We start from the raw sequence: 43,848 nt of genomic DNA, 5'->3' as shown, positions 1-43,848 counted from the left end.
TGGCAGGATACCCGACTCAATAGGCTTCAGCCCCACAGTGGACCCTACTGACTGGTAAGCCGGATGCGGGAGATCCGCCAGTCCGGTTTGGAGGGAGGGGTGCGGTCAATCCCGCATTCCTACCCCTATCAATTGTAGTGTTGTCCGTCCACGGACAAGTGCCCGAGCGCAGCGGGCCTCGTAACCTCGTTTCCTACAATCGGGACTGTAGGGGACAACGTAAGGAGTCCTCGGATCGGATCATCTTTGGCCTTGAGTTCCTGCATTGTTCTGATATCGATTAACACTGAATCGCTGAGGTGTTATCCGCCGGGTGCTTGGTCGCCGAACACTCGGCAGATTCGCCCTTGGTTTCATCTCTAATGTTGTACCTCATGAAAAACCTCCCATACACTCTCTTCTCACTGGTCCTGCTTTGCTCTGCCGGCCCCGCCATCGGTGCGGATCTCGTCTGGACCAACTCGGCTGGCGGTAGCTGGAACAGCCCTGCCAATTGGAACCCCAATCAGGTGCCTGGTCTCTCTGATCACGCTTTCATTACTCAACCCGGGAACTATGCGGTGGGATTGACGGCCAACCAGACGGTTGGAGCGTTTACCCTGGGTGCGACTAGCGGGAGCAGCACGCAAACGTTGTCGCTGAACGGACGCGTGTTTGCCATCAGCGGTTTGGGCCGAGTTCACACGCACGGAGTCCTCAACCTCAATGGGGGCAATCTGGGAGGTGGAGGTACGAACCGAATTGATGGTGTGCTGAACTGGACCGCGGGGGATCTGAGCGGCGCGACAACGCTTATAGTAGGCTCAGAAGGAGTTCTTAACATCGAGACGGGCGGGCAGCACGACCTGCCCGGGATCACCTTGATCAATGAGGGCGTGGTGGTCTGGAATGCCGGGCAGATCCGTGGCGGTCAAGGCACGCTGATCCAGAACCAGGGGCGGTGGATCGCCAAGGCGGACAACCAGATCAACGGCGCGTTTGGCGGGGCTATATCCTTCAACAACTTGGGCCTGTTTGAGGTCCCGAGTGGTACTGCGAGCCTCTTGGTTTCCGGCAGCAGCTCGGGCGAATTCAATGTCGCCGCGGGCGCCGTCTGCAGCTTCCACCGCCCGCACGCATTCCTCGACGGCGCTGCCTTTACCGGGGCGGGCATCAATCGCCTGGCCGATGGTGCCTTTGTCTTGGAGGGTGACATCAGGTGCCAGAGCGTGGAGCTGAACGGGGGGTCGTTGAGCGGCACCCATCGTTTGGTTGGGGCGTTTAACTGGGTGAGCGGAAGCCTGGCGGCCAACAGCACCACCACCATCCCGGACGGATCGACCTTCAACATCATCTCAGGGAACCTCCACGATCTGGCGGGGCACACCTTGATCAATGAAGGCGTGGTGGCGTGGAATGCCGGACAGATCCGCGGCGGTCAGGGCAGCGTGATCCAGAACAAGGGTCGGTGGGTCGCAATGGCGAACAGCCAGATCAACAATGCCTACGGCGGCCCTGGTGTCTTCAATAACCTCGGCCTGGTTGAGATTCCGAACGATAGCACGGTCTTCTTCGTCAACGGCGAGAGCTCAGGCGAGGTCAGGGTTGCGGGAGGCGCTCTCTGCAGCTTCAACCTAGCCAACACGTTCCGCGATGGGGCTTCGTTTACCGGCGCGGGTATCGCTCGGCTTTCTAGTGGGGTGTTCACGCTGGAGGGAACCATCCAATGCCAAAGCCTCGAGCTGAATGGAGGGTCGCTCAGTGGCACCCATCGGCTCGCCGGGTCTTTCAATTGGGTGAATGGGCTTCTGAACGGCGGCAGCACCACCACCATCCCGGACGGATCGACCCTGAATATTGTCACCGGAAACCTCCATGACTTGCCGGGGCACACGTTGATCAACGAAGGGGTGGTGGTCTGGAGCGGCGGACAAATCCGCGGGGGGCAAGGCAGCGTGATCGAGAACAAGGGGCGTTGGATTGCCAAGGCGGACAGCCAGATCAATGTGGGCTACGGAGGGGCGGGCACTTTCAATAATTCCGGGACCTACGACGTGCAGGAGAAGAACTCGACCCTCCTCACCCCCGGGACCAGCACGGGTATCTTCCGGGTGGCTACGGGGCTGGTTTCCCTGTTTGGAGCTGGCTACAATTTCGATAACGGTACCGCCTTTCGCGGAGAAGGAATCAACCGACTGTCGAATGGCGTGAAGACGCTGAACGGCATCATTGTTAGCGACAATCTGGAGATCGAAGGAGGGTCTATCCGGGGGATCCACACCCTGGTCGGCACGGTCAACTGGGTTAGCGGCGTTCTGGATGTGGCCGCGGAGCAGCCCGGCGTCACCACCATCGCCCCGGGCGCTACATTTAACATCGTATCAGGAAACCTTCACGATTTGCCGGGACACACTTTGATCAACGAAGGAACGGTCGTTTGGACCGGAGGGCAGGTGCGTAACGGGCTGGGCAGCGTGATCGAGAACAAGGGGCTATGGATCGCCCGTACGAGCAGTCAGATCAACGCGGCTTATGGGGGCGTCTCCGCCTTTAATAACTCGGGAGTATTCGATGTCCAGAACGCCTCGGTGACCTTTGTGATGCCGGGGGCCAGCACGGGCACTTTCAATGTCGGGGCGGAGGCCTTGTGCGTTTTTTCCACGTCGCATAATTACAACAATGGGACCTCGTTTACCGGCGCGGGCATCAACCGGCTCCAGGCAGGACAGGCCAATCTGAACGGAACCATTTTTTGCCAAAACCTGGAGTTGGTTGGCGGCACCCTGATTGGCGATCACACGATCAGCGGAACGGGCTCTTTCCAGGGCCTGCTCACCTGGATCAGTGGCGACATGATCAGCACTGGCACCACGACCATCGGCAACAATGCAACGCTCCATATCACTACCGGAAATGCTCATGACTTGCCTTCTCATGTGCTCATCAACAACGGAACCGTCCGTTGGAGTGGGGGGCTGATCCGCGGCGGAAACGGGGCCTCGATTCAGAATAATGGCTTATGGCTTGTCGAGGTGGACTCCCGCATCGACAATGCCTACGGAGGAGCCCTCACCACTTTCCACAATGCCGGAACCTTCCGCAAGACAGGCAGCGCGGGCACTTCCACAATCCAGATCGAGTTCGGTAACAGCGGAACAGTGGATCTCCAGACGGGTGACCTGAGTCTTGCCCCGGTAAATGGGACCCCCTACATCCAGACAGGCGGCCTGACGCAGTTGGGTGGCGGTCGGCTGTCTAACGCCAACGGTGTTCAGATTCGAGCAGGCGGGTTAGGCGGGATCGGCGTCGTGCAGGGGAATGTGGTCAGCTCGGGTTTCGTGGCTCCCAGCGGAAGCGGGTCGTTTACCATTGAAGGGAACTTCACCCAAGAGGGGGAGGGCACCACGCAGTTTGAGTTGGGAGGCACCTCCCCTGGCGTGAACTACAGCCGGTTCCACATCTCCGGTCGCGCCTCCCTCAGCGGGAGCGCCAGCCTCCGAACCATCAACGGCTTCGTGCCCGCCGCGACCGATACCTTCGACGTGATGAGTTTCGGATCTCGCCGGGGCGCCTTTCAATGCTACAATGGCTTCATCCTCCTAGGGCACGATCGCCAGTTGACCGCGGAGTACGGGCCCACCCTCGTTACCTTGAAAACCGAGGCTAAGCCAGATCCCGCCGGCCCGAGTCTCACCATCAGTCGCCTGACCCAGGGCACGGTGATGCTTTGCTGGCCCGAGGAGTTCCCCGGATATCGATTGCAGTCGACCGAAGATGTCGTCAGCCTGCCGATCCTATGGACGGATGTTCCGTTGACCTCCTCCAATAAGGTGATCATCAATCCCACGCTCGCCATGGAGTTTTTCCGGCTGGTGAAGGTTGGGCAGTGACGAGCGACGAGTGGGCCTGCAGCGCTGTAGGCGACAATGTGAGGAGTCGTCCCGCCGCGCTCCCCTCAAAACTCGCCGAAGGGGAACTGAGTTGAACCGCAAAGGACGCGACGTCGGAAGGGAAAGGACTCCCGATGCCCCACACTAAGGCACCCTACTTCGCCGCTGCGGCTACGCCGGGCACGCGTCACGCGCGGGACATGCATGGGCTCGACGGAGTCTCTCCCTACCTTTCGATCGCGAGAACGTCCACAGCCCGTTTGGCATTGGATCTCTCAAAATTCGCGCATTTCTCGATTCCCTTTCCCGAGCTTCGCCCGGCACAGTGGCGGGGTTATGCGAGTCCGCTTCCTCTTGGGACCTGCGGGCAGCGGAAAGACGTTTCGCTGTCTGCAGGAAATGGGTCAGGCTCTTGCCGAGCCTGAGGGGCCGCCTTTGCTCATGCTGGCCCCCAAGCAGGCCACCTTTCAGCTGGAGCGTCAGATTCTCGCGCTGCCCGGGATCGGGGGCTATACCCGGCTTCAAATTCTCTCCTTTGAACGGTTGGCGGAGCTGATGCTCGAGAATCTACAAGGAGCCCCACCCCGGTTGCTCGAGGAGGAGGGACGGCTCATGGTCCTGCGGGCGCTGCTGATGGAAAAGCAGTCTGAACTCAAAATTTTCCATGCCACGGCGCGCCTTCCCGGATTCGCCCGCCAACTGAGCGTTCTCCTGCGTGAATGCCAGCGCAGTCAGGTCACGTCGAAGCGGCTCCAGGACCTGGCAGCGAAGGTTCAAGGCACGGGAGCGCTGGCTCTCAAGCTGTCGGACTTGGCTTTGCTACTGGCAGCCTATCGGGAGTGGCTCGACGGACAGGGGCTTCAGGATGCGACCTCCTTGCTGGATTTGGCGGCAGAGGAGTTGGGCGCTCTGAGTCGTCCGGGTTTGAGCGCGGAAGACGCGGCTCAGAGTTCCCACTCCGGTCTGCCCGTGGGCGACACGCTTCAGTTAGGCGGAATCTGGTTGGATGGATTTGCCGAAATGACCGGTCAAGAGCTGGAGCTGTTGGCGTCGATCGTGCCGTTGTCACAACAAACCACTCTGGCCTTCTGTCTCGACCACCAGCCTCAGGAGGATCCTTCCTGGCTTTCGACGTGGTCGGTGGTGGGGCAAACCTATCGCCGCTGCTGGCAGCGGCTCAGTGGAATCCCGGGCATCGAGTTGATGACCGAGCTGCTCGAACGACGTCCCACGGTTGGCAGGTTTCGGCAGTGCACCGTGCTCCGGCACCTGGAAGAGAATTGGCCGGTGACCTCGCCGCGCTGTTTTGTGGCTTCCGGAGGCGTTCCAGCGGTTGAGGCGTCCGAGGGGGTTTCATCGGTTCCTGAAGTGAGGGATGATCTTCATCGCTCACTGCGCTTGGTGCATTGTGGGCATCCGGAGGGGGAAGCCTTGATGGCCGCTCGGGAGGTGCTGCGCTTCGTTCGCGAGAGCGGCGCTCGGTTTCGTGATTGTGCGGTGCTCGTTCGATCGCAAGAGGCCTACCACGCGGTGCTGCGTCGCGTGTTCTCGCGTTATGGCATTCCATTCTTCATGGACCGCCGCGAGCCGATGGGACATCACCCGATGGCTGAACTGACCCGCAGCGCTTTGCGCGTCGCCGCGCTACAGTGGCGTCACGACGATCTTTTCAGCGCGCTCAAAACCGGCTTGGCTGGGTTGGATGATGCCGGCACTGATTGGTTGGAGAATGCCGCGCTGGCACATGGGTGGACCGGCAACGACTGGTTGCAGCCATTGAAGGACCGTGGTGACTCCCAGGATATGGAGCGTGCCGAAGCCACTCGGCTAACCCTGGCGCCCGTCTTTGAGGGGTTGGCGGAGGGTCTTTCGGCGGGTGCCTCGCCCGGGCCTTCCGGATCCGAGATCGCCGTGGCGGTTCGGGAGTTCTGGGATCGATTGAAGGTGCGGGAGCAACTGGAGCAATGGTCGGAAGCGGTGGACGCACAATGGCTCCAACCGCGCTCGATTCACCTGACGGTTTGGGAGGAGATGCAAGGCTGGCTGAGGAACCTGGAGCTGGCCTTCCCGGATCGACAGATGCCCTTGCGCGAGTGGTTGCCCATTCTGGAGTCCGGGATGGCGAGCCTGACTGTGGGCGTGATCCCGCCGGCGCTCGACCAGGTCATGATTGGAGCAATCGATCGCTCTCGAAATCCTGAGCTGCGACTCGCCATTGTTCTGGGGGTCAATGAAGGAGTGTTTCCCGCACCGCCGATGCCTCCGGCGATTCTCACGGAGGCCGAGCGTGCTCGGTTGACATTGGAGGAGGTGCCCTTGGGCATGAACTCCCGTCGGCACTTGGGACATGAGCGCTATTTTGGATACATCGCTTTCTCGCGTTCGACTGAACGCTTGGTCGTCGCTTGGTCCACTGCGGATCGCGATGGCAAGACCCTGAACGCCTCTCCATTCATCGGCCATTTGCTGCGCATGTTTCCTGAGTTGCGCACCGAGGAGTTTTCGCGGGTTCCACCCTGGCAGGCAGCGGAGCATGTGAGTGATCTGGCGGCGGACTTGGTTCGGTCGCGTCGACGAGAGTTTGGCGGGGCGGATGACCTTGAATCGGAACCGCAGTCCTCGGAGGACCTGGGCATGTCGACCGAGTTGGTGGAGAGGTTTGCGCAGATCCCCTCGCTGCGCTCTCTGGATGAACGCTGCCACCTCATGTTGGAAGGCCTGGCGGCCACCTCGCTTAAGCCGGTGGTAGCCGAGCAGCTGTACGGTAAGAGCCTGATGACCTCGGTAAGCGCTTTGGAGGATTATGCGGCCTGTCCTTTTAAGTTCTTCGTTGCTCGCGGATTGGGGGCGAAGGAGCGGGAGTTCTTTGAAGCGGATGTTCGCGAGCGGGGAAGTTTTCAACACGAGTTACTCGAGCGTTTTCACGTCAGCTTGAGGGAATCCGGACGGAAGTGGCGCGACTTGACGCCGCAGGCAGCCGTTTCCTTGGTGCAGGACTTAGGCAATCTTCTGCTGCGGAGCTATCGTGGTGGGCTGTTCGAGTCGAGCCCGGAGGCTCGATACATGGGGCGTCAGCTCGTGGTGCGGGTAGCGCGGATGATGGGTGTGCTGGTGGGTTGGATGGCGCAGTATCGATTCGACCCAGTGGCGGTCGAGCTCAGTTTTGGCCTGGGTGATCCGGGGCTGCCCGGGTGGAAGGTTCCCGTTGACGAACACCATGAACTTCTGCTGCGCGGACGAATCGATCGCATTGATGTGTGCGAGCTATCGGGAGAACCTGGGACTCTGGCGGTGGTGGTGGACTACAAGTCATCGAACAAAACGTTGTCGCCGGTGCGCCTCGAGCATGGGTTGCAGCTCCAGCTGCTCTCCTATTTGGGAGTCCTGAAGAATGCGCCGGACCTCACTTCGTTCCTGGGGACAGCGAAGGTCGATCCGATCGGGGTGTTTTACATCAGTCTGAAGCCTCAGCGTCTGCTGTCGGACACGCGGGCGGAGGGCTTGGAGGTTGCCGAGGCGCAGACTCAGGAGGCCTACCGGCATCAGGGTCGCTTCGATCGTTCCCATCTCGCCCTGCTGGACAGCCGCGGGGCGACCAAGGGAGATCAGTTCGTTTACAGCAAGAACAAGAGCGGAGAGTTTTCCGCTCGAGGCAACCAGGGGCTCACGCCGATGGCTTTCGCCGATCTGCAGGCGCAGGTGGCGCGGCATCTGACCCAATTCGGCCAGCAGATCTACGCGGGACGCCTGGAGCCCTCGCCCTACCAGATCAAGAAGGAGCGAGCCTGCGACTTCTGCGAATTTCGATCGGTGTGCCGGTTCGATCCGTGGACCGATAGCTTCCGCATTCTGCGAGAGGCGGGTGAAGCATGAGCTCGGGATCCACGATGCAGTTCACCCCGGCTCAAAGCGCTGCCATTGCCGCAGAAGGTAATGTTCTGGTGGTGGCGGGAGCCGGAACGGGCAAGACGCGAACCCTCATTCAGCGCTGTCTCAGACTGTTGCAGGATGGGGCCTCCCTGGAGCATTTGCTTTTGGTCACCTTCACCGAGGCGGCGGCCGCCGAGATGAAGGCGCGGTTGCGTCTGGGATTGGACGCATTAATCGCCGCCCATCCGACTCAGCTGCACCTGCAGGAGCAGGTGGCACTGCTTGACAACGCCCAGATCTCCACACTGCACAGTTTTTGCCTCAAGCTGATCCGCGACCATTTTCATGAGCTGGCCTTGGACCCGCAGATCGTGGTGCTGGATGAGGCTCAGCTGCAGCCCCTGGTCGATGAGGCAATGGACGCGGCTCTGGAGCTGTTCTTGTTGGAAGGCGCGCGAGTGGCGCACGCGTCCAATAGCTTGCTGGCTCAATTCGCCGGAGAGGGCGGAGCGGGGTTGCGCCATCTGATCTGGCGACTTCACCGCTACGCTCAGACCCTTCCCGAACCCGCCCGTTGGCTGGACGAGCAGGAGTCTCTCTTCCAGATGGAGCAGCCCGTGCGGTGGCGCGAGTGGCTCGTTCAGGAGTTTGTTCGCTGGGTGCCTGATTGGTTACGCAGGCTGGAGCCGTCCTTGGATTGTTCAAACATTCGGCTCTGCTTTGAGACGTTAGCCGACCTGGCGTCGCCGCTCGATTTGGCGGGCTTCGAGCGGGCCGTGGAGGCGATCCGGATCGCCGACGAGGAGACGCCCTGGGAGCGAGGAACGAAGACGAAGGTTCGGAAATCTTTGGAGCGCTTTTTTGACGAGGCGGCCTTCTTTCGGAGCTTGGTTTCTGTGGGGCGTGGGGCGGAGGATCCGTTGCAAGCGGATTGGAATGCGGTTCGTCAGGAGATGCTGGTGGTCCTTCGAATGGTGAAGGAGTTCCAGAAACGTTTCGAACGATCGAAACGAGAACTGGGGGGGGTGGATTTCGCTGACATCGAGCAGTTGTCCCTTCGTTTGCTGTGGGATGATACCGGCGCGCCGCGCCCGACGGCACTGCGCTGTCGCGAGCAGTTCACGCATGTGTTCGTGGATGAGGTTCAGGATATCAACGCGGCCCAGGATGCAATTTTGCGAGGGGTGAGCCGCGGGGGGGCGGAGGGGAATCGCTTCTTGGTGGGGGACATCAAGCAAAGCATTTATCGATTCCGACTCGCGAATCCGGCGATCTTCCGCGGCTACTTGGATGCGTGGAGACATCCTGGCGGCGGGCAGCAAGTCATCTCGCTGTCGGACAACTTCCGCAGTCGGGAAGGAATTCTTCGCTACGTCAACGCGTTGTTCGACCAGATGATGCAATCGGGGGTCGGAGGGGTGGTTTACGATGAAGAGAGCCATCTTCGTTTCGGAAATCCGGAGACTCGGTTCCGGCTGAAGCATTCCGATACTGAGTGCCGGGTACAGCTCTGTGTGCTGAGCGCGGAATCCGCAGAGGAAGTGGAGGCGGGGTCGTCGGACGAGATGTCCAACGATGCGGAAGAGTTATTGTCCAGCGAGCGCGAGGCGCGTTGGTTGGCGGACCATTTTAAACAGCTGCACGCGACGGGGCATCTGGTCTGGGATGATTCCTTGAAGGAATTTCGCGGGGTTCGTTGGGACGACATGGTGGTGCTCCTGCGGTCTCCGGGGGCGAAGGTAGAGAGCTATGCCAAGGAGTTCCATCGCGCGGGAGTGCCCATCAGTGCGCCGCGCGGCGGGTTTTTTGACAGTCAGGAGATTTTGGATCTGTTGAGCCTGTTGCGGCTCCTCGACAATCCCATTCAAGATATTCCCCTGCTGGCGGTGCTTCGGTCGCCGCTGGGCGGTTTTTCAGCGGAGGACCTGGTTTCCATCCGGCTGATCGATAAACGAGTGCCCTTGTGGACAGCTCTCGTGCGCGCCTCAAATCCGAGTTTGAGTGCAGGCTTGGAAGTCCTGCCGGTTGCATGTCGGAACAAAGCTGTCCAATTCGTCGCCCAATACACTCGCTGGCGCCAGGCCATTCGGCTCGGGGTGCTCTCCAACTGTCTCGAGACGATTCTGTCGGATACCCATTACGAGGCGCTGCTCGAGGCGGAGGAGCGAGGTGAATCGCGGCTCGCGAACGTCCGGCGGCTGTTGGATCTGACGCGCCAGTATGATCCCTACCAGCGACAGGGGCTGTTCCGGTTTTTGCGTTTCGTCGATGCTCAGCAGGAATCAGATCAGGATCTGGATTCGGCTGCGGCGGTCGCACCCAATGCGGTGCGCCTGATGAGTATTCACAAAAGCAAGGGACTCGAGTTTCCCGTGGTGGCGGTGGCCGACCTAAACAAGCCGTTTAACGCGGGGGATTTGCAGCAGGATGTGCTGCTGGATGAGGTTTATGGGCTTTGTCCACGGGTGGTTCTTCCCGAAACCGGCGTGCGTTACTCGAGCTTGGCGCATTGGTTGGCACGGCGGCGGGGCCGTCGCGAGTTGCTCGGCGAGGAACTGCGGTTGCTGTATGTAGCCCTCACTCGGGCGCGGGATCTGTTGATCCTGGTGGGACATGGGAAGCTGAAGGATTGGGAGATGCCGGTGGAAGGTGAGTTTCCGGTTTCGGCGCGTCCGTTGGCTTGGGAGATTTCCCAAGCGCGCAGCTCACTGCATTGGATACGGCTTTGGTTTCAGCGGCACGCGCGCCCTGACTGGTGGGAACATCAATATGGCGGCAAATCGCCGTTGTTGAGCTGGGTGATTGGTCCAGCGGCCGATCTGAGGCTAGAGGATCGGAAACCAGAGAGAGAGTTGCCTGCTCAGAGCGTGGCGGTTGAAGACGGGGTCGTGATTGCGGAGATCGAGCGGCGGGTGACTTGGAGTTATCCGCACCAAGCGGCTTCGGTAGAGCCGGCGAAGACCACGGTCTCAACCCTGCGTCATCGACAACGCGAGCTGGATTCCGAGGGCGTTCCCCTGTTTCGCGGGAAGCATCGTCCGTCAAGGGGTTCAGCAGCGCCGTCCTCATCGCCTGAGGAAGGGAAATCGCTTTCGGCCACGGAGCGAGGGACGTTGCATCACTTGTTCCTCCAATGGATGGATCTCGATCATGCGGATAGCCTTCTGGATCTGCAGAATGAAGGCGAACGCTTGTGCCGTTCGGGAGTTTTTACCCAGGACGAACTGCGTTCGATTCGGTTCAAAACCTTGGCGGCGTTTTGGCAGTCGGAACTGGGGATGCGGATTCGCAAGGAAAGGGATCGTGTGCAGCGTGAGCTTCCGTTCACGGCTCGACTCTCGACCGTGGACCTTCGCCGTCTCGGGGTGATCCAGCCGGATCTGGACCTGGCAGATGACGAGTATGTCGTGGTTCAGGGTCAGGTAGATCTTGCCGTTGTGCTCCGTGAAGAAATCTGGCTGTTGGATTTCAAGACTGACGCCGTGGCGGTGGAGGATGTTGACGCCCGGGCGAAACACTATGAAGTGCAGATTCGGATCTATGCGCTCGCGCTCGAGGCGATTTATCAGCGGCCAGTCACCCATCGATGGCTGCACTTCTTGACTGTCGATCAGACCGTGTCGTTGGGAGGGTGAGTGCGCTTTGTTAGCAGGAACTCCAGCAGTAGCCGCAAAGAACGAAAGGAGACGAAAGAAGCGGACCGAGTTTTTTGAACCGCGAAGGACGCAAAGGACGCGATGGGGAAGGGGAAAGACCCCGAATGTCTCTCACTAAGGCACCCTACTTCGCCGCCGCGGCTACGAAGGGCAGGCTAAACTCACAAAGCTCCGGAAGCGAACAGAACCGGGTCCGAGCCAGAGAAGAAGAACAGGAACAGGTCTTTCTCTTTCTGCCGGTTTCCTGCGGAAAGCTTAGTGAGCTTCGTGCCTTCCAAGTGAGGAAGTCGGGCTCCTCTTTTTCGGTGATCCCGCATGGCGTCCTTAGCGTCCTTTGCGGGTCAATCCTCAGTTTCCCGGTTCTAGTCGGGACAGGTTTGTGAGCTTCAAGGAAGGCAGCACTTCAAATCTACGGCTTGGGAGTCTCGTTGAAATAGACCGTCACGTTTTTGGTGGCGCGTCCGGCGGCGATGATGTCGAGCTTGCCGTCGCCATTGAGATCGGCGAGGCAGAGGTCCTCGCAGGCCATTTTGTTATCGTCGATGAGCGTGGTTCGCCAGTCTTTGGCCTCGTTGTCCAGCGGGGTGAAGAGCTTGATGCCCACTTTGATTCCCGGGCGATTCATCGCGCGCCAGCCTACGACGATCTGATCATAGCCAACGCCCAGCAGGTCACCGCAAGCAACGGCGTGACCATCGACCAGTTGTTCGTCGATGACTCGGCGTTGCCAGAATCGTTTGGCCGATCCGGTCGGGGGTGCGGTGTAGACCACCGCTTGGTTCCCGTGCATGGGTTCGACCGTGGCGACGAATCGTTTTTTTCCGGGCAGCAGACCATCGCGAACCTCGCCCGCACCGATGAAATTGGTCTCGCTGCCCTCGTTACCGACGATCTGTTGACGGCGCCAGCCGTTCGCCTCTTTGATAAAATGGAACACCCCCTCCTTCCCTCCTACCAGGAGCTCGTCCCAGTTCCTTCCTTCCCAGCGAACGGGCTGGAAGTTGTGGGTCATGTGCAGCGATGAGTCAATGATTTCGGTGCGCCAGTTTCCGCCCACGTCCTGCGGCATTCGGAGCGCATGGATGCGCACTCCCTCACCTTGCCCATTCTTGTTGCCGCGCCCATGCAAGGGCACGACCACCAGGTCGAAGTTTCCTGCTGGGTTGCGAATCCAGCGCATCCGGTGGACGGTTGGCTCATGGGGCAGAGTGACTGGCTTCCAAAGCTGCGTTCTATCCACAGGCGGCAGGAGAAAAAAGTTCGCCCCGCTTTTGAGGGTGTCTCCGGGGTTCCATCCCGCCCCTACTGCGATCTCCACCTTGCCATCTCCATTCAGATCAGCGACAGCCAGGCAGACATGGTCCAGTTCGGTTAGGCGCTCGGCAATGACATGTTTAGTCCAGTCGGGATTACGGTACCAAACAATGTGATTCTTGTCGGCGAGCACGATGTCGGATTTGCCATCCCCATCCACATCGCCGGTCGCGACGCCGTAACCGATCGCGATCTTGCTATCGATTTCCGCAGCTCGGAACTTGGGCTCCGGTGGCGTGGCAGCATGGATGGTGCATTGAATGCCTAACCAGGCAGACAAGAGATGAAGCGATGCTATTTTCATGATCCGACAAACGTTGGCTTCCATTGATACCTGTTGGGAACGTAGGAGGTGCGGACTGGTCTCCGCAATGGAAAAGGAGTTGACGTTCCGAGCAGCCGGGTTAGCTTGGTCCAAGTGTTAACGGCCAGCCAATGCTATTTTTGGTATAGGACTGCCGGGGGTTACTTTAGCCACCCGGCCGCCCTGCGCATTCGGCTGTCCTGACCTACAGATCTCGACAACAGCCAAGCCGCAGGTATCCACCTGCGGTTTTTTCGTTGGTGGCACCGGCGGCGCAATCCCAAGAAACCTATGATTATTGTTCTACGCCACAACACCTCCAAGAAGGACGAAGCCACCGTCGTGAAGGAGATTCGTCGACTGGGCTATCGTCCGCACGTGATGCGGGGAGTCGCTCGCACCGTCATCGGAGCGATCGGGGATGAACGGAAACATCAATCCCTCGACAAACTCTCCGCGCTCCCCCAGGTCGAAAGTGTCACCCCGATTCAGAAGCGCTACAAGCTGGTAAGCCGTGAGGCTCATCCCGTGGATTCGACGGTTAAAGCGGGGAAGGTCTTGATCGGTGGTAAGAAGTTCCAGGTGATGGCCGGTCCTTGCTCCGTCGAGAACGAGAAGCAGTTGTTGACCGCAGCGGTGGCGGTCAAGGAGGCGGGTGCGACCATTCTGCGGGGTGGAGCGTTCAAGCCCCGCACTTCGCCCTATGAGTTCCAAGGGTTGGGACTCAAAGGGCTGAAGTTGCTGGCGAAGGCTCGCAAGGAAACGGGCTTGCCCATTATCACCGAGTTGCTCTCGGAGCAGCAGGCGGAACTCGTTGCCGAATACTCGGATATTCTCCAGATTGGCACCCGTAACGCTCAGAATTTCCAACTCCTGGTCGCGGCTGCCAAGACCGGCAGGCCGGTACTGTTGAAGCGAGGATTGTCGATGCGTATGGAGGAGTGGTTGTTGGCCGGGGAGTACATCCTCGCAAACAACAATCCCAACCTAATGTTCTGTGAACGCGGGATCCGCACGTTCGAAACCTATACCCGCAACACTTTGGATCTGGCAGCGATTCCCATCCTGAAGCAGGAGTCGCACTGCCCGGTGGTGGTGGATCCCAGCCAAGGAGTTGGCCGTGCGGATCTGGTGGTGGCGATGTGCAAAGGCGCGGTGGCGATGGGAGCCGATGCCCTGCTCATTGAGGTGCATCCGAACCCGGCCGCGGCCTGGAGCGATGCCGCGCAGCAACTCTCGCTGGACGGTTTCAAACGGCTTATGAGCGAGCTGCGCCCCTTCATCGCTGCCGCGGGGCGGGAATGAAATGGCAGACGCGCCGGCACTGGAAACGGAGCGCCAGGGGATCGATCCCTTGCGTCTCCGTCGCGCCTTGGCTGAGGCGGTGCAGGGTCTGCGTGCAGAACGCGATGGACTCAGCCATTGGTCAGGTCAGCTCTCCAGCAGTGCGCTGTCCACCGCTACCGCAGTGGTCGCGTTGGCCTTGTCGGATCGGCACCTGGGCACCGATTTCGCCAGTCGAGTTGACGAGGGCTTGAGCTGGCTATCCACCTATGTGAACGCGGATGGCGGCTGGGGAGACACCGTTTGTAGCCGGAGTAACTTGAGCACCACCGTCCTGGTGTGGGCTGCCTTTGGTGCGGTGCCTGGGGCGGATGCCCGATACCTGGATCTCGTTCGACAAGCGGAGCGATGGATCACGGAGCATGCAGGGGGTATCGCTCCCGCGGTTCTGGCCCCGGCCATTGTACGAAGGTATGGAAAGGACCGGACCTTTTCGGTGCCGATTCTCACCCTCTGTGCGTTGAGCGGGCGGCTTGGATCGGGCCGCGAAGCCTGGCGAAATGTGATTCCGTTACCGTTCGAGTTGGCGGCCTGTCCCGCGCGGTGGTTTGCTGCCTTGCAGCTGCCGGTGGTCAGTTATGCGTTGCCTGCGTTGATCGCGATTGGCCAGGTTCGCTTTCACCATTCTCCGCCGCGGAACCCCATCGTGCGCGCTTTGCGATCCCTGGCTCTTGCGCGGACGTTGGGGGTCTTGGAACGCGTTCAGCCGCCGAATGGAGGCTTCCTGGAGGCCACGCCGTTGACCAGCTTTGTGACCATGAGCCTCGTTGGTGGTGGGGATGGGCGACATCCGGTGGCCGAGCGGGGGCTCCGGTTTCTGTGTGGCTCGCAACGTTCCGATGGCAGTTGGCCGATCGATACCAACCTCGCAACGTGGCTGACGACGCTGTCGTTGAACGCGCTACCTCCGACGGCGCTGGAGGAGGCCGACCGATCCGAGATTCTCAGCTGGTTGATGGGTCAACAGTACCGAACGCTTCATCCATATACCCAGGCGGCACCGGGCGGGTGGGCCTGGACTGATCTTCCTGGGGGGGTGCCTGACGCGGATGACACGGCAGGGGCGTTGGTGGCTTTGGCTGGGTTGACGGAAGCCTCCGGCGACGACCGAGCTCGCGTGCGGGAGGCGGCCGAGTGGGGTGTTCGGTGGCTGCTGGATTTGCAGAACCGCGATGGCGGGATGCCTACCTTCTGTCGGGGATGGGGTTCCTTGCCCTTCGATCGCAGTAGCACGGACATTACCGCACACGCGATGCGCGCCTGGCTGACGTGGCACGCTCAGCTGCCTGAGTCACTTCAAGAGCGGGTCGATCAGGCGATGCAACGGGCCTTTAGGTTTCTCGAGACGCAACAGCGTTCCAACGGCGCCTGGGTTCCGCTGTGGTTTGGGAATGAGGCCGAGGAGCAGGAGGAGAATCCGGCCTATGGAACCAGCCGGGTTCTGAGCGCACTCGTTGAGCTGCCGCTTGAGCGGTTTTCGGGAGCCGAGCGGCTGATCGAGTCGGGCTTTCGTTGGCTGATGCGGTGTCAGGACGACGACGGGGGATTTGGCGGAGCACCTGGACTCAGAGCTTCTGTGGAGGAAACGGCGTTGGCGGTGGAGGTGATGGGGAAATTCTTGGCAACGCCCGACCGATTCAGTGAGGAGTTTAGGGCTGGGCTGGCGGGAGCTTGGGTGACCGGGGTGAACTGGCTGATTCGGCGCGTGGAGACGGGGGAGTGGCGTCATCCTTCGCCGATCGGATTTTACTTCGCGAAGCTGTGGTACTTCGAGCGGTTGTACCCGCAAATCTTCACGGTCGGAGCGTTGCGAGCGGCGCTTGAATGTGTTGAACCGGACAGCGGCAGGTGTGACCACAGATTTCGCGGATGACTCGCATAAGGGAGGGGACTTGGTCGCCCACGGAACACGCAGATCACACGGATCGAGATCGAAACCAAAAACTACAAATCAGATTCCCCTCGATCGGGGTTTCTCCGTGTGGTCTGTGTGCTCCGTGGGCAACTCTCAGGCTTTGGAATAAACTTCGGCGCCCTTGTCGACAAACTCCTGGGACTTTTCCTTCATCCCTTCCTGCAACGCTTGTTCGTCGGAAAGCCCCTTCTCGGCGGCGTATTTGCGTACATCCTCGGTGATCTTCATGGAGCAGAAATGCGGGCCGCACATGCTGCAGAAGTGGGCGCTCTTTGCGCCATCTTGCGGCAAGGTTTCATCGTGATATTCGCGCGCGGTTTCGGGATCGAGTGAGAGATTGAACTGATCCTCCCAGCGGAATTCGAACCGTGCCTTGCTGAGCGCGTTGTCTCGGTATTGAGCTCCGGGATGTCCTTTTGCCAAGTCGGCGGCGTGGGCGGCGATCTTGTAGGTGATCACGCCGTCCTTCACATCCTTCTTGTTGGGAAGACCTAGGTGTTCCTTGGGTGTTACATAACAGAGCATCGCGCAGCCATACCAACCGATCATCGCGGCGCCAATACCGCTGGTGATGTGGTCGTAGCCCGGAGCGATGTCGGTCGTCAGAGGCCCCAGGGTATAGAAGGGCGCCTCGTGGCACCATTCGAGCTGCTTCTGCATGTTTTCCTGGATCATGTGCATCGGCACGTGTCCGGGGCCTTCGTTCATGACTTGAACTCCATGCGCCCAAGCCCGTTTCGTGAGATCTCCCTGCACTTCCAACTCGCCGAACTGCGCTTCGTCGTTTGCGTCTGCGATGGAGCCGGGACGGAGCCCGTCGCCGATCGAGAAACTGACGTCGTATGCGGCCATGATCTCGCAAATCTCGTCCCAATGGGTGTAGAGAAAATTCTCCCGATGGTGCGCGAGGCACCATTTGGCCAGGATACTACCGCCGCGGCTGACGATTCCCGTGGCGCGTTTCGCGGTCCAGGGGATGAAGCGGAGCAGGACGCCGGCATGGATTGTGAAATAGTCGACGCCTTGTTCGCATTGCTCGATGAGGGTGTCGCGATAAACCTCCCAGGAGAGCTCTTCCGCTTTCCCGCCCACCTTCTCGAGTGCCTGGTAGATGGGCACGGTGCCGATGGGAACGGGGGAGTTGCGCAGGATCCATTCACGGGTCGCGTGAATGTTCTTTCCGGTCGAGAGATCCATCACGGTGTCGGCACCCCATTTGGTCGCCCAGCGCATCTTTTCCACTTCCTCCTCAATGCTCGACGCGACGGCGGAATTACCAATGTTGGCATTGATCTTCACTAGGAAGTTCCGGCCAATGATCATCGGTTCCAATTCCGGGTGGTTGATGTTCGAAGGGATGATTGCCCGGCCGCGAGCCACTTCATCACGCACGAATTCGGGAGTGATTTCGCGTGGGATCGCAGCCCCAAAGCTGTGGCCTGGATGCTGATGATTGAGGGAGTTTCGGGGGGCGTCCGGTCCAAACTTGCCGCGCAGCCGATCGAGTCCCTGATTCTCGCGGATGGCGATGTATTCCATTTCCGGAGTGACGATACCCTGGCGGGCGTACCACAACTGCGTGACCGGATGGCTCTTGGAGGCGCGTAGCGGCCGGCGGCCGGCGAACGGGGAATTGAAGATGGGAAACTTGCTTTCTTCCTTGCCGCGAGCGTGGGCTTCTGAGAGATAGCCATTGTCCTTGGGGGTGACATCGCGGCCAGAGTATTCCTCCACGTCGGCTCGGCTCAGGATCCAGGGTCGGCGGAGCAGGGGGAGGCCTTGGGTGACGTCGCCATGGAAGGTTGGGTCGCCCCAGGGACCGCTGGTATCGTAGACCCTCACTGGCTCGTTGGCCTCGTAGTCACCCTTGAACGTCTTGGTAGGCGATACCTTGATCTCGCGCATGGGCACGCGCAGGTCGGGATGAATACGACCGTTCAAATAGACCTTGGTGGATTGAGGTAGCGGGTCTCGGCTTTTCGGTTCCAACGAGTCTTTGTGTGCGATCATAGCGACATCCAACGGGTTTTGATTCTGGTAAGGCGGGAATGGATGGCACCAGAAGAGCGCCTGGCACCTGCGTGCCTCCCTTCGCCAGCATTACCTGGATCAGGTTCAATGGGTCTTCCTGCCGGCTTTGGACCGGACCGGGAACTCTCAGCCTGAGCATTTCATCTTGCGACGAAACTTTGGGGCTCCCCAACGACTGAGGCAGAATGGTCAGGCATTGAAGGGCTGTCAAGCGATGTGAGGGTCACCTGAACAGCACATCTCCGATCGTTTGCGCCTTCGGAAACCAATCCGCCAGCGCTGTGCCTCCCAACCACGCGACTGCCATAGTGAGGAGAAATGGGGCCAGTGTGTGTTGAAGTGCGGTTACTAGCCAGTTCCGCCGATCCTCCGTCGAAAGCCGGTGGCAGAGCGCGCTCACCAATACCCCGTCAATGAGCAACTCGGCAAACAAGGTTGGTGCGGCGTAGACCACCCAAGCCGACGCGCACAAGATTAGCAAAATCACACTCGCCACCACCAGAGGTAGAAACCCTTCATCGGCGGCACCTGCAACCTCCGCGACCGGATCGAAGAGGTCCGAGCTGTCGGTTGGCCTACCCAGGCGGAGAGGGAGCTCGGTAGCTAGCTCAACCGCATCACTGGTGTCGGACAGCAAGTCATTTCGCAACGCCATTGTCCTCATCCACAACCAGAGGAAGCCAAGGTAGACAAGATAGGCGATCAGGGACGTTCATATGGCTTTAAGTATGTCAAGAGGGCATAGAAAGTGCGCAGTCCGTTTAGACGGTAAACACCTCTCCAGCGTGTGAGCTGAGTGGTGCAGGCAAGTTGGCAGTATGCGATGGTTGATCCTGCTCATATACGTGTGTTGGTTACCACAAGACCCAGGTTCAGCGCGGCGCAGACTCACTCTAGGATCGTGAGTTCGGTCTCTTGCGAGAACTTATCACCTAACGTCGACGAGCGTGCGCCTGACCAGCCTTCTTGCCTGCACGACGCAACTCACCGTCGCGTGGGCTATGATTTAAATGTTCTCAGCGCTGATTCACCTCCTCAGGCGAACGTGTGCCGTCCCTGATCACGGGCGAGCGAGCGGGGACGATGGCTCTCGAGCTCTGAGCTCGCAGCGTCCCCGGTCGCCACTGCGTAACGGACTCGCCTCGCCCGGGATCAGAGGCGCAGCCTAGGGATGTAGAGATATTCATTTCTTGGTTTGTTTGACTCGGTTGGAAGGTGCCGGCTTGAGTGTGTAGACTTTCTTGGTTTCGCATTTGGTGTTGGATTCGGTTTTGGATTTGCGATCCGGCACAGGTTGACCCGCGACGAGCTTGGCCATCGCCCACACAAAACCGGCGAGTTCCCGAGCCACAGCGGTGACGATGACAACGCTCTTCTTGTGCTGACGTTGGAGATGGCGATACCGGGAGCAAAGGCGCTGTTGGGCTTTCCAGGAGAGATCGTTCACTTCCTTGGGTTGGCCATGTTGACGGAGGCGAAGGATGGGTGCCACGCGAGCCGGTTGGCGATAGTGCCAGGCAGACTCGATCAAAGCCTTTCTGCAGAAGGAGTTGCCAGTTTTAGTGATGGGGCCCTGAGAGCGCTTCTCTCCGGTGGAGTGTTCAGAGGGAGTGAGTCCGATGAAATTCATGAGCCCCGGAGCTTTGTCAAAACGTGAGAAGTCGCCGATCTCACTGACCAGAGTCATGGCGTTGACGAGTGCGATGCCACGGAAGGTCATCAAAGCGCGGACCAGGGGTTCCCAACGCCACCCTGGGAGTTGATCCTCGACGGCTTTGGTGAGAAGGGCCAGGCGCTCAGTAAGGTGTTCAACCTGGCGGATATGCCCTTCCAAGACGAGTTGTTGAGCGGGAAACGGCATTTTGATCTTGGAGAGATAGTTGAGGTGAGCCGGACGCCAACTCGTCTTTCCGGTGTAGCGACCGCCGTTACGGAGCAGGTAACTCTTGAGGCGTTGACGAGCTTGTCGTTGATCGCGGACGGCGCTTTCGCGAAGGCGGACGACGTCACGGACGGCTTCATCCTCCGGTGTGGGAATGTGGATGAAGGTGAGTTCGCCGGCACGGTAAAGGCGAGCGAGGTTGCGAGCGTCCCGACGATTGGTTTTGACGCGGTCTGAGGCCCGCTGAGGAATGAGAGAAGGGGAAACGATCTCGCAGACAAAACCTTTCGATCGAAGATGACGCGCGAGGCCAAAACCGGTTGGGCCAGCTTCGTAGATAAAACGGAGTTCGATGTTGTCGGAGGTTTTGAGTTTCGAGATGAGGCGATCCACGTCGGAGAGTTTGGATCCGATGGCTCCGTAGTCCCGGACTTCACCGTCTGGGGAGGCGATGGCGACGTGGTGTGATTCGGCGTGGACATCGAAGGCGACGTGTTTGATGATTTGTTTCATGGGTGACAGGTTTTGCATTAATCAAAGTTGGTTCCGGCAGCAGGGTGACTTGTGTGCCACAACTTTGTGGATAGGTTCCCGCGTTCGCGTGGGAATAACCCACGTTCGCAGAACCTGTCACCCTCAACCTTCCCAACCCGCGTCAAGCCATAGGGTCTAAGAGGTATCGGCGTCCCATGTGAACCATTCCTGCCCGCAGCAGGAGGTTCGATGCGAGAAATGCCAATCCGGTGGTTATCAAAAGCAGCATGGACATCTGCAGCCGGGGGTGCTGTTTGCGTTTGAGCCAGCGGCTCAGGCGATTGGTCAAAACGCCACGCGGAACTTTGACTATCGCCCTTGGCTGGGCGGCTGGTCGGGTCACTTTTGATGGTCCGGAGGTTGCAGGCATTGATTCGTTCTGGCTACTCGGTTCTGGGTATTCTTCCTTGGATGGCGCTCGTTCCCGGCGAGCATTCGCCCCTTGTTCCGGTACGGTCTCCGCTAAAACTGTCAAGTTGTCCAGTCCATGGGACCGGCTTGGTGAGCAAATCTGGGACATCGCACCGCATGGAGCTAGCAGCTAGTCGGTTCTCTCTCCACCGGTGGCAGGAATTCTTGGTGCGACGCGCATCGCGGCGCGGGACTACCCCTCCGATCAGGCCTGTCCCCATTCTGTGCCGCGGTCCTTGGTGAAGTCTCCCGGTGGTGGTTGAGTTGGTGGTGTGGTTGTAGGATCCAGATCATCAATAGCTTGCGTTAAACAAGACGCGCGATAAACAGCCCAAAACCGGTAGGTTCGAGTTTGATGTGAGTGAGGTCTGTCCCTCTGGGTGCCCGGTTTGTTCGGGGTTCCGATAGAGAAGAGATGGCCTGTCCCTGATTTGGTTCTTTCAAACACTGGGCATTCCTGGGCTCAACAGAGTTTCCCTACCCTGAGAGAGGGCTACAGCACTCTAAATTGCTTCGCGACGCAGGTGACGGTTATGGAGTGCGTGCAGGCCTCTGCCGCTTTTGTCCCCTCGACAGAGTCGGGATCCTCGATCTCACCAGCTTCTGGTCGCATCCAGGACGGAAACGGAACGAAAACCGGCTTGACCCGCGAGCTCGGAATCCCTAGTTTTCCCCCATAAATGTGTCTCTCGCGTTCAGTAAGCCTGCTGAGCGTCCTGGTAGTAGTAACCCAGGACGCCGTAGGTACTTGTCGCGACTGACATCGGATTTCGACAAGAACCCACGGCTGGAAACGGTCGTGGGTTTTTTTTGCGCCTACGAACGTCAGACGCCGAAACACCTAAGAAAGCTATGAGCAAGACTGCAACTACGACCACGGATAAGAAGAAGACTGGGGCGGCCAAAACCCGGCCTCAGGTAGGCCCTGCCATGTTGGGGCGAGATATTCTTGTGGAGGCTCTGGAGCGCGAAGGGGTAGAGGTTATCTTTGCCTATCCCGGCGGAGCGAGCATGGAGATCCACCAATCCCTGACGCACTCGCGCAAGATCCGCACGATTCTGCCCCGCCATGAGCAAGGCGGATCCTTCGCCGCCGAGGCTTACGCACGTGCCACGGGCAAAGCGGGCGTGTGCATGGCGACGAGTGGTCCTGGCGCTACCAACCTGGTGACGGCTATTGCCGATGCTTACATGGACAGTGTGCCGCTGGTTGCTTTGACCGGACAGGTCCCGCAGGCCATGATCGGGAAGGGCGCGTTTCAAGAAACCGACTTTTTCGGCATGACCTTGCCGGTCGTGAAGCACAGCTATCTCATTACCGACATCAACGACATTCCTAGGATCATCAAGGAGGCGTTTCACGTCGCGCAATCGGGGCGTCCCGGCCCGGTGGTGGTCGATTTCCCCAAGAACATCCAGCAGGCCAAGACCCAACCGGTCTGGCCGCGTGAAGTCGATATGCCGGGCTATCCGGCTCCGAAAAAGGCGGACGATCTTTCCCTCAACGAAATCATCGGCTTGATCGAGAAAGCCGAGCGTCCGGTGTTGTATGTGGGCGGTGGAGTGATTACCGGAGAGGCTTCGAAGGAACTTCGGGAGTTCGTTGAACGAACCAAGATTCCCGTGACGACCACGATCATGGGCATTGGCGCTTTCCCCGAGAACCACGAGTTGTCCCTCCGCTGGCTGGGCATGCACGGTGCTGCCTATGCCAATTGGGCGGTGAGCGGCGAGTTTGTTCCTCGCAAGAGTTTGAATGAGCCGATGGTGAAACTGAAGGAGGGTGCTGATTTGCTGCTCGCCTTCGGTGTGCGCTTTGACGACCGGGTGACTGGGAAGGTGGAGAAGTTTTGTGAGACCGGCACGATCGTGCACGTGGATATCGATCCCTCGGAACACAACAAGAACCGCAAGGTGCAGCTGGCGATCGAGAGCGATGTGAAGTACGCGCTCGGGCGGCTGGTGGAAATGGTGAAGCGCCGACCGATTCAAAAGAAATTTACGGCGTGGCATCAACAAGTGGCCGAGTGGAAGCAGCGTGCTCCGCTCACCTATCGGGTGACCGATGAAGTGATCAAGTCGGATCACATGAAGGACCATCTCGAGGGCAAGGAGAACGAGGTGATTTTGCCGCAGCATGCCATCGACGTGCTCTATGAACTGACGGGAGGTGATGCCATCATCACGACGGGCGTGGGGCAGCATCAGATGTGGGCCGGCCAGCATTACAAGTTCAAATTCCCGCGCCAGTTCATCACGAGCGCCGGTCTCGGTGCCATGGGCTTTGGGTATCCAGCGGCCATGGGAGCCAAAGTTGCCTGTCCCGACAAGCAGGTGGTCGACATTGACGGCGATGGCTCATTCCTGATGAACGTGCAGGAGTTGGCCACGGCGCACATTGAGAAGATCGCCGCCAAAGCACTGGTCCTGAACAATCAGCACCTCGGAATGGTGATGCAGTGGGAAGACAACTTCTTTGCCGGCAACCGGGGTCATACTTATCTGGGGGATCCGGAGAACCGTCCGCTGATTTATCCAGACTTCGTGCGGATGGCGCATGCATTCAACGTTCCGGCGGAACGTGTCATGTTCCGCAGTCAGCTGAAAGCGGCCATGAAGCGCATGTTGGATGCGGAGACGCCGTATGTTCTCGACGTCATCACACCTTACACCGAGCACGTGTTGCCGTTCATCCCTGCTGGACGCACCGTGGCGGACATGATCTGGCAGGGTTAAGTTCGGCGAGGGAATGGACTAAGTCTGCACGCCCTGCCTCCCTTGTCGGGTGGCAGGGCGTGTTTGTTTTCTAGAGCGGCGCCTACTCCGTGAGGTTGCGCACTCGGAAGAAGGCCTGGGGCTCCTGGCTTCCACTCGAATCTCTGAGAGAGACTTGATTCCCATCCGTTGCGACGGCCTCACCCACCGCTTCCCACGTGGGATTCTCTAGGTTGAGAGTCCGTTCGAGCTGGAGCGTTTTGCCTGCGGGAGCGGTGCACTGGACCAAGGTCAATCCGGCTTCATCGATCGAAGTCGCGATGATCCGAATTTCCTCCTCCACAACCAGTGGCTCCAAGGTGACCTGGACAAAGGCCGCCGCGCTGTCCCAGACCCCATCGTTCACCACCAGTTGGAACGTCAGGGCTAGTGGAGATTGAACGACGGGTGCGGTGAACGAAGGGGATGCGGTTTCCCCGTCGGCAAACACGAGTGGAGGTCCGTCGCGTAAAGACCAATAGTAAGTCAGCGTTCCACCTTCTGGATCCAGGCTGGCGGACCCATCAAGCAGGACCGTTTCTCCACCTTGGACGACCAGCGTCCGATCCACCCCGGCGTTGGCACTAGGCGGTTCGTTGGCTGCGAGAGGCAGGGGGGATTCGCGGAGGATCAGCCTTAAATTGTCAGCATAAGCGTCATTATAGGCACCCTCTGCGCGGTTCATTTCCAATGTCACCGTGACGCTGCGGGCGCCAGCGGGAACTACGGCCAAGGCGCTGCGGTAGTGAAGTGACGTTTGATCCGCTCGTTCCGTGGCAGTGACCGGCCCCAACACCACGGAGTCGATCGTCGCGCCCGCTTCGTCCTGGAACGAGGCGGTCAGGTTTGCCGAGTCTCCCTGTGGGCCAAACCCGCCCAACCAGGCTGAGAAGTCATACAGGATCGCACCGGCATCGATTTTTGTGGCGGCAACTGGCAGCTGCAGTTGAGTGGTAGCGGTGGATTGGCCACTCTGCGGCCCGCCGCTGAAGAAGTTCTGGCCGCGATCGTCAGGGCCTGGATCGGTCGATGTGGGGAAACCTCCCGGAGAGTCCCATCGCGCGATGGTAAGATTGCCGCTCACCGTCCAACCCGGCAGGGAGACAATGGTCGTCCCATCGCCGCCACCAAGTCCTTCGGCCGTCCCATAAGGGAGGAGATTCCCGTCGGGCAGAATTGGGGGAAGCGGGCCTGCTTGTGAAGGGCTCCAACCGGCGGGATTATTCAAGTCTGTCGCGGACGGCCAGGTTTCAGGAACTGTCGACGCATCCCCATCATCCTGCACCACCGCGAATGCCAGGCTGTGATTCCAACCGCCGAGCAGGCTGTCGGCGATGCGAAACTCAGCGCTCCAAGCTGGGCCGTCCCGCAGAATCTGCACGCTGAAACCCACTGGCGGACTATCGAGGTTCACCATTTGGGCGCCGTTGCCGACGATGCGGTAGATGCCTCCTTGATCATCGACTGCGAACCCGACGGCGTTGGCACCGAGCGTCCCGTCGGCGGTGGTGTCGACCCGCAGACCTACCGATGCGCTACCTCCTGGCAAAGGACTATAGCGAAGCCCGGTGAAGCACACCCACAAGGCTCCGTTGGCATGGGCGAATCGAGCACTGGAGTATTGTCCATTCTTGATGGCAAGACGAACCGCCGGGTTCTGTGAATAGGCAGGGTCGGCGCACAGACCATCGAGCACCGGTTCGGCTCCGTCCGCGACGGCAAGCGGTCGGATTGAGAACTGCACCGTGCGCGAGTCCGCATTCCCATCCGCGTCGGTTCCAGTCAGCGTGAGTTGGTAGACGCCGGGGGGCAGGTTGGCGAGCGCCAGGGATGCGCCGGATCCGTCCCGCACCTCGGGCCCAACCAGCGACCAATGCAGCGAGGTACCGCCGAGAGTTCCATCCTCGGCATCGTAACCTGCACCCTGGGCGTTGATGGGATTGCCCAGATCGAAGAGCTGGCCTTCGGTCACGCCAGTCAGGTTGACCACGGGCGCATGGCGCGGCAGCTCGAACGGATCACTCGTGACGGTGGTGCTATGGATGCCGTCGGTGACGATGACGCGAATCAACGCGGTTCCGGTGCCGGCGAGCAGGCTGGTATCCAATGTCTGACTGCTCTCGGGATAGTGGACACTGAGGGTTTGCCAGGAAGCGCCGTCGTCGGAGCTGTATTGAATGGTGAAGAAGAGGTTATCGCCGTCCTCGTCCGATCCCGTCCAGCTCACCTGCATGGTTCCATCGCCCAAGGTCACCGGGTTGAGCTGCAAGGTGGGGGTGTGGGCGCTGATCAGGACCTCCGTCAACGTCCCTCCCTGATTGACCAGGCGCAGAGCGGCAGCTTCGGGAGGGAGGGGGAGGGCTCGGTGTATCAGTGAGCTGACCGAATCGCCATCGGACAGAGCTTGGGGTGGCGCAGGTTGATCCACGAGGATGTTGCCGAGGGCGTCAACCAGATGGAGTCGAATCGCAAAGTCGGGTGGCAAGTTTGGTAAAACGTCCGTCAGTTCGGCGAGTGTTCGAGGGCTGAGCTGGCTCGCGGTAGTGGTGGTTGCGGGGAAGAAGCTGCCCGCCGCCCCGCCGGGACTCAAGAGCGCGTGAACGATCAGGAGAGGCTCGTCCTCATTTCCTTGCAGAGACCCGCGGTTGACCAAGGGAGGCGGGGGCTGGATCGAGGCCTGGTAGCCGAGGTTGAGCAGGGTGAGCATGCGGTTCCAGTTGTACTCGGAGTTCCACCGGGTGCGCGCGTAGGACATGAGATCCCCGTTCGATCCAGGCAGGACGAGATTCCAGGAAAGAGGATCGAACCCGATGGACGTGGCGGCGTCTTCCAGGTCGGTGGCACCCATGGTGCACGACGACGCTCCATTGGGCAGATTGTCATACGGGCCGTCGGGAACCTGGGTGCCGCAGGTCATATCGGATGGAATATGGTTGAAGGCGAAATTGTGGCTTAGCTCGTGAGCCAGCGTTCTTCCGCCAACGGGTGCGTTCCAGGCGGCGCCGCCGCCTGCTTCGGTTCCCATGCGAATGATCAGTGAGTGTCCGGGGTTGTATCCCAGCCCGTTGAATCCGCTGACGCCATGGGGAAACATGCCGACGTAATGAGAGTTGAGGGGGGTGTCATCGAAGAATCGGGAGATCGCCAGCCAATTGAGCGCGGCGTCCTGGTTGTCAGGAAGATCGAACGATCGCGCTTTGATCCCCGTGATGGTCACCACGGGTTTGAAAACCACGGAGTTTCGAGTGAATACCCGGAAGCCGGCGACGGGGAGCATCGATTGGGCTCGTCCAATGATCTCCCAGAATTGGGAGCCGGGAGCGCGTAGGTTGAACGCAGATCCACCGAACATCATGGGGGCGAAGACCAGCACCGGCGCCAGGGTGGGCTTGATGTCCAGAGTGGCGAAGGACGAGTTGTTTGCGAGCGGGTTGTCGCCGGTCTCGGGAACGGAGCGTCCCTGATTCAGCACAAATTCACAGCGGAGTTTTCCTTCGGTAATGACTTCGGCGGGGATCTGGAAAAGATAGGTCGCCGCCAGGTTGGTGCGGACGCCGGTGAGGGAGGGAGTGGAAACGACCGCGGGGGATTGGATCGGCAGGAAAGGAGAGCCGTCGACATCGAGAACCACCTCCTGGCCGAAGACCTTGAGGATGCGCTGAACCCGCAGCTGTGCTGGAACATCGAACCCCGACAGTCGGGTATTGTTAACCGCTATTCGAGCATAGCCGCGCACCACTGCGGGTTTGGCTGCGACCAGGTTCACCGTGTTGTTGAGGTTTTGAATGCCTTGGGTGACTTCTACCCCATAGGCTTCGAAGTCGATGCGAATGGGTGGAGCGTCCGACGGAAGACTCTGAACGGTGTTGGCGTGTGCGAAGTAGAGAAGGCGTCCACTGGAACGCAGGCTGCGGAATTCCCGGTTGAACCCGATGCTGAGGAAATCCGGATCCCCGGGGTTGAAGAGGGTTGGCCGGGCGGGCGCGTTGCGGCTAAGAAGCTCGGAATTGGCCAGTGGACCCGCCGGGGTGCGGGTAAAAAAGATCCGGTTTCCATCGACGGCTACCGACGTGATCTTGTAGTTGGATCCGGCATTGAACTCGACGAATTCGCGACGTCCGCCTGGTGTCAGGTCCAACCCGATGAGCTGGCTCGCCCCTTGGAAGGTGATCAGGTTGCCGAGAGCAAAGTAGAGCATCGTTCCCTGGCGAAACTGGTCGATGCCAGCTGGAATTCGCACGGAGTAGCGTTCGTTGCGCACGGCGAAGTCGCTGACCCCGGTGCGGATCAACTGGGGGGATCCTGACAAAGGAGAGCGGTAGAGCCTTCCGTCCATGGTGAGGAACACGAGCTCTGAGGTTAGTGGGTTTCCATTCGTGCCCACCACGTCCACCAAGGCAAATTTTTTCATGCTGAGACCGGGGATGGTCAGCACGTCCTCGAATCTGCTGCTAAGGCCCTTTTTCCGGGTACGGAAAACGGTGAGCGTGTTGCCCGGGATATCGAACACGTAAGACCAGAGTTCGCTGTCGGTGGCAAAGAGCACTCCATCCGCGGTCACTGGAACAGGAAAGAATCGGCCCTGAACAGTGATCGGTTCGCCGGCAGCGAAAGCGGAGGCAGTCAGCGATTTCCGATAGAGCGTTCGGTTCTTGGTGTAGTAGAACGCTTCGTCGTCCCGAACGAAGTAACCTCCATAGCCACAATCCGGAAGGACGGTGCCGCGAAGGAGGCTTGGTCGGCTCTCGGAGAGGCTGATTCCGGGTTCAAAAAGATCGCCTGGTTTGAAGCCGCCTGAAGAGCCGGCTCCTGAATGATACAAAGAGGCCGCGCTGGAAAGCAGTCGCGGATCTGTGTAAGCGATCTGTGAGGCGCCACCCTGGTTGAGCGTTTCCGTGCATGAACTCGAGGTCCACCAGTATAGTCCGTTACGGAACAGCTCAACGGTGTCGATGGTTCGGAGCGCGGGTTCCTCGGCAACCAGGGAGGGCTGTGCTGCCCGAGCCAGGAGAGTATCCAGCGTCAGCAGGCACCCTAGGAGACCCAGTCTTCCTAGGCGGCGCAGTCGTTGAGCGGAAGTTGTCCCGCAAGGGTTGGGTTGGGTGATGGATTGCAAGTGGTGTGGTTTCATGGCTTGAGCACTCAGCTCACCACTTGACTCAGGAACGCGGGGTAAGGATTACCGAATCTTTTCCGAGGAATGACGAGCCACCTTCGAGAAGACCGTAGCGAGTGCCGAAACTAACGCATGGACCGTTCCAGAAACTCGACTCGTTCCTCATCGGATAGGGCCGCCTTCTGCTTGAACGATCGATCCTGCCCAAACCAGGTCCAGGCCAGGGCGGAAGGGCTGAGGACCTTAGCTTGATCTTCAGGCGTTAGTGGTTGACCCGTTCCGTTCACGGGCGAATCGATCCACACCGGACGAGGAGCGAGGAGAGCGATGAGATGCGGGATATCACCCGTCGTGCGGAGAATTCCGGGCACGATCGTCCCGAGACGTTGGTTCTCGTAGGGGAGGTTGGACACGTAGCTTGCGAGTGTGCCTTCGGTCATCACCGCTCCGACGCGATGATCCAGAGCGGCGACCGAATAGGCGACCAGACCGGCTGGGCCAAATCCGACGAGCCCGATCTGGGTTGGTTTTCGCGATTCGACTTGTCCTAACACATCCAAGAGCGACAGAACATCCGCTGTCCATTGACCCAGCAATGGGCGCCCGATCCACAATCCCCATTCGGCCGTGGTATGATCAGGGGCACGTCCGATTTTGTCTCCCGGCCAGGCGAGATCTCCGGTGGCGCGCAGATCCAGTGTCGTCACACTCCACCCAGCGGCCTTGAGCCGCTGGGGCAGAGGGCGTTGCTCGGCTTTCGCCGTGCCTTCGAGATCCAGCACGACGGCGGTGCGGTCCAGGCGGCTTCCTGGATGATAGAGCGCCTTGAGCCGAATGCCTGGCTCTGGGCTGAAAAGGATCTCGAGGTTTGTGTCGTTGGTCCGGGTCCTGATCTCCACAGCGTGCGGTCGCGGGCGACTTGAGGGCAGGGCGATGGCTGTTTGCAACTGATCTACGAGATCAGACTGCCGTGACTTCCATTCGCGAAGCGTGGCGGGCCACTTCCTCGACTGGAGCACCCGGTTTGCCTCTCGAGCGGCGAATTGGGGTAATGTGATCCAGTCGTCTGGCCGGGTTGTCCCGGGGAAGCAGCGAAGGGACTCGGGGGGCTCGGTCTGGAAGTCAGGCTCCGAGATCGGCTCCTCCGAGCGGGCCTGCCTGAGGTGCTTGGCAAGCCACCCATAGAGTCGCTCACGCATCGGCTGGCTGTAATCATGGCCCGACTCAAAAACGGCGTGGGCGAGGTGCGAAGGTAGATTGTACCACTGATAGGAGAGTGCTGCTTGGGCGATGGACTGGGCGGCTTCGGGTGCCGAGAACTGCCTGGCATCGCGACTTGCACTCATCACCAGGAGAGCGCGCGGCGCGGTGAGAGCGAGGATCCCCCCCTCTTCGGTGTAGTTGAGGGCGCCGGGGATCACCTCGCACAGGCAGCAGGCTGCTCCGAGATAGGCCTGGTAGTTTCCGACGGAGCAGACTGGGATCACGGCATCGAAGCGGGCATCCCACGCTCCGGCGTACATGGTCTGGTTCCCTCCGCCGCTCGCTCCCGTGATAGCGATGCGTTGACGGTCTACCTCGGGTCGGTTGCAAAGATAATCGACCGCGCGGCTATTTTCGAACACCTGGATGCCCGCCAGCGTGAGCCCGGAGGGGAGGAGTGTGGCAGCGGTCATGTCCCCGTGATATTCGCCCAATGCCTTGCCGACGCCACGTTCACCGGCTCCGAAGGCGTCGACTGCGAGGACGAAGTACCCCAGTTTAGCCGGACCGATGCAGCGCGCCTGAACCACTGGATCTTGTTTAGCCCCCGCCCAGTGCCCATGAACGGCCAGCAGAGCAGGCGAGCGGCCTGGGCGGTCGGGAACGTACGCGTTTGCGGTCATCCACATTCCTGGTAAAGTTTGGAACACCAGTCGCTCGATTCGATAGCCCTCCCGCTGGATGACCCCTAAAATTCGCGGGTTCAGACCTGCTGGTGCCGAGGAAACCTTCCCCCACGACGCTTGGATTTGCTCGCGAAGGAGGGGAGCTTTCTGCTTCCAGTCCGCCAGCGTTGCAGCAGCCGGGTGCGAGGCGTGTAATTCTGCCGCGCGTGCTCTCACGAATGCGAGGTAGGCATTGGTCGAGTCGGCGGAGTAAGCGCTCGCTAGCGATGCGAGTAGAAGCCATAGGCCTGCCCAACTGCCACTCAGTCCTGGGGATGCGTTGAATGGATTTTTTGAGCAGTTGCCCAAGCCTGTTTGCATCCTTTCGCCTTAGCTGCTTGCCCGTCACGATGCAATCGCCAATACTTGGCGGCATGCAGATTCAAGTCGGCATTATCACCATTTCGGACCGGGCATCGCAGGGTCTCTACGACGACCTGGGCGGTCCGGCGTTGAAGCAAGCGGCCTTGGCTTACGGTTGGCAGGTGCTGGCGGAGGCGTTGGTTCCCGATGAGCGTCGTGAGATTCAGCGGGCGATTCGGGAACAGATTCATCGAGGCTGCGGATTGGTGCTCACCACTGGAGGCACGGGAGTTGCCCTTCGCGATGTCACTCCGGAAGCGGTTCGAGAGATCGCCATTCGCGAACTCCCCGGATTTGGAGAAGTCATGCGCGCCGAATCGATGAAAATCACCCATAACGCCATCCTGTCCCGCAATCTGGCGGCCGTCGTGGAGAAGTCCCTGGTGATTTGTCTTCCGGGCAAGCCCACGGGTGCGGTGGAATGTCTCAGTTTTGTGGTTAAGGCGATCCCGCATTGTGTCGAGGTGCTGCAAGAGGTGCCGACCAGCTGCTGAGATGTGGTCGGTATCCGACGCTTGCTCAAAGGGTTGGATTAATCCAGCGGTTTTGCCCTGAGACTTCATCGAACTCCAATAAATCGCCCCTCGCCCCTTGCGCTCTCGCCCAAGGCTCCCTACTTTGCCGCCAACAGCGTCTGCTTCGGCCGGAGGCTTAGCTGATTTAAATAAGGCTATTTATGAGACAACTAACAGAACTAGTGGGTGGCAGTGGATTGGTATTTCTGTTTTTGCTGCTGGCGTTGTTCGTGGTGGCGCTGGTGGTTTTGAACTTCGGTATGATCTACATCCGGGCCTGGTTCTCGCAGGCCAAGGTGACTTTTATTGAGCTGATCAATCTCCGGATGCGGCGGGTTCCCGTGGGAGCGATCGTCGACGCGCGGATCACCGCCATCAAATCGGGGATCGAGCTGACCACCGACGACCTGTCCACCCATCATTTGGCGGGTGGGAACTTTGAGATGGTGGTTCAGGCGCTGATTGCGGCCCGCAAGGCTGGGATTCATCTGAATTTCGACCGTGCCTGCGCGGTGGACTTGGCCACGAAGGGCACTGGAAAAACGGTGTTGGAGGCGGTGAAGACCTCAGTGAATCCGCGTGTGATCGACTGTCCGAACCCGAGCTCTGGAAAGGTGACGATCGACGCGGTGGCCAAGGATGGGATTGCGGTCAAGGTTAAGGCTCGCGTCACGGTGCGGACCAACTTAGATCGTTTCGTAGGGGGTGCCACGGAGGAGACCATCATAGCCCGGGTAGGCGAGGGGATTGTTTCGACCATTGGTTCCTCCCAAAGTTACAAGGATGTCCTCGAGAACCCGGATCGGATTTCCAAGACGGTCCTCGACAAAGCCCTCGACAGCAACACGGCCTTCGAAATTTTGTCGATCGACATTGCCGATGTCGATGTTGGTGAGAATGTGGGTGCCAAGCTCCAGGCTGAACAGGCGGAGGCGAACAAGCTGGTGGCCCAGGCTCAGGCCGAGGTTCGACGGGCGGCTGCTGTGGCTCTGGAGCAGGAGATGGTGGCTCGGACGCAGGAAGCCAGAGCGCGGGTGGTGGAATCGGAGGCGCAGATTCCTTTGGCCATGGCGGAGTCCTTCCGCAACGGCAATCTGGGTGTCATGGACTACTATCGCATGCGCAATGTGCAGGCGGACACGTCTATGCGAGAAACCTTGGCCGGAGGGGCTTCCACGAGCGGCGGCAAGACTTCCGGCAGTTAGGCCAGCCACTTCACGACGCGGAAGCGGGTCTCGGTTTTGCAATCAAGTCCGATAATGAGTCCTTGGGCCTCCATTTTCATGTTGGGTGCTGGGGAGTGGTCGAGCGTGATCACTCTGCTGGTCCTGGCGGTTGTCTCCGCTATCAGCAGCTACCTCCAGCGGCGCGCCGCTAAACAGGAGGAGGAGCGGAGCCGAGGATCTTTGCCTTCTCCCGCCGCCAAGCCTTCGGTGGAGGAGCCGGAGGCGGTGGAGGATTGGGAAGCGGAGCTACGTCGGCTGTTGGGTCAGCCGCCCGTTCGGGAACCAGCTCGTCCACCTGTGCTTCCTCCTCCGCCTCCCGCTTCCGCCTCGAGACCCGTCTCGGGAGCCAATCCCTCCCCTGTCCGCCGGGCGGTTAATCCACCGGTCGTCGAGGAGGAGGGGCCTGCCCGGGAGCTTCCCCCCCTGGTGGAATCCAAGCTGGTCCTGGAGCAAGCGTCCTCGCTCAACGAGCAAACGGCTGAGCGATTGCATCGGGTTTCTGGAAGTCTTGGGCGGATGGGCGAATCGTCGGCGCTGCTCAGTGAATCGTCGCAGTTTGGGTCAGGGGTCCAACGGCAGATGGCGGAAGGGATTGCGCGCAGCCGGAATGCTCCGACCGCTCAGGTTGCGACGAGATCTCTTACTCCCCAGGCCTTGGCGGTGGTGGAATTGTTACGGAGTCGCAGCGGGTCTCAGCAAGCCATGCTTGCCTCGCTCGTTCTAGGGCCTCCCAAGGGGCTGGAGGTTCCTTGATCCCTGCGTCATTGGGGAACCACTTTGATGTCACCGCTCGCGGCATCGTAGCTGAACTTCATCCCTCGAGGCGCCTCGGGTAGCTTAGGTATCACCTGAGCGGTTACCAGGTCCTGCAGGCTGTTGGGCAACTTGCCTTCGGAAGCTTGGTAGGCTTGGATGGCCTGCTTGAGGCCGACCAGAGACAGAGTGTTGTTGGCGCTCTTTTGAGCATTGTTGACGGCTCCCAGGTAGTCCACCGGGGCTGTCACGGGGTTGCCGCTGGACCCTGAGGAATTCGGGTTTGCCGGGCTGGAACCTTCCTTGCAGCCGCTACCGGTGAGGAGAGCTACCAGGCATGCCGTCGATAAGAGAGAGAGGGGGGAGTTCATAGCATGGACCGGAGATTTCGTTGTGCGATTCAGCATCCCCCGGTCTGGTCACGATGCCAAGAGGAAACAAATTTCGCGTGCGTTTGGCCGACTGCAACCGTATCTTCTCAGCCTTCTAGACTATGGCTACTTTACGACCATTCGCCGCCCTCCGACCCAAAGCTGAACTCGCTTCCCGTATTTGCGAGCTACCTTACGACGTGATGTCGTCTGAGGAAGCCCGCGACATGGCGGCTGGAAATCCGCTCAGTTTCCTTCACGTCAGCAAGCCGGAGATCGACCTGCCTCCGGGAACTGATCTCTATTCGCCTGCGGTTTACGAGAAGGGCCGAGAAAACCTGGGACGCCTCATCCGCGAGGGATCCTTGGCTCAGGACTCGCAGAAGAGTTTCTATCTTTACCGTCAGATCATGGGGTCGCACAGCCAGATCGGTTTGGTTGCCGCGGCCAGCTGTGACGAGTACCTGAGCAACATCGTGAAGAAGCACGAGTTGACCCGGGTGGATAAGGAGGACGATCGGGTCCGGCATATTGAAACCCTTAATTCCCAAACGGGTCCGGTCTTCCTCACCTATCGTGCTTCGGCGCAGGTGGATGAGCTGGTTGCCAAGAAAATACAGGAAGCGCCCGAAGTTGACTTCACCTCGAAAGACGGCGTGCGGCATACTTCGTGGGGGATTCGTGATGCCGCGACCATTCAGACGTTGCAGCTGGCGTTTGCCGCTATCCCGTTTCTTTACATTGCCGACGGGCATCATCGCAGTGCGGCTGCTGGGCGGGTCTATCAGGCGAGAAAAGGCGCGGGCGAGAGCGGCGGATTCCTGGCCGTGGTATTCCCGCACAACCAGATGCAGATCCTGCCTTACAATCGGGTGCTCAAGGACCTTAATGGAATGAGTCCAAAGGGTTTGCTCGAGAAGCTCGACGCGGTGTTCATCATCAGCGATACGCCTCAAGCGAGCCCCAGTCGGAAGCATGAGCTGGGGCTTTATCTGGAGGGCCGGTGGCGGACGCTGCACTTCCGCCCATCGTTTGCCGCGACCCAGGATCCCATCGAGAAACTGGATGTGACCCTATTGCAAAAGTATGTGTTGGCTCCCCTCTTCGGGATTGAGGATCCACGCACTAGCAAGCGAGTGAACTTTGTCGGGGGCATCCGGGGGACAGCCGAGTTGGAGAAGTTGGTGAACAGCGGGGAATACTCCTGTGCATTTTCCATGTATCCGACGAGCATCGTTGATTTGATGACCATCGCTGACGCCGGAGGGATTATGCCTCCCAAGAGCACTTGGTTTGAGCCGAAGCTTCGGGATGCGATGTTTTGTCACATGCTTTAAGCTTTCAGGTTGCGTGAGCCAGCCTTTGGCGTAGGGTGCGTCCAACACTCAACTGAAAGGGCCTATGTACTTCGGCGTCGATTACTATCCCGAGCATTGGGTCTATCCCCATGCGGGTACTTCCGAGCATCCTGAGTCTCGTTGGCATCAAGATGTGGCGATGATGCTCGAGGCTGGCGTGAATGTCGTCCGGATGGGCGAGTTTGCCTGGGGGCTCTACGAGCCGGAGGAAGGTAAATTTGATTTTGCCTGGATGCATCGCATGATGGACATCCTGGGCGAGGCGGGGATCAAGGTGGTGTTGGGCACCCCCACCGCGGCGCCGCCGCTGTGGATGGCCCGCAACTATCCACAGATTTTGCCGATCGACAGCAGCGGTCTGCGGTTGCATGAGGGCACGCGTAGGGCCGTTTGCCTGAACAGTGACATTTTTCGGGATCGTTCTCAGCGTATCGTTCGGGAGTTGGCCAAGGCGCTGGGTCATCATTCTCAGCTGATCGCCTGGCAGGTCGATAACGGGCTAGGTGGCCACGGAACGGAATTCTCCTTCAACGAGGAAACCCGGCATGATTGGATCCAGTGGTTGAGGCTGAAGTACGAGACCATCGATCGGCTCAACGAGATGCATGGGAATCGGTTTTGGTCGCAGATGGTGCAAGACTGGGAGCAGGTGCCGATGCCTCGGCGAGCCCCCACCGTTCACAACCCGGCATTGGTGATGGACTGGCTGCGATTCAGCTCTGACAGCATCGTGGCCTATGCGCGGATGCAGGTGGAGGTGCTCCGTCAGGTTACTCCTCAGATTCCTGTTACTCAAAATCTACGGGCTATGACCCGGGACTTTGATCACTTCGATATGGCGGAGGCCATAGACTTCGTTTCCGTGGACAGCGACGCCACCATCAAGACTCGGTCCGCTGAGAACGCGTGTTACATTGACATGATGCGCTCTCTCAAGAAGCAGGGCGTGAGGGCTCCGGGGTCGGCGGACAGCGGGTTTTGGGTCATGGAGCATAAGGCGGGGAATGTGAACTGGGCTGATGTGAACACCCTCGTCCGCCCGGGGGTGGTGAGGCTCTTCAGTTACCAGTGGATTTCCAGGGGTGCCGATGGGCTGTTGTATTTCCTTTGGCGGCAACCGCGGATTGGCTCGGAGAAATTCTATGGGGGTATTTTAACGCATGATGGGCGGGCGGATGGACGCGTTTATCAGGAGTTTAAGCAGGTCGGTACTGAGCTGGAGAAGCTGGCGCCCATACTCAAGGGAACGAAGGTCAAAGCCGATGTGGCGATCGTGATCAGCCCGGAGAATGATTGGAATATGCGTCATGTGCCACAACCCACGCGCCATTTCTCGCAGCGCGAGCATGTGCAGCTGTTCTACAACGCCTTTCATGACCGAAGCATTCCGGTTGATTTTGTGCGGGCGACCGAGGATTTGTCGGCTTACCGAGTGGTCATTGCCCCTTCCGTTCAGCTTTTGGCTGGCGGAGAGGCAGATCTGCTCAAGCTCTATGTGATGAACGGTGGGACATTGGTTGGTACCTGCAACACGGGGCTGGTCGATGAGCATCATATGGCTCCGGACAGCGGCTTCCCGCATGATCTGACGGATCTGTTCGGTCTGGAAGTGATGGAGTTCGATCCTTTGCCCGAGGGCGAGGAAAACCACCTGGTGATGAAGGGAGGCTTTACGGCCACGCATCTTCATCCTGGGCGAATTTGGTGCGATGTGATCAAACCTGGGGCTTGCGAGATTCTGGCCACCTTTGCCAAGGATTTCTACGCGGGTTCGCCTGCCATGACCTTGAATCACTTCGGATCCGGGCAGGCGATCTACCTAGGGACACTCAGCCACCAGCCCTTCTATCTCGATCTCGTTTCCTACCTTCGTCAGCTGTGCCACCTGCATCCCTTGCTGAAGGTTCCCGAGTCGGTTGAGGTCAGTGCCCGGGAGAAGGACGGCACGCGGATCTATTTCTTATTGAACCATCAGAACACGCCGGTGCGGTTGAACTTTTTCAAGCCCGTGCATGATTTCCTGACGGATCGCTCCTTCTCTGGAAACTACGATCTACCGCCTCACGGGGTGCTCATCTTGGACGAGTCGATTGCGCATGCCTCCGAGGGGGCTCCCCATTCTCCATGATCAGGCGGCCGTTCTCATATGCTCCTGCCAAGGGAGGGCCGCGGGTCAATTCTCGCGAGAAAGTCCTCGCTCAATGGCGAGGGCTGAACGTGACTCCGATTGAGAAAGCTCAGCGGGTCACCGCGCGTTCACTGGCCGAGTTGATGCCCCGGGTGCTCAAGGATATTCGTATCGAGCAGCGCCAGGCCGAGGCTGAAGTCGTTAAGGTGTGGAATGCCACCGTCGACCCCAATGTGGCCGCACATGCGCAGCCGATCAATCTCCACAAAGGGACCTTGTTTGTGGGGGTGGATAGCAATGTCTGGCTTTCGGAAATCGTGCGTTACCGCCGCCAGGAAATTCTCAAGCGCATGCAGAACGCCTTCGGCGCGGACAACATTCAGAAAATTAGCTTTCGGATCGGGGCTTGAGGTTATAAGCAAAACACCCCGGGTTGTTGGCAACCTCGGGGTGTGTTTGTGGGCTGATGGAGAGGCGACTTGCCCCTTCTCAAGCCTTGCGGCGTCGCAGGAACATCGTTGCGAGGCCGAGAGCTCCCAAAGCGACGCTGCTAGGCTCCGGCACGATCTCCACCACGAACAGCGGCATGCTGGGAGCCATCTCAGTGCCGGCTCCGTTGCTGCCGAGCACCAGGTTGAAGACCCCTGAACGTCCGACATGGATGTTGGAATTGTTCAGGGCTGCGGCATAGCCTTGTTCCCAGGTCGCATAGATCGTGGGCCAGACCCGGACTTCCAACGTGATGGTGTCCCCTGGATTATAGCCGTTGATCGCCAGTTCATTTCCGAGGAAGTCGCCTTGCGACTCCGGCGGCGAATCCAGGAACAGAACCGGAACGTCCACCGCCGCCAGCACCGAGGCCAGGGATCCGTTTGGACCCACAAACAACTGAGCTTGATAATCGGAGGTGAGATAGTCGCCGGTGTAAAGATCTGAGATCCGCTTCTCGACGCTCAGATCTTGGGTGACATTCGCGAATAACAGGTACCCTTGGGCTTGAGCCCCGAGAGTTGTCAGCGCGATGAGGGGCAGGGAGAATAACAACTTTTTCATACGACTTTTCCTTTGCGGAACACGGATAGCAGGAGTCGGGCCGAGGCATCCTTGCGATTACTTGGCGGCTCCGTCGTTGCTACGACGAGGCTTAGTCCAATCGGCCGGGTGAGCGCTGTCCCAGATCGAGTCAGGCTTGTCGGGAGTGTCCTCATATTTGGTCTTGAGGAACTTCATGCCGCGGTCATTGGCGGCGAAGGATTCATCATCCACGACGGTGGGTGTGATGAAGATGATCAGGTTCTGTTTGTTCCGGACGTTCTTCTTGTGACGGAAGAGACCGCCGAGTCCTGGGGCGTCGCCGAGCAGGGGCACCTTGGAGAGCGTGGTCGATACGGTGTCGCTGATCAGACCGCCCATGACCAGCGTGTTTCCGCTGGGGATCATGACATGCGTATCGGCGCGGCGGATCGCGTAGACGTTGGCCGTGAAGGTGTCTCCATTCGCTTCCTGGCTATCCTTCGAGTCGATGTTCGAGACTTCAGGAATGACCTTGAGGGAGATGTAGTTGTTCGCCGTGATGCGAGGGGTTACCTGGAGAATCACACCAATGTTTGTGTAGGTGATTTCCGCGCCAGCCGGGCTGTTTGCCGAGCCAGGGGTGACCTTGATGATGGGATAAGCCTTGGTGACCTGCAGGGTCGCCATCTGGTTATCCATCGTGACCGCGCGGGGAGTGGCGACGACCTCGGTATCGGCCTCCTTGTTGAGCCAGGAGAGAACGGCATTCACACCGTCCGCATTCAAGAACGCGGTGCTGGGATTGAAGGCGCGAGCTGTGTCTGCCGAAATCCTGCCGTTCGCGGCGTTACCGAAGGTGAACTTTTGTCCTTCAAAGGTATTCGCCCAGTCGATCCCGCGGATCGAGGTTGGATTCTTGGCGGTTTCCAGCATGCGCGATTCGATCAAGACCTGCTTGGTCGGCGTGTCGAGCTTGGTCACGATGTTGCTGACCGTCTCCCATTCCCGAGCCGTCGTGCTGACAATGAGCTGCGCGGTGCGGATGTCGGAGAGAACCTGGCTGCGGGCGGTCAAATTGGGTTTGAGCAGCGTGACCAGGTTTGTCGGATCGGCATACTTAAGCTGAACGATACGGGAAACCAGCGGCTCCTCGGCCTTGGGATCCTTGACGGTGATCTTGGAGATCCGTGATTGGGGATCTTTCAGGAGCACGAGATTGTAGTTATCCAGGAGCGCGACGAGCGCGTCGTGGGCAGACACATTTTCCCATCGGAACGACACACTGGGAAGCGGGAGAGGCTTTCCATCGGGCCCGACGGTTGGGGCGGTGACTCGCGGATCAAATTGGAAATTGAGTCCGGACTGGCGCGCCAGGTTGCGAATGGCGTCCGTCAGGGGCACGTCATCGATGACGATGAGGGGAACCACTTCGGTGCCATCGGGTCCGGCCGGGGTCTCCGTGGGAGCGCCAGGCGCAGTGGCCGGGGCTTCCTTGGTCGCCTCGGGTGCGCTAGCTGGGGTTTCGACTTGGGCGGGGGCTTCTGGAGCCGCCACGGGCTGCTCCTGCGCCTGCTCGGGGGCAGCGGGTGCGCTGTCGGCCGGCGCGGCCGCCGGGGGTGGAGCTGGAGGCTCCGCCGGTTTGTTTTCATCGGCAGCGCCCACCGAGATGTAGGTGGACGCGAATAGACCAACCAGTGTGATACGTACGGACCTTTTCATAATTCCTTTTTCGTTGAGTGAGTCGCTCCGGAACGGTGGCTCAGAGACCGTCTCGGAGTTGCAGTTCCTTCTTCTCGGGAAAGCCTTCTATCGACAGGATCACGGAGCGGGCCTTGATTTGCTCGCACTTGACCTTGTAGGACTGACCGTTGTGTTTGATTTCCAGGATTTCTCCCTGTCCTACGGTTCTGTTGTTGATCACCGCCAGACGACGGTTTCCTGTTCCTGAGATCCCTTTCAGCACGAACTGGGAGAGTGCCGGGGTCTCTAGCCTGGCAGGCTCTGCTGGGTTCGAGCTTTCAACCTTCTTCACGAACCGTTTGGTGGTGGGGAAGAAGACGTCGGTGCCAAATTTAGTCGTGTCGTTGTGGTTGTCGAAAAACACGGAGCTGACGAACTTGAGATCCTCCGGTGCCGACTTTGGCTTCTCCTTGTCCTTGTCGCCCTTCGTCGCCTGCGTTGCGGGGGGCTGGGCTGCCGCAGCTTCGAGGGACGGGCGTAACGAGATCAGGCAAACGCTCCAGAGGAGGGCACTAAAGCACTGGCGGCACATAGGTGAGGTGAAGTGGTTTGGACGCGTCACGTTTACGGTTGAGTTGGGCTCACGAGAGCCACGAGCTCAAATTTGAATGCCAGCTTCTCGGCGTCCTCCGTTGCCGTGGCGCTGCTGTTCGAGGCGGGTTCGAGCTCGAGGTTTTGGACCCGGATGAAGGGGAACCGATTTTCAAAATCAGCCAAGAAGCGCCCGAGATCGTGGTAGTAGGCGGTGCCGCGGATGTTGTAGAGCGCGGACCGATAGGGAAATTTGGGAAACATCTGGATTTCGCCCAGCACCTCGCGGCTGAAGTTGGGGATATCAATCCGCTCGCGGTAGGGGCCTTTGAAAGTTTTGACGGTCTGGATGATCCAGTCGTACATGTCGCCTTTGACCATCTCCTGCTCGATGCTGGTCAACTTCGTTGAGAGCTTCTCCAGCCGGCGGTCGATTTCCGCCTTGGCGGCGAGGAGTTTGCGGGCGTTTTCAAGTTTTTGCTTTTCCTCGGCATTGCGCGTCGCCAGTTTGGCGATAGTGGCGTTCTGGCTGTCGATCAGCGTGAGCCACAGGCCCACGGCGATGACCACAGTGGCTGCTGCCACCATGATGAGCTTGTTGCGCTTGTCTGCGCTCAGTTTCTTGATGCTCATTATTGGCGGGTCCTCTCCGGGTAGGTGGACTGGATCGTAAACGTGACATAGGGCGGGGTAATGTTTCCCGCGCTGTCCTTGTCGGACTGGGGTGCTGAGATGTTGAGCAGAGCGACTTGGTTGGTCGTGCTTGGAGCGCTCGCTCCAGGAACAATGGGCGTGGCGAGAGTCGCCTTCAGTTTGGCAACTTGGTCGCCCGGCTGGGCGCTTCCGTCCTTGGCGTCAATTGTCACCACGATTCGTTCGGTGGAAGTCGCGGGTCGACCTGCCACTTCCTTGTCCTTCTCCTTGGCTGGTTTCGCCTTCACTTCGGCTTGGAGCTGAAAGGACTGCTCGCCGCGCAGCCGGGTGATGTGGATGCCCTCCGTTCCCGCGAGCACGAACTGCAGTTCGTTCAGCACATTGCCCCACAGGAAGCGGTTGGTGGTCAGCGATTGGAGCGCGGACAGTTTCTGCTCCATTTCCAACGAGACGCGGCGGTTGTCGACGACCTTCTTGTAGTCTTTCTCCATGGAGGTCCACTGAGATTGAAGGTCTGAGAATTCGGAGTTGGCCCTCACTGCGCGCAGCTGGAGGATGGAGCTCCAGCCCAGGACGCAGGAGACCACCACGACACCAGCCAGTACCGCGCGTTTTACGGGATCGCGACGGCGCGCTTCTTCGGCGGCGTGCGCTTCGTTGAGTAGATTGAGGCGGATCGGCATAGGCTCTTAGAAGGAGGCGACGGATGCCCCCACGGCGACACAGAGTTGCGGACTCATTTCTTCGACCTCGGCTGTCTTTCCCTCGGGGACCGCCACCTGGAGAAAACGGATGGGGTTCCAGCTGCGGCAGGGGACCATCAATTCGTTTTGGAGGGCCTGAATGATGATGTCATTTTTGGCGGAGCCTCCGGAGATGAACACCTGGGTGATTGGGCGGTCGTGCTGATGTTCGAAGAAGTCAAGGGACGCTCTTAGTTCGCGTCCCAGCGGGTTGATCACGCTGTCCAGGGTTTGCTGGATCTCGGTCGGCATTCCGATCTTGATGCCCTCGGCTTCGCTCGGGGAGATGCCCATGGCTTCTGCGAGCCCGAGGGTGAGGCGTTCACCGCCGAGGCTGACCACTCGATTGAGGACGACCTCTCCGGCGTCGAGAATGACGATGGTCGAGTGCTTGAACCCGATGTCCACCAAGCCCACGACTTCCTTGTTGAAGGCGTCTGGCTCGACACATTCGAACGCGTTTGCGGGGGCGATCAGACTTGGAACAATGCTTTCCGGGATGAGCCCGGCGATCTTGGCACCGCCTTGGATCGCCTCGATCACCTTACGCGGTGCCCCACTGACGAGGACTTTAAATTTCTGTTGAGCGGCGGAGGTGGGCTTGGCTCCCGGCTCGCTGGAGGGCAGTGCCGCGTTGGCCCTGGGGGGGAGGTATACGCAATCGAAGATGTGGTCCGTGAGCTCCTGCTGAAGATAGGTTTTGGAGTTCATCTTCAGGAGCTGCCGGACATCTTCGAGCCCCATCATCGGCAATTCGATCTGCTTCAGGATGGCTTCCTCGACGCCAAGGGCTACTGTCAGGTGCTTGACCCGGGGATTCCCCAAGGCCGAGAGGACGGCCTTGAAGTGTTCGCCGAGAGTTTCGGCGGCTCTCGCTTTCTCCGCTGGAGGCGGATCCAGAGTGACGAGGTTGACCAAGGTCCAAGACTGGCCCTTGCGCTGAAGGTGGAGCGCTTTGGTCTGGCATCCTCCCAGATCCACGGCCAGTATTTGGTCGGTGCGTTTCGAACGTTGAGTTGGCTGAGGCAAACCCATATGCGAACGGCGTTCAGCACTAGCAATGCCAAATCTGGAACCTCTCCTTTCAGCGCGTCATTGCTACTCCGATTGTCTCTCTCTGAGACAGCTGCGCGTGTTGCGGGACGGAATTCTGCGGAATAGACGACTCGCTCAGCGCGGAGTGATCCACTCTGAGGCACAGCAGAGACAACGAGTTGCGATGGTGGGAAGCAAAAAGGGTCGCGCTGTGGAATTTACCGGGTTGAGAACTAAATAATCTGCCCAGCCAGTGTCGGCTGATTTGGTGCCGAGCTGGGGAACCTGGACAGTGTCCTGTCCTCCTTGTCTTGAGATGGGGCAGCTCTATGGACCGCGGTGGCACGACCTAAGCATTACCCACAAGTTCGGAGGGCTTCCTCCCTATCCCAACGGGATTGCGCCTCAAAGCCCAGGGTTGGGAGGAACGAGCTACCCTGGGGAAAACGCCATAGAATCCACAACCCCATCGTGGGTTGCGAACCCTGT

26 protein-coding genes and 1 riboswitch are annotated in these 43,848 nt (G+C 59.4%); of the genes, 13 read left to right on the top strand and 13 right to left on the bottom strand.

Annotated elements, in window-relative coordinates:
- The first annotated feature begins 374 nt into the window (after positions 1 to 374).
- From JNN07_16270 to addA, 3 genes are all read left to right on the top strand, one after another.
- Positions 375 to 3,869: a hypothetical protein gene (locus JNN07_16270; protein ID MBL9169297.1), complete on the top strand. Its 3,495-nt coding sequence runs from the start codon at positions 375 to 377 to the stop codon at positions 3,867 to 3,869.
- A gap of 336 nt (positions 3,870 to 4,205) precedes the next feature.
- Positions 4,206 to 7,742 carry a PD-(D/E)XK nuclease family protein gene (locus JNN07_16265; GenBank protein ID MBL9169296.1) on the top strand — a complete coding sequence of 1,179 codons (3,537 nt, stop codon included), beginning with the start codon at positions 4,206 to 4,208 and terminating at the stop codon, positions 7,740 to 7,742.
- Positions 7,739 to 11,374, top strand: a complete 3,636-nt coding sequence (addA, locus tag JNN07_16260) for a helicase-exonuclease AddAB subunit AddA (GenBank protein MBL9169295.1) — start codon at positions 7,739 to 7,741, stop codon at positions 11,372 to 11,374. Before JNN07_16265 ends, addA begins: the two co-directional genes overlap by 4 nt.
- A 430-nt stretch (positions 11,375 to 11,804) precedes the next feature.
- Here the strand turns inward: addA and JNN07_16255 are convergent, their stop codons facing one another.
- The gene (locus JNN07_16255; protein ID MBL9169294.1) at positions 11,805 to 13,013 is read right to left on the bottom strand and encodes a VCBS repeat-containing protein; all 1,209 of its coding nucleotides are present in this window, start codon (positions 13,011 to 13,013) and stop codon (positions 11,805 to 11,807) included.
- A gap of 291 nt (positions 13,014 to 13,304) precedes the next feature.
- On the opposite strand from JNN07_16255, the gene aroF reads away from it, so the two are divergent.
- Both aroF and JNN07_16245 read left to right on the top strand, forming a co-directional pair.
- Positions 13,305 to 14,318, top strand: a complete 1,014-nt coding sequence (aroF, locus tag JNN07_16250; GenBank protein MBL9169293.1) for a 3-deoxy-7-phosphoheptulonate synthase — start codon at positions 13,305 to 13,307, stop codon at positions 14,316 to 14,318.
- 1 nt (position 14,319) lies between these two features.
- Positions 14,320 to 16,230 carry a hypothetical protein gene (locus JNN07_16245; protein ID MBL9169292.1) on the top strand — a complete coding sequence of 637 codons (1,911 nt, stop codon included), beginning with the start codon at positions 14,320 to 14,322 and terminating at the stop codon, positions 16,228 to 16,230.
- A 135-nt stretch (positions 16,231 to 16,365) separates the two neighbouring features.
- On the opposite strand, the gene thiC is transcribed toward JNN07_16245, so the two are convergent.
- The 3 genes from thiC to JNN07_16230 all read right to left on the bottom strand — a co-directional run bounded on the left by thiC (position 16,366) and on the right by JNN07_16230 (position 20,698).
- Positions 16,366 to 18,282 carry a phosphomethylpyrimidine synthase ThiC gene (gene thiC / locus JNN07_16240; GenBank protein MBL9169291.1) on the bottom strand — a complete coding sequence of 639 codons (1,917 nt, stop codon included), beginning with the start codon at positions 18,280 to 18,282 and terminating at the stop codon, positions 16,366 to 16,368.
- 59 nt (positions 18,283 to 18,341) lie between these two features.
- Positions 18,342 to 18,484, bottom strand: a riboswitch (TPP riboswitch).
- A 42-nt stretch (positions 18,485 to 18,526) separates the two neighbouring features.
- On the bottom strand, positions 18,527 to 18,967 hold the full coding sequence (locus JNN07_16235) for a hypothetical protein (protein ID MBL9169290.1): 441 nt from the start codon (positions 18,965 to 18,967) through the stop codon (positions 18,527 to 18,529).
- 519 nt (positions 18,968 to 19,486) lie between these two features.
- The gene (locus JNN07_16230) at positions 19,487 to 20,698 is read right to left on the bottom strand and encodes an IS110 family transposase (protein ID MBL9169289.1); all 1,212 of its coding nucleotides are present in this window, start codon (positions 20,696 to 20,698) and stop codon (positions 19,487 to 19,489) included.
- Between the two features lie 178 nt (positions 20,699 to 20,876).
- On the opposite strand from JNN07_16230, the gene JNN07_16225 reads away from it, so the two are divergent.
- Together JNN07_16225 and ilvB are read left to right on the top strand one after the other, a co-directional pair.
- Positions 20,877 to 21,068 carry a hypothetical protein gene (locus tag JNN07_16225; protein ID MBL9169288.1) on the top strand — a complete coding sequence of 64 codons (192 nt, stop codon included), beginning with the start codon at positions 20,877 to 20,879 and terminating at the stop codon, positions 21,066 to 21,068.
- A 992-nt stretch (positions 21,069 to 22,060) separates the two neighbouring features.
- Positions 22,061 to 23,866, top strand: coding sequence for a biosynthetic-type acetolactate synthase large subunit (gene ilvB / locus JNN07_16220; protein MBL9169287.1), 1,806 nt, complete (start codon positions 22,061 to 22,063; stop codon positions 23,864 to 23,866).
- Between the two features lie 82 nt (positions 23,867 to 23,948).
- Here ilvB and JNN07_16215 read toward each other — a convergent pair whose 3' ends face one another.
- Together JNN07_16215 and JNN07_16210 are read right to left on the bottom strand one after the other, a co-directional pair.
- The gene (locus JNN07_16215) at positions 23,949 to 29,015 is read right to left on the bottom strand and encodes a fibronectin type III domain-containing protein (GenBank protein MBL9169286.1); all 5,067 of its coding nucleotides are present in this window, start codon (positions 29,013 to 29,015) and stop codon (positions 23,949 to 23,951) included.
- A 110-nt stretch (positions 29,016 to 29,125) separates the two neighbouring features.
- Positions 29,126 to 31,249 carry an acetylxylan esterase gene (locus tag JNN07_16210; GenBank protein ID MBL9169285.1) on the bottom strand — a complete coding sequence of 708 codons (2,124 nt, stop codon included), beginning with the start codon at positions 31,247 to 31,249 and terminating at the stop codon, positions 29,126 to 29,128.
- Positions 31,250 to 31,302: 53 nt separating this feature from the next.
- On the opposite strand from JNN07_16210, the gene JNN07_16205 reads away from it, so the two are divergent.
- The 3 genes from JNN07_16205 to JNN07_16195 all read left to right on the top strand — a co-directional run bounded on the left by JNN07_16205 (position 31,303) and on the right by JNN07_16195 (position 33,785).
- Entirely contained in the window at positions 31,303 to 31,785 is a 483-nt protein-coding gene (locus tag JNN07_16205; protein MBL9169284.1) for a MogA/MoaB family molybdenum cofactor biosynthesis protein, read from the top strand.
- 182 nt (positions 31,786 to 31,967) lie between these two features.
- Positions 31,968 to 33,011, top strand: a complete 1,044-nt coding sequence (gene floA, locus JNN07_16200) for a flotillin-like protein FloA (protein MBL9169283.1) — start codon at positions 31,968 to 31,970, stop codon at positions 33,009 to 33,011.
- Between the two features lie 54 nt (positions 33,012 to 33,065).
- Positions 33,066 to 33,785, top strand: coding sequence for a hypothetical protein (locus tag JNN07_16195; protein MBL9169282.1), 720 nt, complete (start codon positions 33,066 to 33,068; stop codon positions 33,783 to 33,785).
- 8 nt (positions 33,786 to 33,793) lie between these two features.
- On the opposite strand, the gene JNN07_16190 is transcribed toward JNN07_16195, so the two are convergent.
- Positions 33,794 to 34,156, bottom strand: coding sequence for a hypothetical protein (locus tag JNN07_16190; protein MBL9169281.1), 363 nt, complete (start codon positions 34,154 to 34,156; stop codon positions 33,794 to 33,796).
- A 122-nt stretch (positions 34,157 to 34,278) separates the two neighbouring features.
- Here JNN07_16190 and JNN07_16185 point away from each other — a divergent pair, with 122 nt between their 5' ends.
- The 3 genes from JNN07_16185 to JNN07_16175 all read left to right on the top strand — a co-directional run bounded on the left by JNN07_16185 (position 34,279) and on the right by JNN07_16175 (position 38,052).
- Positions 34,279 to 35,493 (top strand): DUF1015 domain-containing protein, encoded by a 1,215-nt coding sequence (locus JNN07_16185; GenBank protein ID MBL9169280.1) that lies wholly within the window; start codon positions 34,279 to 34,281, stop codon positions 35,491 to 35,493.
- A 64-nt stretch (positions 35,494 to 35,557) separates the two neighbouring features.
- A complete protein-coding gene (locus JNN07_16180) occupies positions 35,558 to 37,642 on the top strand; it encodes a beta-galactosidase (GenBank protein ID MBL9169279.1) in 2,085 nt (694 codons plus the stop codon).
- Positions 37,639 to 38,052 carry a DUF721 domain-containing protein gene (locus JNN07_16175; protein MBL9169278.1) on the top strand — a complete coding sequence of 138 codons (414 nt, stop codon included), beginning with the start codon at positions 37,639 to 37,641 and terminating at the stop codon, positions 38,050 to 38,052. The genes JNN07_16180 and JNN07_16175 overlap by 4 nt, the downstream gene beginning before the upstream one ends.
- Before the next feature lie 79 nt (positions 38,053 to 38,131).
- Here the strand turns inward: JNN07_16175 and JNN07_16170 are convergent, their stop codons facing one another.
- Genes JNN07_16170 through pilM form a run of 6 tightly spaced genes read right to left on the bottom strand, consistent with a single transcriptional unit; the run spans position 38,132 to position 43,359 of the window.
- The gene (locus tag JNN07_16170) at positions 38,132 to 38,695 is read right to left on the bottom strand and encodes a PEP-CTERM sorting domain-containing protein (protein MBL9169277.1); all 564 of its coding nucleotides are present in this window, start codon (positions 38,693 to 38,695) and stop codon (positions 38,132 to 38,134) included.
- 57 nt (positions 38,696 to 38,752) lie between these two features.
- On the bottom strand, positions 38,753 to 40,375 hold the full coding sequence (locus tag JNN07_16165; protein ID MBL9169276.1) for a hypothetical protein: 1,623 nt from the start codon (positions 40,373 to 40,375) through the stop codon (positions 38,753 to 38,755).
- A 40-nt stretch (positions 40,376 to 40,415) separates the two neighbouring features.
- Positions 40,416 to 40,928 carry a hypothetical protein gene (locus JNN07_16160; GenBank protein ID MBL9169275.1) on the bottom strand — a complete coding sequence of 171 codons (513 nt, stop codon included), beginning with the start codon at positions 40,926 to 40,928 and terminating at the stop codon, positions 40,416 to 40,418.
- 32 nt (positions 40,929 to 40,960) lie between these two features.
- Positions 40,961 to 41,560, bottom strand: a complete 600-nt coding sequence (locus JNN07_16155) for a hypothetical protein (protein MBL9169274.1) — start codon at positions 41,558 to 41,560, stop codon at positions 40,961 to 40,963.
- Entirely contained in the window at positions 41,560 to 42,264 is a 705-nt protein-coding gene (locus tag JNN07_16150; GenBank protein ID MBL9169273.1) for a hypothetical protein, read from the bottom strand. Before JNN07_16150 ends, JNN07_16155 begins: the two co-directional genes overlap by 1 nt.
- Before the next feature lie 6 nt (positions 42,265 to 42,270).
- The gene (gene pilM, locus JNN07_16145; protein ID MBL9169272.1) at positions 42,271 to 43,359 is read right to left on the bottom strand and encodes a pilus assembly protein PilM; all 1,089 of its coding nucleotides are present in this window, start codon (positions 43,357 to 43,359) and stop codon (positions 42,271 to 42,273) included.
- Between the last annotated feature and the right edge of the window lie 489 nt (positions 43,360 to 43,848).

The sequence above is a fragment of the Verrucomicrobiales bacterium genome (assembly GCA_016793885.1).
Classification (GTDB): Bacteria; Verrucomicrobiota; Verrucomicrobiia; order Limisphaerales; family UBA11320; genus UBA11320.
The sequence above is the reverse complement of the archived record's forward strand: the minus strand, read 5'-3'. Positions and strand labels throughout refer to the sequence as shown.

Bases quoted from the DNA above. Each gene is read 5' to 3' on its own strand.
- JNN07_16270 (MBL9169297.1), top strand. From the start codon at position 375: ATGAAAAACCTCCCATACACTCTCTTCTCACTGGTCCTGCTTTGCTCT.
- JNN07_16265 (MBL9169296.1), top strand. From the start codon at position 4,206: ATGCGAGTCCGCTTCCTCTTGGGACCTGCGGGCAGCGGAAAGACGTTT.
- addA (MBL9169295.1), top strand. From the start codon at position 7,739: ATGAGCTCGGGATCCACGATGCAGTTCACCCCGGCTCAAAGCGCTGCC.
- JNN07_16255 (MBL9169294.1), bottom strand. From the start codon at position 13,013: ATGAAAATAGCATCGCTTCATCTCTTGTCTGCCTGGTTAGGCATTCAA.
- aroF (MBL9169293.1), top strand. From the start codon at position 13,305: ATGATTATTGTTCTACGCCACAACACCTCCAAGAAGGACGAAGCCACC.
- JNN07_16245 (MBL9169292.1), top strand. From the start codon at position 14,320: ATGGCAGACGCGCCGGCACTGGAAACGGAGCGCCAGGGGATCGATCCC.
- thiC (MBL9169291.1), bottom strand. From the start codon at position 18,282: ATGATCGCACACAAAGACTCGTTGGAACCGAAAAGCCGAGACCCGCTA.
- JNN07_16235 (MBL9169290.1), bottom strand. From the start codon at position 18,967: ATGAGGACAATGGCGTTGCGAAATGACTTGCTGTCCGACACCAGTGAT.
- JNN07_16230 (MBL9169289.1), bottom strand. From the start codon at position 20,698: ATGAAACAAATCATCAAACACGTCGCCTTCGATGTCCACGCCGAATCA.
- ilvB (MBL9169287.1), top strand. From the start codon at position 22,061: ATGTTGGGGCGAGATATTCTTGTGGAGGCTCTGGAGCGCGAAGGGGTA.
- JNN07_16215 (MBL9169286.1), bottom strand. From the start codon at position 29,015: ATGAAACCACACCACTTGCAATCCATCACCCAACCCAACCCTTGCGGG.
- JNN07_16210 (MBL9169285.1), bottom strand. From the start codon at position 31,249: ATGCAAACAGGCTTGGGCAACTGCTCAAAAAATCCATTCAACGCATCC.
- JNN07_16205 (MBL9169284.1), top strand. From the start codon at position 31,303: ATGCAGATTCAAGTCGGCATTATCACCATTTCGGACCGGGCATCGCAG.
- floA (MBL9169283.1), top strand. From the start codon at position 31,968: ATGAGACAACTAACAGAACTAGTGGGTGGCAGTGGATTGGTATTTCTG.
- JNN07_16195 (MBL9169282.1), top strand. From the start codon at position 33,066: ATGAGTCCTTGGGCCTCCATTTTCATGTTGGGTGCTGGGGAGTGGTCG.
- JNN07_16190 (MBL9169281.1), bottom strand. From the start codon at position 34,156: ATGAACTCCCCCCTCTCTCTCTTATCGACGGCATGCCTGGTAGCTCTC.
- JNN07_16185 (MBL9169280.1), top strand. From the start codon at position 34,279: ATGGCTACTTTACGACCATTCGCCGCCCTCCGACCCAAAGCTGAACTC.
- JNN07_16180 (MBL9169279.1), top strand. From the start codon at position 35,558: ATGTACTTCGGCGTCGATTACTATCCCGAGCATTGGGTCTATCCCCAT.
- JNN07_16175 (MBL9169278.1), top strand. From the start codon at position 37,639: ATGATCAGGCGGCCGTTCTCATATGCTCCTGCCAAGGGAGGGCCGCGG.
- JNN07_16170 (MBL9169277.1), bottom strand. From the start codon at position 38,695: ATGAAAAAGTTGTTATTCTCCCTGCCCCTCATCGCGCTGACAACTCTC.
- JNN07_16165 (MBL9169276.1), bottom strand. From the start codon at position 40,375: ATGAAAAGGTCCGTACGTATCACACTGGTTGGTCTATTCGCGTCCACC.
- JNN07_16160 (MBL9169275.1), bottom strand. From the start codon at position 40,928: ATGTGCCGCCAGTGCTTTAGTGCCCTCCTCTGGAGCGTTTGCCTGATC.
- JNN07_16155 (MBL9169274.1), bottom strand. From the start codon at position 41,560: ATGAGCATCAAGAAACTGAGCGCAGACAAGCGCAACAAGCTCATCATG.
- JNN07_16150 (MBL9169273.1), bottom strand. From the start codon at position 42,264: ATGCCGATCCGCCTCAATCTACTCAACGAAGCGCACGCCGCCGAAGAA.
- pilM (MBL9169272.1), bottom strand. From the start codon at position 43,359: ATGGGTTTGCCTCAGCCAACTCAACGTTCGAAACGCACCGACCAAATA.